Source organism: Fictibacillus sp. UD (genome assembly GCF_043558025.1).
Classification (GTDB): domain Bacteria; phylum Bacillota; class Bacilli; order Bacillales; family Fictibacillaceae; genus Fictibacillus.
This window is the reverse complement of the sequence record NZ_JARUHH010000004.1, coordinates 288,358-344,009: the sequence shown is the minus strand read 5'-3', so window position 1 is coordinate 344,009 and position 55,652 is coordinate 288,358. Positions and strand designations below refer to the sequence as shown.

General features: G+C 39.2%; 57 protein-coding genes and 2 riboswitches (1 of these 59 running past the window's edge). Of the genes, 9 read left to right on the top strand and 48 right to left on the bottom strand.

Annotated features, from left to right (window positions below; genetic code table 11):
- Positions 1–153: 153 nt before the first annotated feature.
- The 6 genes from P8610_RS09810 to P8610_RS09785 all read right to left on the bottom strand — a co-directional run bounded on the left by P8610_RS09810 (position 154) and on the right by P8610_RS09785 (position 6,151).
- Complete coding sequence (locus P8610_RS09810; protein WP_156488327.1) at positions 154–258, bottom strand: methionine/alanine import family NSS transporter small subunit; 105 nt, start codon at positions 256–258, stop codon at positions 154–156.
- A 1-nt stretch (position 259) separates the two neighbouring features.
- Positions 260–1,762 (bottom strand): sodium-dependent transporter, encoded by a 1,503-nt coding sequence (locus P8610_RS09805; protein WP_394604232.1) that lies wholly within the window; start codon positions 1,760–1,762, stop codon positions 260–262.
- Between the two features lie 189 nt (positions 1,763–1,951).
- Positions 1,952–3,541: a Na+/H+ antiporter NhaC family protein gene (locus P8610_RS09800; protein ID WP_394604231.1), complete on the bottom strand. Its 1,590-nt coding sequence runs from the start codon at positions 3,539–3,541 to the stop codon at positions 1,952–1,954.
- Between the two features lie 143 nt (positions 3,542–3,684).
- A riboswitch (Lysine riboswitch) is annotated at positions 3,685–3,868 on the bottom strand.
- A gap of 102 nt (positions 3,869–3,970) precedes the next feature.
- Positions 3,971–4,813, bottom strand: a complete 843-nt coding sequence (yunB, locus tag P8610_RS09795; protein ID WP_394604230.1) for a sporulation protein YunB — start codon at positions 4,811–4,813, stop codon at positions 3,971–3,973.
- A 70-nt stretch (positions 4,814–4,883) separates the two neighbouring features.
- Positions 4,884–5,360: a dihydrofolate reductase gene (locus P8610_RS09790; protein WP_394604229.1), complete on the bottom strand. Its 477-nt coding sequence runs from the start codon at positions 5,358–5,360 to the stop codon at positions 4,884–4,886.
- Positions 5,357–6,151, bottom strand: a complete 795-nt coding sequence (locus P8610_RS09785; protein ID WP_394604228.1) for a thymidylate synthase — start codon at positions 6,149–6,151, stop codon at positions 5,357–5,359. Before P8610_RS09785 ends, P8610_RS09790 begins: the two co-directional genes overlap by 4 nt.
- A gap of 144 nt (positions 6,152–6,295) precedes the next feature.
- Here P8610_RS09785 and P8610_RS09780 point away from each other — a divergent pair, with 144 nt between their 5' ends.
- The gene (locus tag P8610_RS09780) at positions 6,296–6,598 is read left to right on the top strand and encodes a YunC family protein (RefSeq protein ID WP_289494623.1); all 303 of its coding nucleotides are present in this window, start codon (positions 6,296–6,298) and stop codon (positions 6,596–6,598) included.
- 342 nt (positions 6,599–6,940) lie between these two features.
- On the opposite strand, the gene P8610_RS09775 is transcribed toward P8610_RS09780, so the two are convergent.
- The 21 genes from P8610_RS09775 to P8610_RS09675 form a co-directional block, all read right to left on the bottom strand.
- Positions 6,941–7,780, bottom strand: coding sequence for a DUF72 domain-containing protein (locus tag P8610_RS09775; RefSeq protein ID WP_394604227.1), 840 nt, complete (start codon positions 7,778–7,780; stop codon positions 6,941–6,943).
- Positions 7,781–7,807: 27 nt separating this feature from the next.
- The gene (nfsA, locus tag P8610_RS09770; protein WP_394604226.1) at positions 7,808–8,554 is read right to left on the bottom strand and encodes an oxygen-insensitive NADPH nitroreductase; all 747 of its coding nucleotides are present in this window, start codon (positions 8,552–8,554) and stop codon (positions 7,808–7,810) included.
- Between the two features lie 297 nt (positions 8,555–8,851).
- Positions 8,852–9,235, bottom strand: coding sequence for a VOC family protein (locus P8610_RS09765; protein ID WP_394604225.1), 384 nt, complete (start codon positions 9,233–9,235; stop codon positions 8,852–8,854).
- A 263-nt stretch (positions 9,236–9,498) separates the two neighbouring features.
- The gene (locus tag P8610_RS09760) at positions 9,499–9,951 is read right to left on the bottom strand and encodes an S-Ena type endospore appendage (RefSeq protein WP_394604224.1); all 453 of its coding nucleotides are present in this window, start codon (positions 9,949–9,951) and stop codon (positions 9,499–9,501) included.
- Complete coding sequence (locus tag P8610_RS09755; RefSeq protein WP_394604223.1) at positions 9,921–10,181, bottom strand: hypothetical protein; 261 nt, start codon at positions 10,179–10,181, stop codon at positions 9,921–9,923. The genes P8610_RS09760 and P8610_RS09755 overlap by 31 nt, the downstream gene beginning before the upstream one ends.
- Positions 10,182–10,574: 393 nt before the next feature.
- On the bottom strand, positions 10,575–11,972 hold the full coding sequence (gene sufB / locus P8610_RS09750) for a Fe-S cluster assembly protein SufB (protein WP_137791777.1): 1,398 nt from the start codon (positions 11,970–11,972) through the stop codon (positions 10,575–10,577).
- Between the two features lie 54 nt (positions 11,973–12,026).
- Positions 12,027–12,473 carry a Fe-S cluster assembly sulfur transfer protein SufU gene (gene sufU / locus P8610_RS09745; protein WP_289494617.1) on the bottom strand — a complete coding sequence of 149 codons (447 nt, stop codon included), beginning with the start codon at positions 12,471–12,473 and terminating at the stop codon, positions 12,027–12,029.
- Entirely contained in the window at positions 12,463–13,683 is a 1,221-nt protein-coding gene (locus P8610_RS09740) for a cysteine desulfurase (protein WP_394604222.1), read from the bottom strand. The genes sufU and P8610_RS09740 overlap by 11 nt, the downstream gene beginning before the upstream one ends.
- On the bottom strand, positions 13,683–14,981 hold the full coding sequence (gene sufD, locus P8610_RS09735) for a Fe-S cluster assembly protein SufD (RefSeq protein WP_394604221.1): 1,299 nt from the start codon (positions 14,979–14,981) through the stop codon (positions 13,683–13,685). The genes P8610_RS09740 and sufD overlap by 1 nt, the downstream gene beginning before the upstream one ends.
- 19 nt (positions 14,982–15,000) lie before the next feature.
- Entirely contained in the window at positions 15,001–15,786 is a 786-nt protein-coding gene (sufC, locus tag P8610_RS09730) for a Fe-S cluster assembly ATPase SufC (RefSeq protein WP_197129591.1), read from the bottom strand.
- Between the two features lie 258 nt (positions 15,787–16,044).
- Positions 16,045–16,185, bottom strand: a complete 141-nt coding sequence (locus P8610_RS09725) for a hypothetical protein (RefSeq protein ID WP_394604220.1) — start codon at positions 16,183–16,185, stop codon at positions 16,045–16,047.
- A 266-nt stretch (positions 16,186–16,451) separates the two neighbouring features.
- Entirely contained in the window at positions 16,452–16,832 is a 381-nt protein-coding gene (locus tag P8610_RS09720) for a carboxymuconolactone decarboxylase family protein (protein ID WP_289494613.1), read from the bottom strand.
- A 276-nt stretch (positions 16,833–17,108) separates the two neighbouring features.
- Complete coding sequence (locus P8610_RS09715; protein ID WP_394604219.1) at positions 17,109–17,927, bottom strand: MetQ/NlpA family ABC transporter substrate-binding protein; 819 nt, start codon at positions 17,925–17,927, stop codon at positions 17,109–17,111.
- A 27-nt stretch (positions 17,928–17,954) separates the two neighbouring features.
- Entirely contained in the window at positions 17,955–18,623 is a 669-nt protein-coding gene (locus tag P8610_RS09710) for a methionine ABC transporter permease (RefSeq protein ID WP_394604218.1), read from the bottom strand.
- The gene (locus tag P8610_RS09705) at positions 18,616–19,641 is read right to left on the bottom strand and encodes a methionine ABC transporter ATP-binding protein (RefSeq protein ID WP_289494610.1); all 1,026 of its coding nucleotides are present in this window, start codon (positions 19,639–19,641) and stop codon (positions 18,616–18,618) included. The genes P8610_RS09710 and P8610_RS09705 overlap by 8 nt, the downstream gene beginning before the upstream one ends.
- A 317-nt stretch (positions 19,642–19,958) precedes the next feature.
- Positions 19,959–20,086, bottom strand: a riboswitch (SAM riboswitch).
- Between the two features lie 80 nt (positions 20,087–20,166).
- Positions 20,167–20,511, bottom strand: coding sequence for a hypothetical protein (locus tag P8610_RS09700; RefSeq protein ID WP_289494609.1), 345 nt, complete (start codon positions 20,509–20,511; stop codon positions 20,167–20,169).
- A 120-nt stretch (positions 20,512–20,631) separates the two neighbouring features.
- Positions 20,632–21,780 carry an anti-sigma-I factor RsgI family protein gene (locus tag P8610_RS09695; protein WP_394604217.1) on the bottom strand — a complete coding sequence of 383 codons (1,149 nt, stop codon included), beginning with the start codon at positions 21,778–21,780 and terminating at the stop codon, positions 20,632–20,634.
- A gap of 90 nt (positions 21,781–21,870) precedes the next feature.
- Positions 21,871–22,626: an RNA polymerase sigma-I factor gene (sigI, locus tag P8610_RS09690; protein WP_289494607.1), complete on the bottom strand. Its 756-nt coding sequence runs from the start codon at positions 22,624–22,626 to the stop codon at positions 21,871–21,873.
- A gap of 471 nt (positions 22,627–23,097) precedes the next feature.
- Positions 23,098–23,436, bottom strand: coding sequence for a thioredoxin family protein (locus P8610_RS09685; RefSeq protein WP_289494606.1), 339 nt, complete (start codon positions 23,434–23,436; stop codon positions 23,098–23,100).
- Positions 23,437–23,447: 11 nt separating this feature from the next.
- On the bottom strand, positions 23,448–24,491 hold the full coding sequence (locus tag P8610_RS09680; RefSeq protein WP_394604216.1) for a PQQ-dependent sugar dehydrogenase: 1,044 nt from the start codon (positions 24,489–24,491) through the stop codon (positions 23,448–23,450).
- Positions 24,492–24,493: 2 nt separating this feature from the next.
- The gene (locus tag P8610_RS09675; protein WP_394604215.1) at positions 24,494–24,841 is read right to left on the bottom strand and encodes a toprim domain-containing protein; all 348 of its coding nucleotides are present in this window, start codon (positions 24,839–24,841) and stop codon (positions 24,494–24,496) included.
- A 238-nt stretch (positions 24,842–25,079) separates the two neighbouring features.
- On the opposite strand from P8610_RS09675, the gene P8610_RS09670 reads away from it, so the two are divergent.
- Positions 25,080–25,400, top strand: coding sequence for a KGG domain-containing protein (locus tag P8610_RS09670; RefSeq protein ID WP_289494603.1), 321 nt, complete (start codon positions 25,080–25,082; stop codon positions 25,398–25,400).
- Positions 25,401–25,476: 76 nt separating this feature from the next.
- Here P8610_RS09670 and P8610_RS09665 read toward each other — a convergent pair whose 3' ends face one another.
- The 3 genes from P8610_RS09665 to P8610_RS09655 all read right to left on the bottom strand — a co-directional run bounded on the left by P8610_RS09665 (position 25,477) and on the right by P8610_RS09655 (position 26,598).
- Positions 25,477–25,716: a YusG family protein gene (locus P8610_RS09665; protein WP_289494602.1), complete on the bottom strand. Its 240-nt coding sequence runs from the start codon at positions 25,714–25,716 to the stop codon at positions 25,477–25,479.
- Between the two features lie 62 nt (positions 25,717–25,778).
- Positions 25,779–26,165 (bottom strand): glycine cleavage system protein GcvH, encoded by a 387-nt coding sequence (gene gcvH / locus P8610_RS09660; protein ID WP_066239057.1) that lies wholly within the window; start codon positions 26,163–26,165, stop codon positions 25,779–25,781.
- Positions 26,166–26,238: 73 nt separating this feature from the next.
- The gene (locus tag P8610_RS09655) at positions 26,239–26,598 is read right to left on the bottom strand and encodes an arsenate reductase family protein (RefSeq protein WP_394604214.1); all 360 of its coding nucleotides are present in this window, start codon (positions 26,596–26,598) and stop codon (positions 26,239–26,241) included.
- Positions 26,599–27,107: 509 nt separating this feature from the next.
- Between P8610_RS09655 and P8610_RS09650 the strand changes: the two genes are divergently transcribed.
- Positions 27,108–27,263 carry a hypothetical protein gene (locus P8610_RS09650; protein ID WP_394604213.1) on the top strand — a complete coding sequence of 52 codons (156 nt, stop codon included), beginning with the start codon at positions 27,108–27,110 and terminating at the stop codon, positions 27,261–27,263.
- A 72-nt stretch (positions 27,264–27,335) separates the two neighbouring features.
- On the opposite strand, the gene P8610_RS09645 is transcribed toward P8610_RS09650, so the two are convergent.
- The 5 genes from P8610_RS09645 to P8610_RS09625 all read right to left on the bottom strand — a co-directional run bounded on the left by P8610_RS09645 (position 27,336) and on the right by P8610_RS09625 (position 35,374).
- On the bottom strand, positions 27,336–29,120 hold the full coding sequence (locus P8610_RS09645) for an acyl-CoA dehydrogenase family protein (RefSeq protein ID WP_394604212.1): 1,785 nt from the start codon (positions 29,118–29,120) through the stop codon (positions 27,336–27,338).
- Between the two features lie 15 nt (positions 29,121–29,135).
- Positions 29,136–30,317 carry an acetyl-CoA C-acetyltransferase gene (locus P8610_RS09640; RefSeq protein ID WP_289494597.1) on the bottom strand — a complete coding sequence of 394 codons (1,182 nt, stop codon included), beginning with the start codon at positions 30,315–30,317 and terminating at the stop codon, positions 29,136–29,138.
- A 15-nt stretch (positions 30,318–30,332) separates the two neighbouring features.
- Positions 30,333–32,729 carry a 3-hydroxyacyl-CoA dehydrogenase/enoyl-CoA hydratase family protein gene (locus tag P8610_RS09635; protein ID WP_394604211.1) on the bottom strand — a complete coding sequence of 799 codons (2,397 nt, stop codon included), beginning with the start codon at positions 32,727–32,729 and terminating at the stop codon, positions 30,333–30,335.
- Between the two features lie 233 nt (positions 32,730–32,962).
- A complete protein-coding gene (locus P8610_RS09630; RefSeq protein ID WP_394604210.1) occupies positions 32,963–33,880 on the bottom strand; it encodes a proline dehydrogenase family protein in 918 nt (305 codons plus the stop codon).
- 408 nt (positions 33,881–34,288) lie between these two features.
- Complete coding sequence (locus P8610_RS09625; protein WP_394604209.1) at positions 34,289–35,374, bottom strand: copper resistance D family protein; 1,086 nt, start codon at positions 35,372–35,374, stop codon at positions 34,289–34,291.
- A gap of 219 nt (positions 35,375–35,593) precedes the next feature.
- Here P8610_RS09625 and P8610_RS09620 point away from each other — a divergent pair, with 219 nt between their 5' ends.
- A complete protein-coding gene (locus P8610_RS09620) occupies positions 35,594–35,767 on the top strand; it encodes a hypothetical protein (RefSeq protein WP_394604208.1) in 174 nt (57 codons plus the stop codon).
- Here P8610_RS09620 and P8610_RS09615 read toward each other — a convergent pair.
- The 6 genes from P8610_RS09615 to P8610_RS09590 all read right to left on the bottom strand — a co-directional run bounded on the left by P8610_RS09615 (position 35,735) and on the right by P8610_RS09590 (position 43,184).
- A complete protein-coding gene (locus P8610_RS09615) occupies positions 35,735–36,610 on the bottom strand; it encodes a hypothetical protein (protein ID WP_394604207.1) in 876 nt (291 codons plus the stop codon). The genes P8610_RS09620 and P8610_RS09615 overlap by 33 nt on opposite strands.
- A 136-nt stretch (positions 36,611–36,746) precedes the next feature.
- Positions 36,747–37,835, bottom strand: a complete 1,089-nt coding sequence (locus P8610_RS09610; protein ID WP_394604206.1) for a Ger(x)C family spore germination protein — start codon at positions 37,833–37,835, stop codon at positions 36,747–36,749.
- Positions 37,832–39,355, bottom strand: a complete 1,524-nt coding sequence (locus P8610_RS09605; protein ID WP_289494589.1) for a spore germination protein — start codon at positions 39,353–39,355, stop codon at positions 37,832–37,834. Before P8610_RS09605 ends, P8610_RS09610 begins: the two co-directional genes overlap by 4 nt.
- 126 nt (positions 39,356–39,481) lie before the next feature.
- A complete protein-coding gene (pyrH, locus tag P8610_RS09600) occupies positions 39,482–40,216 on the bottom strand; it encodes a UMP kinase (RefSeq protein ID WP_289494588.1) in 735 nt (244 codons plus the stop codon).
- A 200-nt stretch (positions 40,217–40,416) separates the two neighbouring features.
- Positions 40,417–41,145, bottom strand: coding sequence for a ZIP family metal transporter (locus tag P8610_RS09595; protein WP_289494587.1), 729 nt, complete (start codon positions 41,143–41,145; stop codon positions 40,417–40,419).
- A gap of 290 nt (positions 41,146–41,435) precedes the next feature.
- Complete coding sequence (locus P8610_RS09590; protein ID WP_394604205.1) at positions 41,436–43,184, bottom strand: mechanosensitive ion channel; 1,749 nt, start codon at positions 43,182–43,184, stop codon at positions 41,436–41,438.
- 334 nt (positions 43,185–43,518) lie between these two features.
- Between P8610_RS09590 and P8610_RS09585 the strand changes: the two genes are divergently transcribed.
- Genes P8610_RS09585 through P8610_RS09575 form a run of 3 tightly spaced genes read left to right on the top strand, consistent with a single transcriptional unit; the run spans position 43,519 to position 46,126 of the window.
- Positions 43,519–44,547: an ABC transporter ATP-binding protein gene (locus P8610_RS09585; RefSeq protein ID WP_394604204.1), complete on the top strand. Its 1,029-nt coding sequence runs from the start codon at positions 43,519–43,521 to the stop codon at positions 44,545–44,547.
- On the top strand, positions 44,531–45,319 hold the full coding sequence (locus P8610_RS09580) for an ABC transporter permease (RefSeq protein WP_394604203.1): 789 nt from the start codon (positions 44,531–44,533) through the stop codon (positions 45,317–45,319). The genes P8610_RS09585 and P8610_RS09580 overlap by 17 nt, the downstream gene beginning before the upstream one ends.
- Before the next feature lie 12 nt (positions 45,320–45,331).
- The gene (locus tag P8610_RS09575; RefSeq protein WP_394604202.1) at positions 45,332–46,126 is read left to right on the top strand and encodes an ABC transporter permease; all 795 of its coding nucleotides are present in this window, start codon (positions 45,332–45,334) and stop codon (positions 46,124–46,126) included.
- A gap of 279 nt (positions 46,127–46,405) precedes the next feature.
- Here the strand turns inward: P8610_RS09575 and P8610_RS09570 are convergent, their stop codons facing one another.
- The 4 genes from P8610_RS09570 to P8610_RS09555 form a co-directional block, all read right to left on the bottom strand.
- Entirely contained in the window at positions 46,406–47,005 is a 600-nt protein-coding gene (locus P8610_RS09570; protein ID WP_394604201.1) for a superoxide dismutase family protein, read from the bottom strand.
- Between the two features lie 65 nt (positions 47,006–47,070).
- Positions 47,071–47,757: a Type 1 glutamine amidotransferase-like domain-containing protein gene (locus P8610_RS09565; RefSeq protein ID WP_394604199.1), complete on the bottom strand. Its 687-nt coding sequence runs from the start codon at positions 47,755–47,757 to the stop codon at positions 47,071–47,073.
- A 282-nt stretch (positions 47,758–48,039) separates the two neighbouring features.
- Positions 48,040–49,359, bottom strand: coding sequence for an ABC transporter permease (locus tag P8610_RS09560; protein ID WP_394604198.1), 1,320 nt, complete (start codon positions 49,357–49,359; stop codon positions 48,040–48,042).
- Positions 49,343–50,047 carry an ABC transporter ATP-binding protein gene (locus P8610_RS09555; protein ID WP_394604197.1) on the bottom strand — a complete coding sequence of 235 codons (705 nt, stop codon included), beginning with the start codon at positions 50,045–50,047 and terminating at the stop codon, positions 49,343–49,345. Before P8610_RS09555 ends, P8610_RS09560 begins: the two co-directional genes overlap by 17 nt.
- A 515-nt stretch (positions 50,048–50,562) precedes the next feature.
- On the opposite strand from P8610_RS09555, the gene P8610_RS09550 reads away from it, so the two are divergent.
- Positions 50,563–52,200: a M20/M25/M40 family metallo-hydrolase gene (locus tag P8610_RS09550; protein WP_394604196.1), complete on the top strand. Its 1,638-nt coding sequence runs from the start codon at positions 50,563–50,565 to the stop codon at positions 52,198–52,200.
- A 19-nt stretch (positions 52,201–52,219) separates the two neighbouring features.
- Here P8610_RS09550 and P8610_RS09545 read toward each other — a convergent pair whose 3' ends face one another.
- From P8610_RS09545 to P8610_RS09535, 3 genes are all read right to left on the bottom strand, one after another.
- Positions 52,220–52,984 (bottom strand): DUF4931 domain-containing protein, encoded by a 765-nt coding sequence (locus P8610_RS09545; protein WP_394604195.1) that lies wholly within the window; start codon positions 52,982–52,984, stop codon positions 52,220–52,222.
- Positions 52,985–53,055: 71 nt separating this feature from the next.
- Positions 53,056–53,709, bottom strand: a complete 654-nt coding sequence (locus tag P8610_RS09540; RefSeq protein WP_394604194.1) for a hypothetical protein — start codon at positions 53,707–53,709, stop codon at positions 53,056–53,058.
- A gap of 4 nt (positions 53,710–53,713) precedes the next feature.
- Positions 53,714–54,268, bottom strand: a complete 555-nt coding sequence (locus tag P8610_RS09535; RefSeq protein WP_394604192.1) for a sigma-70 family RNA polymerase sigma factor — start codon at positions 54,266–54,268, stop codon at positions 53,714–53,716.
- Between the two features lie 643 nt (positions 54,269–54,911).
- Here P8610_RS09535 and P8610_RS09530 point away from each other — a divergent pair.
- Positions 54,912–55,652 carry the 5' portion of a murein hydrolase activator EnvC family protein gene (locus tag P8610_RS09530; RefSeq protein ID WP_394604190.1) on the top strand. Its footprint extends 588 nt past the window's final position, so the window shows 741 of its 1,329 coding nt (coding positions 1–741); it begins with the start codon at positions 54,912–54,914; the stop codon falls past the right edge of the window.

The following is a 55,652-nucleotide window of genomic DNA, read 5'->3' as shown; positions in this document are numbered from 1 at the left end:
GAATCGCTCGTAAATCTTTGGAATCGCTCGTAAATCTTTGGAATCGCTCGTAAATCTTTGGAATCGCTCGTAAATCTCGAGCTCTGCTCTGATTTGCGAGCGCCACAGCATAAAAAAAGCTGATTCTTCAACGGAAGAACCAGCTTCACCTTATTATTTCTTTCTAGAAACACGAACTACGTTTGCAATACTTGCTAAAAGTCCTCCCCACAGGATGACCATGCCGATTACCATCATTGCAATTGCACTACTAGTCATATCAGCTGACCTCCTTTTGCTCTTCAATCACATCAGATTTCCATTTTACAAGACCTAAAGCAATACCGAGTACGATGACGCCTACAGCAACGACAACCCCATAAGTGACAACAAGTTCTGTAGGGTATCCACCGTAATTCTCTGCAATATTTTGCTTAATGTTATCAAACATCATGTAGCCAAGAAGGATCGGTGTGATGACGCCTAGACAAACTTTCCACCATAATCCTGTTCTAAGGTCAGAGATTGCATTCGCGTGATTTTGAAGCCCGCCTAATTGCTTAACGAACCAAGCAATTAGAACTACCTCTGCAAGACCAGCTAATGTGATACCGAAGTTGTTGATGAAGTAATCCACGATATCGAGCATGTACAGTCCGCCTTTTGTAGCGAAAAGCAATGAGATAACTGAAGCTACTCCTCCACCCATTAATACTGCTTTTGTTCTAGAGATTCCAAACTTGTCTTGTAATGCTGCGACATACGTTTCTACGATTGAGATCAACGACGTCATACCAGCAAAAACAAGTGTTAAGAAGAACATTGTTCCGAAAAATGCATTACCACCAGGGAATTCATTAATGATAGCCGGGAATACTTCGAATGCTAGTCCGATTCCGCCTTTTACCACTTCTTCTACCGGCAATCCTTGCTGCATAGCCATGAACCCTAGTGCAGCAAAAACTCCGATTCCAGCAAGAAGTTCAAAACCTGAGTTTGCAAAACCTGTAATAAAAGCATTGTTGTTGATATCTGATTTCTTTGGCAGATAACTTGAGTACGTTACCATGATTGCAAACGCAATAGATAACGAGAAGAAAATTTGACCATAAGCCGCTACCCATACCTTACCGTTGTTTATAGCACTCCAATCAGGTGTAAAGAATGTATTCAAACCTTGAGCAGCACCATCAAGCGTAATTGCACGAATAACAATTAATAAAAACATAATAACTAAAGCTGGGATAAAAATTTTATTAAAGCGTTCGATTCCTTTAGATACACCTTTATAAAGAACTAGTAACGTTACAACCCATACGAGTAAAAGTGCAATTAAAATGCCGGGTACGATACCACCGATGTCACCAGGCGTTTTGCTTAATTGAAGTACCTCTCCATAAAAGAAATCGGAAGGCTTGTCTCCCCAAGTAAGGTTTAGCGAGTAAATTGAGTACTTTACTGCCCATGCGATGATTACAGCATAGTAAGTGGAAATTACAAACGCTACAAAAACTTGCCACCATCCTAGCCATTCTGCATTTTTGTGAAGACGGAAGTAAGAAAGTGGAGCTGAACCCCGGTACTTATGTCCTAATGTGAATTCCAGGATGAGTAAGGGAATCCCTGCCGTTAAGAGTGCTACAAGATACGGGATAAAAAATGCTCCTCCACCGTTTTCATAAGCAACTGCCGGAAATCTCCAGATATTGCCGAGACCGATAGCGGAACCAACCGCTGCTAAAATAAATCCATAGCGGCTTCCCCATTGTTGCCTGTTTTCCATTGTTGTGTCCCCCTTTTTACAAAATCTAAAAGTTTAAAATTATTACTTTTTTCTGATTATTCTGCGTTCAGTATATTACATAACGTTGAAATCTGTCAAAACGTTTTTAGTTATTTTGTCGGAATTAGGGGAAAGAAGTCGTATAAATATAAGAAAAAGTGCCTGGTTTACTACCAGACACTTTCAAAATTATGCTTTTATCGAATTGTCAGCAATGCTATTTTTACTAGATAATTTTTTTATAAATAACAAAACGATAGCAAATACTCCCGTTGACACCAATAGTCCTATCCAAACACTTTCAGTTAATCCGAGTGCAAGATAACCCACTGCAGATACTCCAGCAGCGATTAAACTGTAAGGTAGCTGTGTCATGACATGATCAATATGATGACTTCCCGCTCCTGTTGATGAAAGGATCGTTGTATCTGAAATTGGTGAACAATGGTCTCCAAACACAGATCCAGCAAGCACAGCGGCAAGTACTGGCAACATCAGTTCGATGTTAGTGGAAGCTGAAATTTCTGCTGCAATCGGAAGCATAACTCCGAACGTTCCCCAAGACGTACCTGTCGCAAAAGCCATTAGACCTGACAGTACAAATAGAACGAACGGAAGATAAGCTAAGTTCATATGCTGATCAACCAATCCAGCGAGGTATTTCCCTGTTCCAAGGCTATCTATAATGGAGATAATCGTCCAAGCAAAAAGTAAGATCGTTACTGCACCAATCATGGATTGAACACCGCGACCAAGACCTTTTCCTAGTGAGGCCGCACCCATTTTTTTAGGCAAGAAGAACAGAATGGCTGCAGTTAATCCAATCAAACCTCCATAAACTAATGACTTTGGTACATCTGTATTTTCAAAGATAGATAAAAGTGTAACAGCCGTTGGTTCTTCTAGGCCTTTTACATTTTGAATGCCTGTATAGATCATGAATCCAACCGTTGAAACAATCAAAAGAACGATCGGCCAAACAAGATCTCCAACTTTCCCTTTATCGCTTTCTTCAAGCTTGATTCCTTCACCGATTGCTGCTTTTTTCTCTGGATCAATGACTTCGCCTGTTGAAAAAGCACGTTCTTCATGTCTTCTCATCGGTCCAAAATCAAGTTGAAAATAAGCAACCGCAAACACAAGAATAAGTGCAAAAACTGCATAAAAATTCATAGGGATCATTTGAATAAAAGCACTGAACGCAGACATGTTTGTGATCTCATGTGTAGCAAAAATCGTGCCGATAATCCCGATAATGTAAGCTCCCCAACTAGACACTGGTGAGATTACACATACAGGAGCAGCAGTCGAATCTAAATAATAAGCGAGTTTCGCCCTTGAAATACGGTGGCGATCTGTAATCGGTCTGCTTACATTTCCTACAGCAAGTGAATTAAAGTAATCATCAATAAAAATAACTAGTCCAAAAACAACCGTTAAAAGCTGTGCACCTCTTCTTGTTTTCACTCTGGAAATCGCCCACTCACCAAAAGCTCGGCTTCCTCCAGCTAAAGAGATAATGCTCGTCATCATTCCTAAGATCAATAGAAACAGCAGGATATACACATTCCATTCATTTAGTGCTCCGTCAGCAACGAAATGCCCTTTTACAATCGTTCCAATTTCCTTTAACGTAGCACCAATATTAAAATCGTGAAGCAATAGTGCTCCCGCTACAATTCCAGCCCCTAAAGAGATCAATACTCTTCGTGTTAAAACAACCATTAAAATGGCCAAAACGGGCGGTATTAATGAATAAATCGAATTCTCAAATTCCATGATGTTCCTCCTTCTTTTCATTAGCCATCGATTTTTGAGGAGTGTTTACAGGACGTTGAGGAAAAAAAGACAAAATAAAAAGCGATTAATAGACAAGGAAATAACCTGCTATCAATCACTTAAGTAATTTATGGTTTTCCTCATCGATCAGTAGTCCTCCACTGCTTTTAATTCCCAAGCAGTGACAGTTTTACACTTTTTCAGTGTAAACCCAGCAAAAGTGAACAGACGGTTTACATTTTGCTTCGGCGGAAGTTCCTTTTCTTTTTCTTCACAGACGTCACTCTCTGAAAAAGTACTTATAAAATCCGCTCCTCTACCCCATCGGTGATAGGCTTAAAGACATATAAAATTTTAAATTCAATTCTCATTATAACAAAGTTGAATAAATGGTCAACCCAAATGAATGCTGTTAAATTCAGGAATCTCCTACTCTGCCGCTTCCTCATCACCCGATTCTTCTGACGAGTTCTCTTCAGGGATATCCAGCTCATTATCGTCTTTAGGCTTTTCCTTTAAATCAGGAGTGATCGGAACAGTAGGCTGAATCGGATCTCCGGACTGATTGTAGTATACAGGTACCTCTCCTTTTATAAACTGAGCTGTGATCTTAATCGGTCTTTTTACAACCGTTGTTTCCGTTGCAAAAGGAATAACAATCCTCGTTTTGACAGTTACCACAATATCAATATTAATCCATGTATTATTGATACCGGAATTTTCGATTTTTTCTTCAATATCCGTGTTTGCTTCACCAATGAGCATGAATTTAATTGGAATTTTAGGACCTAAGTTTGCTAGTAAGGAGTTTCTCGTTGCTTGCCCTAGCGGAATTTCCATAATGACACCTGGTTCATTTTTATATGCTGTTATCCCTAATTCATCGTTGCTTATTACTTCATGTGCTTTACCTTCTTCAATTTCCTTGAGGTATTTTTGAACCACTTTCTGTGATTGATTGGCAACCCTGTTAACTACGCTCTGATTAATGCCGGCAAACACGACATTTCCTTCCGTATCGGTCTTGTATTCAATAATATCATCCATCTCTGAAGGACCTAATATTTCATTATCGATCGCTTCACTTATCGCTAGTGCTGCTATTTCTTCCGTCTTCTTTTGAGCGATGAGCATAAGCGTAGGTTCAATGCCTCTGTTCACAAGCCAAAGTCCTTGTATGGTTATAAAAGTAAAAAGAATAAATGAGATCAGGAGTACAAACCGGAATGGAAGCGGCCCTTTTCGGAGTTTCATTTTTCGACGTTTAAGCAAAAGGTAACCCCCTTTATCTACATATACATATGTATGCAGACAAGAGGGGGGCTCATTCAAACTTTATGGTTTAATTTTTTTCGTACACAACGAAGTCATGTGCATATTTGTTTTTTTCATCAACGATTCCTGCCTTGCGTGAGACTTCACGCCACTCATCTCGAATGATTTCTGGAAAGTAAGTATCCGCTTCAAAGGTATGGTGAATCTCAGTCACATATAGGCGGTCAGCTACAGGCATAAACAATTTAAAAATCTCCGTTCCACCGATTACACACAATTCTTCGGCGTCTTTCTTCAATACATCGTCTACCGAATGTACAATCGTTGTTCCTTCAGCTTGATAATTGTCATCTCTCGTTACCACTATATTTTCGCGGCCAGGCAAAGGCTTGCCGATCGATTCGTACGTTTTACGACCCATGACGATTGGTTTCCCCATCGTTACATTCTTAAAATGCTTAAGGTCGTTTGGCAAATACCAGGGTAGATCATTGTCTTTACCAATGGCCCGGTTCTCATCCATTGCAACAACAAAAGAAATCATACGCTCACCACGCCTTTGATATGAGGATGTGCTTCATAGTCAACCAGTTCAAAGTCATCATAAGTAAAATCAAAAATGTTCGCCACATTCGGGTTCAACTTCATTTTAGGAAGCGGCTTCGGATCACGGGTCAACTGCAGCTCTACTTGTTCGAGGTGATTTGTGTAGATATGTGCATCACCAACCGTATGAACGAACTCGCCTGGCTTAAGACCAGTTACTTGGGCTACCATCATTGTAAGTAGTGCATAAGACGCGATATTAAAAGGCACACCTAGGAAGCTGTCAGCTGAGCGCTGATAGAGCTGACAAGATAGCTTGCCATCAGCTACATAAAACTGAAACAGCAAGTGACAAGGCGGGAGTGCCATATTCGGTACATCAGAAGGATTCCATGCAGACACAATCAAGCGTCTTGAATCAGGATTCTTCTTAATGTCTTCAATAACGTTTGTGATTTGGTCGATGGTCTCACCGTTTGGAGCAGCCCATGAACGCCACTGGTGACCGTAAACTGGACCAAGATTTCCGTCCTCATCTGCCCACTCATCCCAAATCCGAACACCATTTTCTTTTAAATAAGCAATATTTGTATCACCTTTTAAGAACCAAAGCAATTCATGAATGATAGATTTCAAATGAAGTTTTTTTGTTGTAACAAGCGGAAAACCTTCCTCTAAATCAAATCTCATCTGACGGCCAAATACAGATACCGTGCCAGTGCCTGTCCGATCTTCTTTTTTCGTACCGTTATGTAAGATATCTTGAAGAAAATCCAAGTATTGTTTCATCCCTCATCGCCTCCTCTTTTTCTTTTAATCGTATCATATCCGACTCCCTTTTTGTTCATGAAAAAGCCATAAAAATAGCTTCAACACCTAACACTTTTTCCCTTATATACACATAAAAATAATAATGAAGAAAGGAGTGGAAGCATGTTAGAGATGAACCCGATCTTAATAGAAGGACATCCATTTACCGCTGTCACCCTTCGTTTGCCAAAAACAAATTTTATGGCTGTGTTTAACGATAATGGATATATCATGTGTGGAGCACTAGATGTAGCTTTGTTGAATGAAAAATTAGCAGACCGTAAAATTATTGCAGGGCGCGCTGTAGGCGTCAGAACGATCGAACAGCTGCTGGATGCACCTTTAGAATCAATTACACTTGAAGCAAGGGAAAAAGGTATTGAAGTTGGTATGCAAGGGCGAAAAGCACTTTTAAAGATGCTTTAATGATAAAAAAACTGCGCTATAAGCCGCGCAGTTTTCTTTATATCTTAAAACGATCTCTTGTGATCTTTAATGATATTAGATTAATACATAACACGAGGGTAAGAAACTGGATACGTTTCGAATTGTTCGTAAATATGTAGACGAAAAGCAAGTAAACGCCACTCACGACAAAGGCAACCTGTAAGCAGTACATCATCTGAATCAATTTTTTATAATCCAAAGTGATCCCCACTTTCTTTATCCAGCTTAACTGATTTAATTCACCCTATTAGTATATCAGTCCATTTAAAAAATTGAATCGTTTACCATCTTTTGAAAACAATTTGTAATATTAGGAAAAGGTTAAAACAAGTCCAATTGTCTTGGCGCTAGGAAATCATAATGAATATCTAATAATTCGATCATCTGTTTTGCATTGTCAGCAGCATCTCCACCCGAGTTATTGTTAAATAGGATGGTAAGATTCTTTGTCTCTGATGCAAGCTTCTGAATCCGTTCTTTCCATTCATTTAGTTCGGCATCATTATATCGATAAAGATAACGGACTTCTCTCCAATTCGGCTGCCCTTGGTTGTTCCATCCATATACATTTCTGCCGTGCATACGTACGAGTGTTTTTTCTTGTGCATGCATAACAATAGGTATAGAGCCTGTCCCGGCTTGGGGTTCGTCGCAAACCGTATGAATCCATCCTTCTTCTTTTATAAAACTCAGCGTTTTCTCTGTCATTTCCTCGCTAAACCATGTTTGATTCCGAAACTCTAAAGCGACGGGGATGTCTCCCATCATTTCTTTCGCATACCGAAGCATCTGAACATTTTCCTTCTTACAATCAAACCATGGCGGATATTGAAAAAGAACCATCTCAAGCTTCCCTGACGAGATGACAGGCTGAATGGACAAGACGAAAGCTTCAAACATTTCTTTAACTGAATCAAACGGTAATTTGCCTCTCGAATGACCTGTCATGCCTTGATAGGCTTTCACAACGAAGGAAAAGTCGTTCGGAGTGGCTGTAACCCACTTTTCATAATTCTTTATAGGCTGAACTGCATAAAAGGAAGAATCGACCTCAACAACAGGAAAATGGCCGCTGTAGACAGCAAGCTTATCTCTTGCAGGGGTACCATCTGGATATAGAGAATCGTGATCTCCCCAACCTGTAACACCGATCTTAATCATTCTTAGAAGTCACCTGCCTATACGTGATTACAATCTATTTAATCCTTTTGATTGGACAAAGTCTTTCATATACGTACGTTTTGGAGTCCCCATAGATGCTGTAATCTGTGTAACCCAGCCTTCCGTACGTTTTCCTCCCGTGCGCTTCGTATAGTACTCAGATGTTTTATTTTCATACTGTTTTAACAGATTTTCCGTTTCTTCTTTACTTTGATAGCTGTCTTTATGAAAAACAGCTTGAATTGGTAAACGTGGCTTTTTCCCAGGCTCTGCATCAGGATAACCGACTGCTACTCCAAAGAGCGGAAGAACGTGTTCAGGACATCCTAACAAATCTGAAACTTCCTTCAGAGAATTACGGATGCCTCCAATATAAACGATACCGAGTCCAAGTGATTCAGCAGCTACCGATAGATTTTGAGCAGCGAGTGCAGCATCTACGCTTCCTACAATAAAAGCTTCTGTTGATTCAATGGTTTCTTTAATCTCTGTTTCTTTCATTTCAGCCGCAATCTTATGACGATTGTAATCTATGCAAAAGACAAAGAAATAACCGTTATCGGCTACATAAGACTGATTGCCAGCAAGCTCAGCCAGTTTTTCTTTCTTTTCCCTGTCCTCTATACCAATAATCGTACAAACTTGCTGATAGCTCGATGTAGAAGCAGATTGGGCGCATTTTACGAGTGTTGTGACTATATCTTCACTTAATGGTTTGTCTATGAATTTGCGAATGGATCTGTGTGCTAGTATCGTTTCAATGACTTCGTTCATAAAACAGGCTCCTTTTGAAAGTAACGGTTGATTGCATTATATCTTTTTCGGATACAAAAAAGCGAACCATTTGAGTCCTAGAATAAACACTTCTCTTTCAAGCGAAGAGGTGATATACTGTTCTAGCGATGAGCTAATTGCATAAGACGAGATTGACGCGCCTGTTAGGCAAAGCACTATGTGGAGTGCTGTCTCTCGCCGCAATATACGCAAAAAAGACGTCCTTTTGGGCGTCTTTTTTCTATTTTAAAGGCTGTTTTCACAGTATTAAATCTTTCTTGTCTATCAACATTTAAGCTATTCACTCTTCTCCATAACTGCAAAATAGTTTTCTTCATGATCTGCAAAGTTAAATACTCTGCCAGAAGGCATATTTACAATCTCGCCGACTGTGATACTTTTGCTAGATAACTCGTTATGTAACTGATCTAGATTTTCTGTAAAAAACATTAGTGAAGGTGTGCCGAGATTTAATCCAGGTGACATTTTTGCAACGAATTCCTTATTATGCAGGATGATACTTGTTTCTGCATCCTTTGATGGAGCAACTTCAATCCATCTCATGCCTTGTCCGTTATCTTCTTCAGAAATGACACTGAATCCTACTTTTTTCGTCCAAAAATCCACTGCTTTATCTTGGTTATTGACATACACCATAATTTGACCGACTTTGTTAATCATAAATAACACCCCTGAATGTTTTTAGTACTCTTAATAAATTATACAATCGCTGCAAATATCCTCTTAAATCGTTTTAATAAATACCAAGGTGTATAAAACAGATAGATAAAAAATAAAAAAACCTCGGTATAATTTTAAATGCACCAAGGAGTTGAGACGATTATCCAATTGATAGGTCTATCATGAAACTTGATTTATGATGGTTTCTGAATGTTTTGTGCCCATCGCCATCCAATACAAACAATCTTCATTTTAACTAATTTCTAAAAAGGTTTATTGCTTTCCCTTTCCAAATAGTACTCTAAATCATATTTGATTTCGCCGCTGCATGTACCTGGCAATGGATTTTCGGACTCATTCTTAAAACATTTAATATCAAGGGAAATCAAAGAATCAGTAAATATTGGGACAGATGCTCCTGGATTAATGACCGCAACGGTAGACGTACCGGCACTATCAGTCACTTGTACTTCCATAGAGCAGCCATTGGTAATATTACCTGAGTTCACAACTACAATCAGACCGCTGAAGTCCATATCCGCTCTGCTAGTGAATTGATTATAAAAAATTTCATCGCAAGGTTGTGAGATGGGGCTGCAATGCTTAAAGCATTTTAGTTCTTTTTTCTTCTTACATAAATCAAAGCCTTTGATTTTGTCTGGACAATGCTTATGGCCCTTATTTTTTATTTCTTTACATTTACAAATAATCTCCATGCAAACGTGACATTGACTCTTCCGTTCATGATTTTCACATTTGCAATCACACTTTTCATGCTTGCAATTGCACTCATAACTCTCATATTTGCATCTACACTTGTCATGCTTACATTTGCACTTAAAACTCTCATATTTGCACTCGCACTTCTCATGCTTGCATTTGCACTCATAACTTTCATATTTGCACTCGCACTTCTCATGCTTGCATTTGCACTCATAACTCTCATATTTGCACTCGCACGTATTACGCCCACAGAAATCTATATCTTTTTTATTACATGTGAACAGGCTTTTAGGTTTTTCAAACTCCGTACATGTTTTACAGTGATAGCTTTTTTTAATTTTTTTACACTGATATCTCTTATTCTTTGAATTCATACTTCAGTTTCCTCCCCCATACGCCATTCAAAGATATACTCACTATATGTCTATTCCATCTCTTTGTTTAGGCAAGTGGTCCTTCAACATTTTTTTGCCCAATTAACACGAAAATGGGCTGTTTTGTTGAATAGGGAGAATCGAAGTACTGAAAAAATTCAAGTTGCTATGAAATTGCATCCTAAATTTAAGAATATAAAAAAGCCTTGGTATATCACTTATATACCAAGGCTTTTCACATATTATCCGATTGAACCTTCCATCTCGAACTTGATCAGACGGTTCATTTCTACTGCATATTCCATTGGAAGTTCTTTCGTAAATGGCTCGATGAAGCCCATTACGATCATTTCCGTTGCTTCTTGTTCAGAAACACCACGGCTCATGAGGTAGAACAACTGATCTTCAGAAACCTTTGATACAGTCGCTTCGTGCTCTAATGTGATGTTGTTGTTAAGGATCTCATTGTACGGAATCGTATCTGAAGTGGACTGGTTATCCATGATCAGTGTATCACACTTGATGTTGGATTTAGATCCGTCAGATTTACGTCCGAAGTGAGCAATACCACGGTATGTTACTTTACCGCCGTGCTTAGAGATCGACTTCGAAACGATTGTAGAAGAACAATCTGGTGCAAGGTGCAATACTTTTGCTCCTGCATCCTGATGCTGCCCTTTACCAGCGATCGCGATAGAAAGGATAGTACCTTTCGCTCCGCGGCCTTTCATGATAACAGCAGGATATTTCATCGTTAGACGAGATCCAATGTTTCCATCTACCCATTCCATTGTTGCGTTCTCTTCAGCTACAGCACGCTTTGTAACAAGGTTATAGATATTGTTCGCCCAGTTTTGAATCGTTGTATAACGGCAATAAGCGTTCTTTTTAACGATGATCTCTACAACCGCACTATGAAGTGAGTTTGTAGAATAAACTGGTGCTGTACATCCTTCTACGTAGTGTACAGAGCTGTCTTCATCTGCAATGATCAGCGTACGTTCGAACTGACCCATGTTTTCAGAGTTAATTCGGAAATAAGCTTGAAGTGGAGTATCACATTTAACACCTTTTGGTACGTAAATGAAAGATCCACCAGACCATACTGCAGAGTTTAGTGCTGAGAACTTGTTATCAGTTGGCGGAATAATCGTTCCGAAATGCTCACGGAAGATTTCTTCGTGCTCTTTTAAAGCTGTATCCGTATCTGTGAAAAGAATACCTAAGTCAGAAAGGTCTTCTTTCATGTTGTGGTATACAACCTCTGATTCGTACTGTGCAGATACACCTGCAAGGTATTTCTGTTCAGCTTCTGGAATTCCAAGCTTGTCAAAAGTCGCTTTAATTTCAGCAGGCACTTCATCCCAAGACTTTTCAGATTTCTCAGATGGCTTAACATAGTACGTAATATCATCAAAGTTTAAGTCCTTCATGTCTCCGCCCCATTGTGGCATAGGCATTTTGTAGAACTGCTCCAATGACTTCAAACGGAATTCAAGCATCCACTCAGGTTCGTTCTTCATGCGTGAGATCTCTTCAACGATCTCTTTTGTTAACCCACGCTTCGATCTGAAAATGGATACGTCTTTATCTCTAAAACCATATTTATATTCGCCGATATCCGGCATTTTCTTAGCCATTACAGAATCCCTCCTTACTGGATTGGCACTCTATTACTTATTATCAAAAGGAACTTATTCTTCCTCTTCCTCAGGCTTTCCTACTCCTTGCTCCATCGCCTTCCACGCAAGTGTGGCACATTTGATGCGAGCCGGGAATTTAGATACGCCAGAAAGAGCTTCGATGTCACCTAGATCATAGGATTCAGCATCGTAGTCGTTCCCTAACATCATATCATAAAAAATCTTTGCAAGTTTTACAGCATCTTCAACGGCAAGACCTTTTACAGCTTGTGTCATCATGGATGCTGATGCAAGACTAATCGAACACCCTTCACCATCAAACTTAGCAGACTCAATCTTTCCATCTTCTACTTTTAACGTGAGCTGTATGCGATCGCCGCATGTTGGGTTGTTCATATTAATGGTTAATGCACCATCTTCAATAACCCCTTTGTTGCGCGGGTTTTTATAATGGTCCATGATTACCTGCCGATATAGCTGATCTAAATTAGAAGACATGACCGAAATACTCCTTTGCTGTTGTTAAGCCTTTCATAAAAGCATCGACGTCGTCTTCAGTGTTGTACATATAGAAACTTGCACGAGCTGTAGCCGTTACATCTAGCCATTTCATGAGCGGCTGTGCACAGTGATGGCCTGCACGAACGGCAATACCCTCGGAATCAAGAACAGTTGCCACATCGTGTGGATGAACGTCATCTAAGTTGAAGGTAACAAGTCCAGCTCTTTTTTTCGGTCCGAAGATTGTAACACCTTCAAGTTCTGAAAGACGTTCCATCGCATATTCTGCCAGATCATGTTCATGTTTCAAAACGTTATCTAAACCAATGTCCTCTAGGAAATCAATCGCTGCACCTAAACCGATCGCACCAGCGATGATTGGTGTACCGCCTTCAAACTTCCAAGGCAGCTCTTTCCAAGTGGATTCCTGCAGTCCGACAAAATCAATCATCTCGCCGCCGAACTCAACAGGTTCCATTTTATTAAGAAGCGCTTTCTTCCCATAAAGAACACCAATGCCTGTAGGACCACACATTTTGTGTGCAGAAAAGGCAAAGAAATCACAATCAAGATCTTGAACATCGACTTTCATGTGCGGGGCACTTTGAGCACCATCCACGACCATAACCGCTCCGTTTTTATGAGCGATTGCGGCAATTTCTTTGATTGGATTTATGGTTCCTAGTACGTTTGATACCTGCATAACTGAGACGATCTTAGTATGCTCTGTTACGGTTTTTTCAACATCCACTAGATCAATCGTGCCATCAGGCTGCAAAGGAATATATTTTAGGTTTGCACCGGTTTTTTTCGCCACCTGCTGCCAAGGAATGATATTGCTGTGATGCTCCATAGGAGTGATCACAATCTCATCGCCTTCTGAAAGGTTAGCCATACCATAGCTGCTTGCTACCGTATTAATTGCCGTTGTCGTACCGCGTGTAAAGATAATCTCCTGAGTGGATTTTGCGCCGATAAAACGGCGAACCTTTTCACGCGCTCCCTCATAGCCATCAGTAGCACGAGTTCCAAGCGTATGAACACCACGGTGAACATTCGAATTGTACTCTTTGTAATACTTATCTAATGCTTCAATAACTTGTATTGGTTTCTGTGAAGTGGCTGCACTATCAAGGTAAACGAGAGGTTTGCCGTTAACTTCCTGATCCAGGATAGGAAACAGCTTTCTCCATTCGTTTGCACTCATTAGCGCACTTTCCTTTCAATAACCTCAACTAAACGGTTTTTAACAGATTCTAAAGGCATTTGGCTAACTACTGGTGCCAAGAATCCATGAATGATCAAACGTTCAGCTTCAGCTTTAGAAATACCGCGGCTCATCAGATAGAACATTTGAAGCGGATCGATTCTTCCGACTGACGCAGCATGCCCTGCTGTAACATCATCTTCGTCGATTAAAAGAATTGGGTTAGCATCTCCACGCGCTTTTTCACTTAACATCAGAACACGTTCTGTTTGCTCACCGTGGGACTTTGTAGCACCGTGCTCAATTTTTGTAATACCGTTAAAAATAGAGCTAGCACTATCTTTCATTACCCCATGAGTGAGGATATAACCTTCAGAATGTTTTCCATGGTTAAAGATCTGTGCTACGAAGTTTTGTTTTTGGTCACCGCGGCCGATTGTTACAGTCTTTGTATCTGTAAATGATCCATCACCGATCAAGTGTGTAGTATTATCAGAAACCGTATTACCATCATTAAACTGACCAAGCGCCCACTCGATGCGAGCATCTTTTTCAGCACGGCCTCTGCGGTTCACGTATGTTGTCATCCCTTTTGCAAGGTTATCTACAGCACCGTAAACAACTTTAGCACCACTGCCTGCATAAACTTCTGACACGATGTTTGCTACTGAATCTGTAGAATCATTCGTTGATAAGTAGTTTTCTACATACGTTACTGAGCTGTTATCTTCAGCAGCAACGATAACATGGTTAAAGATCGCTGCTTCATTGTCTTGATAATAAACCGCTTGAATTGGAGCAGAAAGTTCAACGTTTTTTGGAACATATAAAAATGCTCCATTAACGAATAGTGCTGCATGAAGTGCTGGTAGACGGTTCTCATCAACCGCAACAGCTTTCATAAAGTACTTTTTCACTAGATCTTCATGCTCTTTTGCAGCTGTTAAAAGGTCTGTGTAAATAACGCCTTGACCCTTTACGGACTCTTCAAGTGCAAAATAAACAGGTGTTCCATTATGGATAACAAGAACATTTTTCGCTTCTTCTTCAGAACCGATCAATGCCTTAACATCTTCAGGAAGTTCATTGAATGCAACAGGAGTGCCAGTTGCTTCATGTTTGAATTCTGTAAAGTTCCATTTATCGATCTTAGTTTTGTCCGGTTTAGGCATCGGAAGCTCTTGAGCCAATTCCAATGCTTGCAAACGAAGTTCCTGCAGCCAAGCGGGTTCCTGTCTGCTGCTTGAAAAACCGGTTACGTAGTCCTTATCAAATCTTAGGCTCGTATCAACTGACATGTATAGTCCCCCTTAATGCTTACGCTTCTTGACCAACAGTTTCGTCTTTAATTCCTAACTCTTCTTTAATCCAGTCGTACCCTTCAGCTTCAAGACGTTGAGCTAGTTCAGGTCCACCAGATTTCACAATACGTCCTTGCATCATCACGTGTACTTTATCAGGAGTGATGTAGTTCAATAGACGCTGGTAGTGAGTGATGATCAAGCAACCGAAATCAGGGTTGCGCATTTCGTTAACACCTTTTGCTACTACTTTAAGAGCATCGATATCAAGTCCTGAATCAATCTCGTCAAGAATCGCTAATTTTGGCTCAAGCATCATCATTTGTAGAATTTCGTTACGCTTCTTTTCTCCGCCAGAGAAACCTTCGTTTAAGTAACGGTGAGCGAACGCATTGTCCATCTCAAGGTGGTCCATCTTCTTGTCTAGTTCACGGATAAATTTCATTAGTGAAATTTCGTCGCCTTCTTCACGTTTTGCGTTGATTGCAGAACGAAGGAAATCAGCGTTCGTAATACCGCTTACTTCAGAAGGGTATTGCATAGCTAAGAAAAGACCAGCTTGTGCACGCTCATCTACTTCCATCTCTAGAAGGTCTTCACCGTTGAACGTAACTTTACCCGAAGTTACTTCATACTTAGGATGTCCCATTAACGCTGCAGAAAGAGTAGACTTTCCTGTTCCGTTCGGTCCCATGATTGCATGGATTTCTCCACCATTTATTTCGAGATCTAAACCTTTAATAATCTCTTTATCTTCAATAGATACACGAAGATCTTCAATCTTTAAATTTGGTGCTGACATAATACAACCTCCAATATGAAATCATTCTCAAGATATTTTTTGATAAAAGGCACTAAATAGCCATTCTCAATTTATTCTCATTCTAATCTTATAACAAATGAAATGTATGTTCAAGGGAACGACGCCGAAACCTCATTTATCTCTTACATTGTTAACAGATGTTTCGTTATTTAACACGATGAATCGGAAAAAAGGCTAACTCATTAGGCAATAGAACACCTTTTGAGTCAGCCTTTTACAATTTTAATATTAAAGTTTTTACGGCGTGTGGTTCTTAGTTGCATCTGCCGCTACTTCTAATCCTTTTTTATACTCTTTATCACGATTTTTTTCAACGTCTAACCTTTTATCTAAATCCCTCTCATACTCTGCAAAGCCACAGCCATGTGACTGGTGCATTGCTTTTTCCATCTCGGACGTATGTTTTACTTTAATGGGGTGGATAATGAATCAATCCTTTCAAAGTTAGTAGTTATAGCGTATCAGCATCAATCGTTATACTCAATCTGCTCTCGTACTGAAATTAAGGTGTTTGCTGGAGCATAATGTTCTTTTGAAGAGACACGAGATTTTCTCTGCGATATCCTGCTAAAAACGCTATATTTCTTCAATAACCTCTTTGGCTGATTCTAAAACATGAAAAGTATGGAAGTTAAAACTTTTCTTTAATGACGCGGCTTATTCAATTCTTGAATACACTCTTGAACGAGTGTCACACCTTGGCTCATAGCGGCACCACCGCCAAAAGCAGCAGAAACACCAACGGCCTCTAAGATCTCATTCTCAGAACACCCTTGATCTAAACAGCCTTTTGTATGATAGATAATGCAATATTCATCTTGAGAATAGATACTGATTCCTAAAGCGATCAGCTGCTTATACTTCTCAGAGATCTCACCCTCTTTAAAGCAGTGGCGAGTAAATTCATTAAAAGCATGAGTTAATTCAGGCATATTTTCGTTGTATTTCCCTAAACCTTCTTTATAACGAATCAAGTGGTATTGAGTCGAGTTAGCGCCTGGCAGCGGCTGTTCTTCTTGTTTCATCTCATTCACTCCTGTCACAAAATAGTAAACAGGATTAGTATGAGTTATTCGCAAGCCGGTTATGTAATAAACATCGTAAGTTTTGTCCTTTTGTCGAAAAGCCTATAAATGATTTTGAAGGACTATAAAAAAATTTGAAGGACCATAAATTAATTTTTAGGGCCTATAAAAAAAATTGTAGGCCTATAAAGTTAGTTGAAGGACTATAAAAGTGTTGTAAAGTCATTTTCAATCAAAAAAAACTGACTTAAAAAGTTTAAGTCAGTTCTCTCTCAATTATTCCGTTACCGGTACTACTGCGCCTTCATATTTCTTTTCGATGAAAGCTTGAATTTCTTTTGAACGTAATACTTCTACTAATGCTTTTACTGATTTCTTATCTTTGTCACCTTCACGCACTGTGATGATGTTTACGAATGGTGAATCAGTTCCTTCAAGTGCAATGGCATCTTTTTGTGGATTGAGGCCAGCATCAATCGCATAGTTTGTGTTGATGAGTACAGCATCGCCTTCACCATTTTTATATGCTTTTGGCAGCATTCCTGCATCAACGTCAGCTTTAAATTTAAGTTTCTTTGGATTTTCAGCAATATCTTTTACTTGTGCTTCGTATCCAGCACCCTCTTTAACTTTGATCAAACCTTCTTTTTCAAGCAATGCAAGCATACGGCCGTGATCAGCTACAGAGTTAGACATGATGATTGTTGCGCCTTCTGGCAATTCATCTAATGATTTGTATTTTTTCGAGTAAACACCGATCGGCTCGATGTGGATTCCGCCAGCGTTTTCGAACTTATAGCCATGATCTTTCATTTGTGACTCTAAATAAGGAACGTGCTGAAAGTAGTTAGCACCAATTTCTTTTTCATCTAATGACTTATTCGGCAAAACGTAATCTTGGAATGTTTTGATTTCAAGTTCAACGCCTTTTTCTTTTAAAAGAGGTTTTGCTTCTTCTAGGATTTCAGCGTGTGGAACGTTAGATGCGCCAACAACGATTTTCTCGTCGCTAATTCCGCCTTCTGTTTTATTCCCGCAAGCAGCAAGCGCTACTGTAAGGACAGCTAATAATAGGACTGATAATACTTTTTTCATGTGAAATTCCTCCTTGTTGTCTAAACGTTATCTCTTGTCTAATGCAGTTGTAACACGGTCTCCAATCCATTGGATTACAAATACGATAACCAGGATAAGGACTGTGGAAATCAATGTTACATCCGCGTTATCTCGTTGATAACCTTCCATGTAAGCCAAGTTACCTAAGCCTCCCGCACCAACAACTCCGGCCATTGCCGTGTAACTTACTAGTGCGATCGCTGTAACTGTAATTCCTGATACAAGAGCTGGTGTACTTTCAGGAATTAAAACCTTGAAAATAATCTGAGTGTTTGTAGCACCCATGGACTTCGCAGCTTCAATGACCCCTTTATTAATCTCTCTCAAAGCGATCTCAACCATACGAGCGTAAAATGGGGCTGCTCCTACAATTAAGGCTGGAAGTGCTGCTTCTGCACCAAGCATTGTACCAACGATAAAGCGTGTAAAAGGAATCAATAAAATAATTAAGATAATGAACGGGATCGAACGAAATACGTTAACGATTATCGCTATTACACTGTTTAAAAATTTATTTCCCCATAAGTTTCCAGGAGATGTTAAAAATAAGGCCAGTCCAAGTGCTAAGCCTAGGATGAATGTGATCACGACTGAAATAGCTGACATATATAATGTTTCTTTCGTCGCTTCTAAAAGAACGTCCCATTGTACGTTTGGGAACCATGTACTAAGCATTATGAATCACCTCTACTTCAACCTGCACACTATTTAAGAACTCCATTGCGCGAGATAGTGCAGATTCTGAACCTTTAATCTGGATAAACAACGTGCCATAAGGTCCATTTTGAGTTTGTGTTATTTTACCTTGCAGAATGTTTACATCCACTTCGTAATTTCGAATTAATTCTGTAATTAATGGCTGCCCTGCCCGGCCACCTATAAATGTAAGCTGAACGATTCGTCCTTCTGGGAACTCTTCAATAAATTGTTTGATCGTATCAACGGTTTCTTCAGGCTCTGTTACTTGTTTCACAAAATCCTTCGTGATGGGTTCTTTCGGATTTTTAAAGACATTCAGTACATCGCCTTCTTCAACGACCTTTCCTTTTTCCATTACCGCTACACGATGACAGATCTTTCTGATTACGTGCATCTCATGTGTGATAAGAACAATCGTTAAATCGAGCTTCTGGTTGATTTCAACGAGCAGATCCAGAATGCTGTCTGTCGTTTTAGGATCAAGTGCTGAAGTGGCTTCATCACATAAAAGAACTTTTGGTTCATTCGCAAGTGCACGAGCAATACCAACACGCTGCTTCTGACCGCCACTTAGCTGTGATGGATAAGATCCACCGCGTCCTTCCAATCCAACTAGGTCGATCAGTTCATCAACTCGCTGTTTGATTTTTTCTTTTGGATAGCCAGCAATTTCAAGTGGAAAAGCAATGTTTTCTCTTACCGTTCTAGACCATAGAAGGTTGAAATGCTGAAAGATCATCGAGATTTCTTGTCTAGCTTCTCTTAACTTTTTTGAAGAAAGCTCCGACATGTTTTTACCACCGATTGTAACGGTTCCGCTAGTCGGACGTTCTAACATGTTCAGAATACGAATAAGGGTACTCTTTCCTGCACCACTGTAACCGATAATTCCGTATATTTCTCCTTGTTTTATGTTTAAATCCACCGTATCAACAGCCTTCACTTCACCATCTTTGGTTTGAAAGACTTTACGGACTGATTGTAGATTAATCAAGATTCTTACCTCATTTCTTATAAAAAATAAAGCTGTTTATTGAATTCTCACAGCTGATTTTGAAGGTAGTTGATTTCCTTTTCAGGTGCTCGCTTTCCGCGGGGAAGGCGGTGAGCCACATTCGTAACGTTTCACTCTTAAGTGTCTCACCTGACCGCTTGTCCCGCAGGAGTCTCGCACCTTGCACTCCAATCAACTTGGCAATGATGTCGTTTAAAGAAATTACTAAAAACAAATATTATTTAATCATAGCCAAACAAAAAATGCCTCTCTGCTTCAATATGAGCAGAAAGGCATATAATATTCTATGCACGTTCTCCTCATCTCCCAAGACCTTAATAAAAGTCTTGCAGGAATTGGCACCTTTCTAGATCGAATGCAATGCATACGTTCTAGCGGTTGCCGGGTTTCATAGGGCCAGTCCCTCCACCTCTCGTGATAAGTAAAAAAGTGTTACTTTATTAAGTTAAAGCGTTACATGTTTTGAATCACTGTGAAGAATATTATCATCCTTGTCGATTTGTGTCAAATATTTTTTGCAGTTCTAACTAAAACACCTGCGGAGATTTGTTCCCAATGCGAACTTAAGTAAAAAATGGCTTCCCATTTTAATCGTTGCCTTAGTGTTCCATGAAACTCTATCATCTCTTGCCTCAGCAATGTACTTAGCTTCATCTTCCCTTCTAACATTAAGGAAAGATATTTCGGATTCCCTGTAAATGTTACAGTCCGATTCCTTACTCCTTCTCTGTATTCTATTTTGAGAGTCGTTTCATCCTTGAATTTGAAGCTGGGTTTCACAGGAATATTATAAAGTGAAAGATATGGGCTTTTGGCAATCTGGCTTTCAAAGTAGTAAATATCTAACATAAAAATCCCCCCCGAATTGGTTGTTACTTCACCGATTCGAGAGGAATATTCACATACCTTTATAAACTCTTCGACAGTCGCAAGAAATCGTAATTGGTATTACGACAGGTTTACTCAAAATTAGTGCTTATGTTCATTTTTTTGCTGTTTTTGTTGCTGTTTGTGTTGCTGTTTGTGTTGCTGTTTGTTATCACTTTTGTGATTTTGCTTTTGTGGCTTACCAGCATTTCTCGATTCATATCCGTTTTTGGGTACAGCATTTTTTGTTTCAGGTCTTTTTTCATTTTGCTTTTTATTTATGCTTATATGGTTGTGCTTACTTTTTTTAACTTGTTTTTCGTCTGCCTTTATTTTGATCGGCTTTTGAGCTTTCACAAGATCTTTTTGTGCTTTCTTGTTATGGTGGCTATGATCATGCTCTCGTTTCTTTTGATCCAAGACAGGCTTATCAGATTTTTGCTTAATTTCATGCTGTGATGACTTAATCTTACGAGGATGCGGAACTACTTTAATATCTTTTGAAGAAGCTGTATTAACCTTCAGTTCTTGAAACTTAACTTCTTTGATCTTTTCTTCTTTATATGTTCTTCCATTTTCATTTGCTTTTTGGAATGCAGTATATTTACCCGATGATACTCCAAGCTGCTTTGCTTTTTTACGAGTATCTTCGTTCGATTCTGTAACAGTGATTGCCACAGGATATTGAACAACAGCTTTTTTTACAATAGTATTCAATGCTTTATCCAGCTCTTTTTTAGTCTTTTTATCGCTTGAGCTGTCTGAGACTGAAGTGATCAGCATGGATTGATTATCGTCCATATAACCTTCTGATTCATATGCTTTTATCAGTTGATCTGCGAATTGTTCAAGCGGTATGGACTTATCCTTAGAAAATTCATATTTCTTTATGATATGTTCTGCTTCGTTATTAAAAGCATCAATTTCCACGACACGCATATCCTCATCCACGCCAACTTCTAGGCTTGGATTAATATCAAAACTGACATATGCTGCAGCTGCTTGCTTACTGGTATAAGGGATAAAGCCTGAGAAAAAAAGAAAGGCAACTAGTGCTGCTATAGATAAAGAAATGGATGGCAACACAAAAAGACTCCTTTTTCTTTGCGAAAAATAAGAAGCCTGATACTCATTGCCTATAAGAGGCCTTTTTCCTGCTGGGACTCTTACCGAAACAAATGTTCCATCCTTCATGAGAAGTGTTGCTTTTTTATTCTGAACTTCAATGACAATGCCGCTGCCGTTTTTCAATGATATCCCTCCCGCATGTAGCAGGATCAGTATAAATTACAGGTAAGAGAAGCTGAAACTCTCTTACCATGTAATCATCTTTACCTCACCTTATGGCTGAATGTAAGATTTCAGCGCTTGAAAATCGCCTAAATATATAAGTGATACTGCTATTATATACTTTCGATTTCTCTCTATGGTTTTACGACTACAGGATACCATATTTAATAAATCTTTTATTGGCAATTGCTTTTTTTCCTTTAAAAATGCGGCAAGTTCTTCGTTTTCAGCTAATAAACGTGCAATTTCTTTAGCATTTTCACGTGCATCTACGTGCTTTGGACAATGTTTGCTTAATACTTTAAAGTTTAATCCAAATGTTTTTAGTAACTTTTGGTACTCTTCAATTTCATATACACGATTTTCAACTTGAATCTGGCCTTCAAAATGATCCATCGCAGCTTTTTGCTCTGCGTAACTTTCTTCTAAACGTCCTTCTTCATCTTCCTCGTCTGGCTGTAAGAAGATCAGTCTGTTCTGGCGTACTTCTTTTCGAATATAATCAATCACTCTGCGTCTAATAACCATATCAGCAAATGATAAGAAACGGCTTCCTTGGCCTTCTTGATATTGGTCGATTGCTTCATTGAAGGCAAAAAGACCTACACTAAACTCGTCCATTGTACGATCTATATATTGAGAACAAACTTTAGAAGTTACTTTCTTAATAAATGGTTGGTAATCACCTATAAGTTCATTCCTAAGTTTCTCATCGTTTCTTTCTTGGATCGTTAAAACCTTATCTTCTATGCTAGTTAGTTTATTTTTTGCAATCGGAAATACTGCATTTAAGTTTAAAGATGCCATGATTATCAATCACCTCTGTTAGAAAAATTGCTTTCTGTTTTGTTCGGTTTATTTAAAATTCGTTTGTTTTTGTTTTAAAAATAAAATCATTCTTATTTACCACAATTAAGACGGGAGCAAACATGCTAACAAGCTCTCCTATTCATTTATACCATGACTTTTGACATTTGTAGGATACAGTTCTATAACAATATTACAACGCTCGTAACATTTGTGACGTTATCGTTAAAATACTGAATAAACAAAACAAACTGATAATTTTCATGAAAACTCATTAAACCCTTTTGCATAGTGCTTAACGCTATTTTTATAAAAGAAAAAACACACTCCTTTTTGTTACAAAGAAGTGTGACAGCGACATTAAATTACCATTTTTTTCTTGGGTTTTAACCCCCGAAAAAGTGATTTTTTTATAGAATTAGGACGAAATAAAAAAATTGTGGGGTGTTTCACACATTTTTTTCAACCTATTTATTCCTTTTCAACAATTTTCAACATTGATTGATAAATATTTCCTGCTGATTGGAGCGCATAAATTCGATTAATGACGATTCCCCTCGAAAGGATTAGTAAACATGGCACGCTTGTTACGCCATATTTTGAAGCTAGCTCGGGCATTTCATTAATATTACTTATTCCTACTGCAACATTTTCGCCTTTTTGAACGCGAATGGTTTCTACCGCAACTTCAAACATCTTCTTTCCCATTTTACATGTTCCGCAAAGCGGCGTTTCTAAATATAGAAAGTAAGGTTTGCTTAGCGATTGCTCGATAACGGCATCCCAGTTATTTCGTGTGATTTCATTCATAAATTACTCCATTATTTTTCTAATGGAACTTTTAGCAACCGATCGTCATCTTTAGACGGCTGCCCTCTTCCATCTGTATTGTTCGTTACAATGTACATTTCATTTCCATCAACTAGAATATCACGAATTCGTCCTTCATTGGTAACAATTAAGGTTTGCTTTTTGGAAGATGTCTTAACTTTCATTACACTTTCTCCTCGTAAGGATGCTATATAAATGAATCCTTTTTTATAATGTATCCCAGAAGGCGCCCACGTTTCTTTGCCAGAGTGGATCCATGGAATTTCCATACCTTCTCTTCTTTCATTTCCACGTATAACGGGCCAGCCATAGTTCTTACCAGGACTAATTTTATTTATTTCGTCATAGTTCGATGATCCATGTTCAGCGGCATACATGGTGCCTTCTTCATCCCAAGTCATTCCTTGAGGATTTCGATGGCCATATGTATAAACAGGGGATGGATAGAACGGGTTATCTTTAGGAATCGTCCCGTCGCTGTTTATTCTTAAAATCTTACCTGCAAGGCTGTCCAAATTCTGTGAAAGGTTCTCATCACCGCTATCACCTGTTGTGATATACAGCTTTTTATCTGGTCCCCATTTAAGCCTGCCACCATTGTGTGTAAAACCACCTGGAATGTCATCAAGAAGGATTTGATTTTCAATCCATTTTCCTGTCTCAAAGTTCATTTTAACGATTCGGTTTAACAATCTTCCCTTTTTCTCATATGTGTAATAAGCATAGGCTATTTTGTTTGTTTCAAAATTCGGATCCAACACAAAACCAAGAAAACCTCCTTCCCCATCATCAGATAAAGCTGACGAAAACTCAGGGGTATAAGAGGTTTTTTTATGCTTTGGCCCTATTGAAACAAGCCCCCCTGATCTTTCGCTTATCCACATTTCATTTTGGGTGCCGTTAATCTGCCACGGAATATTTAATTTTTTCACAATCGTTTCATGTGAATCTGGTTTTACTTCGCCTTTATTTAAAGAACTGCATCCACTGAATATCGAGAAAGCCGTTAATATGGTCAAAGATATTTTTTTCATGCTTATCCTAAACAATTCTTATGAATATTAAAGTGCGCACCTACCAATACTTTTGCAAGATACATCAGCGGTGTTTTTGCAACTTCTCTGTACATTTTATTAATATATAAATGCTCTGCATTCGGCAGTTCACGCTGCAGCTGTTTTCTTAATTTGTGGCCTGCATCATCAGCGTCGACTAAGATATAAACATCTCGATCTTCTATTGCTAATGCAAGCTCTTCTAATTTATCCAAACCTAATGTTCCGTTCGTACAAATGATTTCAACCGGTTCATCTAAGATGGCCGTTAGTTTATCTTTGTCTGACTTTCCTTCAACAATGATCACTTTGTTTTTGCTTTCATTCATTACTCATCTCTCCTATACATTGAAGAACTATAAAATGAATGCATCGCTTAGTTATATATTTGCTTTATTTTATTAAAATCCTGCAAGAGATGTTCTTTATTACTATACCCCTTTTTCCTATTTTCCTACCAATAGGCCTCCGTTATATGCGTTTTGTACTAATTCCTTGTTAACGTGTTTGATGCACTTCAATTTAAGGGAAATAGGAGGCATAAAACCAATTATGGAGGAGTCACTCATGGCAAAAACAGAGCAGAAAATGAGCCGTGCTGATGCAGGTCGTTTAGGCGGAGAAAAAACGTCCAAATCCCGGGGAAAAGAATTTTATCAAGAGATTGGGAAAAAGGGCGGTACTTCAACCGCTAAAAAGCACAGCAGTGATTTTTATCAAGAAATCGGAAGAAAAGGCGGAAGCTCCACATCCAATACACATAGCAAAACATTTTATCAAGAGATCGGAAAAAAAGGTGGAGCCGCCACATCTAAGAATCAAGATAAAGGTTTTTATCAAAAAATCGGTGCAAAAGGCGGAAGTGCTGAACGTCAAAAGAATGGTTGATACTTAAAAAATAATTTGAAAAAGAGGATGATGTCAAACTACTCATTTGACATCATCCTCTCGTTCTGGGACCGAACTAGCACCAGCCCTTATCACACTCATCTACATATTTTGATGGATTAGGAAGCTCCACTGGCTTTTCACGTTTGTAAATTTTATCTGCATCAAATTCAAAACCCTCAGACATCTCATACATGTTTCCCTGATTAGTAAAACGAATCTGACCAATTTCATCTTTATCCAAGTAAAGGGACATTGAGCCGCCTTTCATTTTTCCAAATACTCTCGATGTAACATCGCGTCTGTCTTCGTTCATAAAAAAATCCCTCCAAAAAAGAATAGCAGTAAGCCTATTCTTTCCTGAAGAGAATGTTTTCATTAATCTTCTTTAATTAATTCTTCGTATTGTTCAGCTGTCATTAACTTTTCAAGCTCAGAGGAATCTGAAAGTTCTACAACAACCATCCATGCTTTCTCGTATGGAGATTCGTTTACAAGTTCTGGGCTGTCATCAAGATCAGCGTTAACTTCAACAACTTTTCCAGATACAGGAGCATAAAGTTCAGAAACTGTTTTAACAGATTCTACACTACCGAATGGCTCGTCTGCAGTAAGTTCATCTCCAACTTCAGGAAGTTCAACGAACACGATATCTCCTAGTTCGTCTTGTGCAAATGCTGTAATACCGATACGAACTTTATTGCCTTCTTCTGTTTTTGTCCACTCGTGCTCTTCTGAATAGCGTAATTCTTTTGGAAATTCCATGAGTAATCCCTCCAGCTTTTCTTTGTTTTTATAGTAACTACAATAAAGGGTTTATTATAGTCAGCAACATTTTTTATTTTTTCCAGACGTTTTCGTACTGTTCTTCTTTAAAGCCTACTGTTACTTGCTTGCCATCTGTTGCGATTGGCCGTTTGATGAGCATGCCATCACTTGCCAAAAGTTCAAGAAGCTCTTCATCTGTAGCCGTTTTCATTTTCTCTTTCATACCCAGCTCGCGGTATTTCATTCCGCTCGTATTAAAGAACTTTTTGATTTCTAATCCGCTTAATTGGATCAAATTCTTAAGTTCTTCTTGTGAAGGCGGATTGTCCACAATATGTACAGGCTCAAAGGCTACTTCGTTTTCTTTCAGCCACTTTTTGGCTTTTTGACAAGTTGAGCATTTTGGATATTCATACACTTTCAGTAGCATTATATCACCCCTTTTCATAGTACCACAAACTAGTGTCACCAATAAAACAAGAAATTCTTCACGGGGCGAAATTTGTTTTATCAATGTGCATTACATATTCTCTAGATGCTCGTTTCTAGTTGGCGTGTGGTGGATTTCTGCCGCAATACGCCCACAACATAGTGTTGAAAAGCTTTTTGGTGGAAGAATGTCAGGGTATAGGTAGGTGCGTAAATTGTCGATGATTGTAGACTCGTGGATAAACAGCTAAAATTTCTGGATTAGGAGCTAAAACTCGTGGATAAACTGACCGAATTTCTGGATTGACGGCATTTTTTTGTGGAATCGAACTCTCAAACATGGCTGTATACCCCGTTAGGTATCATCTGAAATCAGTTACTGATGCCGAAATTGCATCTGATTTGAGCTTTTTTCGAACTTTTTATTAGAACTTGCAAAGTTTTTATTGTTAGCCTCTTTTTTCTTAAGAATTGCTGCTTTCAAAACTCATTTTCTTCTGTGACAGTTGATTGGAGTGCAAGGCGGGAGACTCCTGCGGGACAGGCGGGCAGGTGAGACACTTAAAAGTGAAACGTACAAATGTGGCTCACCGCCTGCCCCGCGGAAAGCGAGCGCCTGGAACGGAAAATCAACTCGCTTTCAAAAGCAACATAGGTCTGCATTAACAAAAAAAGCCCTCCTACATAAGTAAGAGGGAAAGATTTAGATATTTTGAAGGTTAGCGTAAATCAGATCAATTAAACGATATAGCGTTCTTCCTCAAGAAGCTGAACAGCAAGTTCACGCTTCTTCTTAATAACATTAACAGGTGTATGACGCGTAAGCTTCTTCAAAGCAGACAGCATCATGCGCAGCATGTCGCCTTCTTCTACAGCAATGATGGATTCTTTTGCATGAGCTTCAATGCGGTTGAATGCTTCTTGGCAATAAACCTCAGTATATAGAAGCTTTTGTTTTGCCTTTTCAGCGCCAGATCTTCCGATTGCTTTTTCAGTACGCAATAAAACAGATTCCATGCTGTAAACTTCACTGATGATATCAGCTAAGTTTGAAAGCACTTCTTGCTCTTGCTCTAACTTAGGTCCGAATTTTTGAACAGCTAAACCAGCTGTCATCAAGAAAATTTTCTTCGCCATAGACACCAAGTATTTTTCTTGATCTAAGCTTTCCGTACCTACTTCTACAGGCATCAACATCATTAATTCCTGCTGAAGCTGTGTTGCTTTTTGGATCAGCGGCAATTCATTTTTCATCGCCTTCTTCACTAGCGTTCCAGGTACGAGTAAACGGTTAATCTCGTTCGTGCCTTCAAAGATACGGTTAATACGAGAATCGCGGTAAGCACCCTCGATTTCATACTCTGACATAAATCCGTATCCACCGTGAATTTGAACGCCTTCATCTACAACATAATCCAGAACTTCTGAAGCTGATACTTTGTTTAGTGAACATTCAATTGCATACTCTGCGATCGCCTTTGCTAGTTCACGGCCATCTTTTTGCTTTTCTTCAGACAATGCCCCAAGGCGATTTTCAAACAAACCAACTGTTCTGTAAACAGAGCTTTCAGCAGCATATGTTTGAACAGCCATATTAGCAAGCTTTTCTTGAATCAAGCTGAATGAGCTGATTTTGCGTTTGAATTGCTGACGCTCGTTCGCGTATTTTACGGAAACTTCGAATGCACGCTTTGCAGCTCCCACACATCCTAATGCAAGTTTGTAACGGCCGATATTTAGAATGTTAAAGGCAATAAGATGGCCTTTTCCAGCTTCCCATAACAGGTTTTCTTTTGGTACAGCTACATCTTCTAAAATCAGTGTGCGTGTCGAAGAGCTCTTGATCCCCATCTTCTTTTCTTCAGGCCCTGTAGAAACGCCCTGGAAGTCTCTTTCAACGATGAAAGCAGAGAATTGCTCGCCATCAATTTTTGCATAAACGACGAACACGTCAGCAAAAGCAGAGTTTGTGATCCATTGTTTTTCTCCGTTTAGCACATAATGAGTACCTTCAGCGTTTAATTTCGCTGTTGTTCTTGCTCCAAGCGCATCTGAACCTGATCCTGGCTCAGTCAATGCATAAGCTGCGATCTTTTCACCTGTCGCAAGCTCAGGCAAGTATTTTTTCTTTTGCTCTTCATTTCCAAAAAGAACGATTGGGAGTGATCCGATTCCTACGTGAGCTCCATAGCTGATGGAGAAGCCGCGACCGCGTGCAAATTTTTCAGTAATTAAGGAAGACGAAATCTTATCTAGACCAAGTCCGCCATATTCTTCTGGTACATCTGCTCCTAAAAGGCCAAGCTCTCCTGCTTTTGTTAAGAGCTTGCGAGATACTTCAAAATCGTGGTCTTCCATCTTTTCAAGCTGAGGTACAACTTCTTTTACTACAAAGTCTTCCGTCGTTTTTGCAATCATAAGGTGTTCTTCAGAGAAATCCTCTGGTGTGTAAATATCTGCTGCTGTAATGTCTTCTATTAAAAAGCTTCCACCAATGATTTGTTTTTCCGCTGTGTTTGACATGCTTTCTCCTCCTTATTATCCTACTAGTTCAAATACGCCAGCTGCACCCATACCGCCACCGATGCACATCGTAACAATTCCAAACTGTTCGTTGCGGCGCTTCATCTCGTGTAACAAAGTAAGTGTTAGTTTCGTTCCTGAACACCCAAGCGGATGTCCAAGTGCGATTGCCCCGCCATTCACATTTACTTTGTCTTCTGGAAGGTTAAGTTCACGGATTACTTGAACGCTCTGTGAAGCAAAAGCTTCATTTAACTCAAATAAACCAATGTCCGAAAGCTCTAATCCAGCCATTTTTAATGCTTTCGGAATAGCAGCTACAGGACCGACTCCCATAATGTCGGGAGCTACCCCTGCCACAGCAAAAGAACGGAACTTCAATAGTGGAGTTAATCCTTCTGCTTCTGCTTTTTCTCTGTTCATCACAAGAACTGTTGCTGCTCCGTCACTTGTTTGCGATGAATTACCTGCTGTTACAGAGCCAGTCGGCGTGAATGCAGGACGCAGTTTGCCAAGTACATCGACTGTTGTTCCTGCTCGAACACCTTCATCAACTGATACAGCAATCTCTTTTTCAACTAGCTTTGATTGTTCATCGAGCCAGCGTTTCATCACATGTACAGGAACGATCTCATCGTTAAATTTGCCATCTTTAATCGCAGCTGCAGCTTTTTGGTGACTGCGTACCGCAAATTCATCTTGATCTTGTCTTGAGATGCCAAAGCGTCTCGCCACTTCTTCAGCCGTATGTCCCATGCCCATATAGTATTGAGGAACCGTTTCTACTAAGTACGGGTTCGGCTTTACAACGTGCCCGACTACAGGAACGAGACTCATGGATTCAGCGCCTCCAGCGAGGATGGCTTCTGCTGCACCTAACATGATTTTTTCAGCACCATATGCAATACTTTGCAGACCTGATGAACAAAAACGGTTGATTGTAATAGCCGGTACCGTATCTGGCAATCCTGCTCTAGCACCGATCAGACGAGCCATGTTCATGCCTTGTTCCGCTTCAGGGACCGCACATCCAATGATCAAGTCATCGATCTCACCGTTATAATCACCTGCACGCTTCAATGTTTCTTTAATCGTTACCGCAGCCAGTTCGTCTGGTCTCATATGTGCAAAAGAACCTTTTTTTGCTTTACCAACCGCTGTTCTAGCACCTGCTACTATTACTGCCTCTTTTAACATTGAATTCTTCCCCCCTTAGTTTCTTAGCGGCTTGCCTTTTACAAGCATGTGCTGCATTCTTGCCTGGCTCTTCGGTTCTCCAGCTAGACTTAGGAACGCTTCTCTTTCAAGGTCAAGCAAATATTGCTCATCTACCAATGTTCCTTCTGGCACTCTTCCTCCAGCAAGAACAAAGGCTAATTTTTTTGCGATTTTCAGATCATGCTCTGAAATATATTGACTGAAATGCATCGTTTGAGCACCTAGTGCAAGTGTTGCGTAGCCCGCTTCACCTACAACTGGGATTTTCTTTTTAACAGGTGGTGTATACCCAAGTTCAGCTAGAGCGAGTACTTGTGTTTTTGCATCATGTAAAAGATGATCGCCGTTTACAGAGATGCTGTCTTCTTTACGTAAAAAGCCTAACTTTCTAGCTTCTTGAGCTGAAGTTGACACTTTAGCCATCGCAATCGTTTCGAACGCTTGATTTGCTACTTTTTGCAGATCACCTTTCGAACCTTCTGGCAGCTGCTCTAAAAGACGAAGATACAATTCCTTGTTTCCGCCTCCGCCTGGAATCAAGCCAACTCCTGTTTCAACGAGACCCATGTATGTTTCAGATGACATCTGCAATCTTGCAGCTGGAAGTGATACCTCAACACCGCCTCCGAGTGTCATTCCGAAGTTCGCTGCAACAACAGGTCTTGCACTATAGCGAACTCTAGCCATTGCTTGCTGGAATTGACGGACCATCATATCCAGTTCAAAGAAGTTGTCATCTTGTGCTTCCATTAAAATAAGCATTAAGTTAGCACCAACACAGAAGTTCTTACCTTGGTTCCCGATTACTAGACCTTTGTAGTTCTTTTCAACCTCATCAATCGCCTGATGAAGCATCATAATGATTTCAGGTCCAATCGCGTTGTTTGGAGAAGTGAACTCCAAACCTGCAACATCATCGCCAAGATCGATTAAAGTCGCACCGCCGTTCTTCGTAATCACATTTCCTTTTTCTTTTAAGCGGCTTAAGTGAATTACTTTTTTGTTTTCTTCAACAGGGAGATATCTTCCGTGATGGTAATAGGATTTATCGCCTTCTGTCTTTGTGTAAAATGAAGTCTTCTCTGATTGAAGAAGTTCCTCAACCCACACCGGGATTGTTTCCCCTTCTGCTTTCATTCGTTCTACTGATTCTGGAAGTCCGATCGCATCCCAGATCTCAAATGGACCGTGTTCCCAGCCGAATCCCCATTTCATCGCCTGATCAATCGCAACAAGATCATCTGCGATCTCATAACATTTTTCAGCAGAGTACAGAAGAACCGGTTTAATGATGTCCCAAAGCAATTTTCCTGCTCGATCATCACTATATAAAAGCGCTTTCACTTTTTGGTTCGTTGTTTTCATTTGTTTCGCAGCTTCGAGTGTTGCTGTTTTCATTTTTGAGCGTGGCTTGTATTCCAATGTTGCAGGATCCAGTTCTAGAATCTCACTGCCTGCTTTACTTCTTTGTTTTAGATAAAACCCTTGCCCTGTCTTACTTCCTGTCCATCCTTTATCAACCATTTCATTTAAGAAATCAGGAATTTCAAATACTTCTTTTTCCTTGCCGTCTACTTGTTCGTAAACATTGCGTGCTACGTGAAGGAACGTATCAAGACCAACAACATCAAGCGTTCTGAACGTAGCTGATTTTGGACGTCCGATCAGTGGACCTGTAACCGAATCAACTTCACCGACGCTGTATCCTTGTTTCAGCATTTCTTGCATCGTCACCATCAATCCGTATGTTCCGATGCGGTTCGCGATAAAGTTTGGTGTGTCTTTCGCTTCAACAACACCTTTTCCAAGTACGTTTTCACCGAAGTTACGCATAAATTGAACGACTTCTGGTTTCGTATCTTCTGTAGGAATGATCTCAAGAAGCTTGAGATATCTTGGCGGATTGAAGAAATGCGTGCCTAAGAAATTCGCTTTAAAATCTTCTGATCGTCCTTCAGCCATGGCACGAATGGAGATTCCTGATGTATTTGAAGTGATGATGCTTCCAGGCTTGCGGTATTGATCGACTTTTTCAAATAACTTCTGCTTTACATCTAAACGTTCCACAACAACTTCGATAATCCAGTCAACATCTTTCAGTTTTTCAAGATCATCAGTTAAGTTTCCAATGGAGATTAATTCTAGGTTTTCTTTTACAGCTAGTGGAGCCGGCTTTTGTTTTAACAATTTTTGTGTAGCAGATAGCGTAAATTTGTTTCTGAAAGCTGGATGATCTTCAGTGATCCCCTTTGCTTTTTCCTCTTCACTTAAAGAAGGCGGTACAATATCCAATAGTAATGTTGGTATTCCGACGTTTGCTAGGTGAGCGGCTATGCCTGATCCCATTACACCAGAACCCAGAACGGCAGCTTTTCGGATTTCACGAGACAAAATAGTCTTCCTCCTTTATTGAATGAATACTCATTCATTTTTTATCCATAAAAAAATAATCAGCCTATACTCAATATAAAATATATTCAGAATTTTAGCAATAGTTGAGAACCATTTCTTTTAATTTCGTGATTTTTTAGCTAGGGGTCTGTCCCCGGGACAGACCCCTAGCTTTCTTTTGACTTCACCAATCAAAAAAAGAACCCATCAAGGTTCTTTTTTGGCTGAATCTTTTATTTACCGAACACACCTTTAAGTACGAACACTACGTTCGCTGGACGTTCTGCTAAACGTCTCATGAAATAACCGTACCAGTCGTTTCCGTATGGCACATATATACGCATTTTGTAGCCTTCTTGCATCAATTGTTCTTGTCGCTCTACACGGATTCCATATAACATTTGGAATTCAAATTGATCGTACGGAATGTTGTGCTTTTCAACTAAATCTTTTGTATATTGGATGATCTCGTCATCATGAGTTGCGATTGCTGTATAGTTACCGTTTAAAAGATGTGTTTCAATCAACTTTTTAAAGTTATTATCCACATCGCTTTTCTCTGGGTAAGCGACAGTCTGCGGTTCTTTGTAAGCACCTTTTACTAGACGCAGGTTCGGATGGTACTCATCCAAGATTTGTACATCTTCTAACGAACGGTACAAATAAGCTTGGATAACGGTTGAAATATTATCATATTCACTCTTTAGTAGTTTAAAGATTTCTAATGTCTTCTCACAACGAGAATAGTCTTCCATATCAATCGTAATGAAAACATTATGTTTTTGTGCCGCATCCATTATTTTTCTCATGTTGCTTAGCACTAGTTCATCACTAATATCTAATCCCATGGAAGTCATTTTTAGAGAAAGCTGTGAATCAAGTTTTTCTTTGCTAATTGCCTTGATTGCTTGAATGCAATGCTCAGTCATTTCTGCAGCTTCTCGTTCGTTGTCAACAAATTCACCAAGATGGTCAATCGTTACTGGCATTCCTTTGTCATTCAATCGCTTAATAGCAGAAATAGAACTTTCAAGTGTTGCCCCTGCTACGAAACGACCTGCACCGAAACGAAGACCGTATCTTTTTGCAAGGTTTGTTAACGATTTATTTTTAGCAAGAAATAAGAAAAAATTGCGCATAAGTTGTTCCAACCCAATTACCCCCTAGTACCCTTAAAAATTAAAAAGATTGGTTAAATTCTTTGTATGATGTAACCGCTTTAAATATATCATTCTTTTTGCGAATATTGTCGATTTTGAAAAATTAAAAATATTTGTATGCTGAAAAATGACAGCCCTGACGACTGCCCTCGTTTCATTGTATTTATTTTTGTGCTTTGCGGTGCAAACCTTTGATGCTCTTGGAAGTAGTTGATTTCCGTTACAGGTGGCTCGCTTTCCGTGGGGCAGGCGGTGAGCCTCCTTCACCCTTTGGGTAATTAGGAGTCTCACCTGTCCCGCTCATCCCACAGGAGTCTCGCCACCTTTCACTCCAATCAATTTTTCCAATAGAGAAAAGAGCAAAAGCATTTTGAACAATCTTTTATCTTTTAGGTAACATTATAAAGCTAAAGAAGACATCACCGCTAAATAAATAGCACTCGCAGCAAGAATTGAAGCTGTAACAACTAGCGCAATGCTTCTGTTTCGTTTAATGCTGATAAAAAAAGCCGAAATAAGCAAGGCGGCAAATGCCAGCCAAACGATGCTCATCATAGAGAAATCGAATGTGAGTGCTGGGTTCTCACCAGGATTTAATCCTGTGATAAAAGTAAATAACTTAGACGGTGCCTGCATCTGCAGCGTTTCTGCTACATCATGAGGAGGTGTCTGCTGACTCATAACAGCAGTCGTCACAAACGCTAAAAACAATACAATACCTTCAGCTTTTATCCACTTTAATAATGAAGCAGCACTTGTACCTGTTTTTATTTTCTTCTTTAACCAGACACCATTAATCAAGCTATAAAGCACGATAATAAACAAGAGAATATGCTTGATCAATAACGCTTGACCATAGTCCAGCAAATATCCGTTCACGTATTCAGGCACGATATAAGACATTAACCATAGTCCTGCACCAATAACTGTGAACAAACAGAAAAGTGCCATTGGTGTGAACCACTTGTAAAATGACAAACCAGGACCTTCGCCTCTACTGAAGAAACCGGTCACCAACAATACACCCGTCCATGTAATCACAGCCAGAAAATGAAGTGTGTGGGCTAAAAACCCTAAAGACTCTAAGCTTGCAGCATGACTCGAATAACCAACTGAAATACCCATTCCTGCTAGTAAAAACAAAGCAAGTCCTGCAAAGAATCGGTCTTCTTGTATGTCATTAAATGAAACCATAAAAAATAATAACACCGATATTCCCGTTAAAAACAGCCATCCTTTTCCTACTTCAAAACTAAAAACAATGTTTTGGAAAGTAACCCAATACCCTAAACCTTCTCCTAAATACATAGTGAGCCTTACAAGTTCACCCATTCCGAAGAGCGGTATTAAAGCGATCAGAAATATGATCACCTTTTTTGAAAGGTGGATCACTGGCCGCTTTGTATGTGGAACAGCATATAAAATGAATGCTCCCATTAGAATAGCAAAACAAAAATATAGCATCGCCTTAGCAACAATAAACATGTAACAAACTCCTTCACAACAATCTATGTCTATTGTAGCAGGGAAAAGTAAATGGCGTAAAAATTAAGATTGACAATATGAAGAATTCCCGCAAAAAAGAAAAAGCTAAATCCTGTGACGTTTTTTGTAACGACAAGGAATTAGCTTATAAGAATTTTAAAAAAACTTTAAACCAATAGATACAGTTTGTTATAAGACTTCAATGACAAGTTGATTGGAGTGGAAGATGCGAGACTCCTGCGGGACAAGCGGTCAGGTGAGACCCTTTACGGCGCAAAGCGGCAAGGGGCTCACCGCCTGCCCCGCGGAAAGCGAGCATCTGGAACGGAAATAAACTACTTCCACAGCAGTGTTGTTGAATTATCGATTTCCTCTTTGAACAACTTTGGATAAAAACTTTACTCCGTCACCGTAGCTGAATTTTCTTGCAGCACGTCTAAATTCCTTTAATCCTTTGCGCGTAACGTTAAAATAAGGGTCAATAAGTCCCTCTTCTTTTAGTTGATTTGCTGTTTCAATCGTGATCGAATGTTGAATTTCTCTCATTTTATGATTGAATTGCTCCAGGCTGGCATTTAAGACAAACTCTTTTCCTAATAGTTGTACGATGTCTTTTGCATTTGATGTGTGAGCAGTGTCTTCTTCTATGTATTCATCTGTTATGCTTTCTTGCTCGAACTCTCCTTCATCTTCCTGATCTGCTTCAGGTTCTAATAATGAAGTGATGCGTACGATTTCTTGCTTAGCTAACATGATTTCTTTTTCTTTTTGTAGCAGATAGTCGATGTAATCTTTTTTGTCCTCTTCATGTAGATCTTCTGTTACTAAGCGATTGGTGATTTCTTTTTGTACTTGTTTCATTCTTTTTACTTGATCTTCATGTGAAAGTAATAGGCGTTCAAGCTCTTCTGCTTCTTTATCTGTTATTGGAGCTTCTTCTTGAACTGCAGCTTCAAACTCTGTTTGTTCTGCTGTAACTTGCTTATTTTCATTGTGTAGCGGAAGTACAGATTTCCCTGCTGCTCCGAATGCTTGCAGCGCTTCGTTTACTTTTACATAAAACAAGCTGCAAATACCGATTGCAAAAATGGCTAAGATGAATGCCAGCATATCGGAAAAATCAAACGTAAATTTGGTTACAACAATTTTAAACATGAATACTAGTGAAAATAGACTGATTAAAATGATTTTGAACCAATGATTGCGTAGTTTAATTTTCTCATCTGTTGTTCTCAAATCAATTGCCCCCTTTAAACTCGCTATCCAATAAAGGAATAACCATATAACTATTCGTTATTCATTTGTTTTTTTGACCGCGTAATACCAACAAAAATTAAACAGCTCCCCTTTACAAGGACAGCTGTTCGTCACGTTATTCTATGACACCCGATTCGACAACCTCAACTTCTGTTGTGACATTAATCTTTATATCAGCATATTGTTTTTGGAATTCTTTATAATCCCATCCTTTTTCACGTCGTCTCACTTGATCTCCAAACCCAAGAGGATCGACTTTTAAGCGCTGGAACTTTTTAATGATAGTATTTGCTTCACCATGTACTTGTTTTTTAAATGTTTTCTCTATCAAAGCTATATTAGAGGGTTCCTCCAGATTCAACCAGTGCGGATACTCATGTAATTCTCCAAGAATTTTCATCTTAACGTCAAATTGAGGCACACCATTTACTTTTTTTACTTTGTAGGTTGTTGTTCCTTTTATGTTGCGAACAACGGCATGGCCTTTTCTTTTCCCCTGTTTGACCTCCACTTCATAGTGTCCCGTTTTGGACCCCTCTAAAAGTACTTTAAACGCAAATGACTGCCTATGGTCTAGTTTTCCTACATAATTATCTCCTCTAAAGAGAGCTACGCCTTCTAATTCAATCGCTTTATTTCGTGATTTGATGATAGGCAAAAAAGGGTCAATTCCTTCACCATAATAGCTATAGAGGAACACATGCAGGTTAGTTCTTGGTAAATTCTCAGTACTAATATTTTGTTCAAGCATGTCTGTAATGTACATAGACGGCAAAGGTGCTGCCGTGTAGTTTGAGGTCAACAGTTTGTGCGTACTTCCATTTACAACTGCTAAGTATAAACGGTTTCCTACGTTCGGATCTCGATAAAGAGAATTAACAATCTCCAAGACGCCATTCTCGGCAAATCTGTCATTAAAAAGTACGACACGCAGCTGGCCAGTAGTTAGTGTCTTAGGAGATTGAGTATTCAGCTTTGATCGAATAAACCGGCTTGTATGAGAAACAGCAGTTAGAGTTTCAACGCGGACATTGCCATCTGGATTAAAGATGGGATACGTTATGGTTCCTTTAATATTTTCATCCGGCAGCTCATCAAAGCCGATCGAGTGGATCAGCTGTACTTCGTCAATGATCTGTTTAGGTACACAGCCAGCCAATAGAAGCAATAGAGAAAATAAAAGTATTCTTCCACTTTTGATCATTCGTCTATGTCCTTCTTCTTTCTCATTTCTTTTACTTTATCTTTCGATGGAAGCTGCGTTCCTAATGAGATAGGGCGTTTTAATAATCGATTGTAAGGAAGCCTGAAAACAGTATCCGTCATATCAAGCAGCCTCGGTGGATAGATCGGCTGCATATAAGGTCTTCCAAATGACTCTAAACGTAATAGATGGACTAAGATAAAAGACATAGCCAGTACGATACCCACCCCTCCCCATAATGCAGCAAAAAAGATGAAAGGGAAACGCAGAATCCGGATTGTATTTGCCATTTTATAAATAGGTGTCGTAAACGAAGCCAGGGCTGATAACGAAACGATGATTAACAAAATGTTACTTGTTAGTCCTGCTTCAACAGATGCCTGTCCAATAACAATTCCGCCTACAATTCCAAGTGTTTGACCAACTTTTGTCGGAAGCCTTGCGCCAGCTTCTCGCAGAAGTTCTATCGTTAATTCTAAAAACAAAACTTCTAATATGGGAGGAAACGGAATATTCACACGGGATGAAATTAAAGGAGCCAGTAGATCTTTTGGAATCATCTGATAGTGAAACGTTAGAACAGCTACATAAAGAGGCGTAGCAAACGTTGAGAAAATTACAGATATAAAGCGAATGAACCTGAAGAGTGAGCCCAGTATCCAAGATAAATAATAGTCTTCTGGTGAAGCAAAATATTCAGAAATACCTGTTGGTCCTAAAAGAGCTTGTGGAGAACCTTCAGAAAGAATAGCGATCTGTCCATAGTTCAACATGGCTACCACCCGGTCTGGCCGTTCTGTTGTGATCAACTGGGGAAATACAGACTTGGTGTTATCAGATATGATCTGTTCCAAATAGGAACTGTCTGGAATGATCTCTAGTTCAATATCTTTAATCCTCTGCATGACCGTATTGAGATTCTCTTGTTCTGCTACACCTTCTAGGTAAGCGATAATAACACGCGTTTTTGAAAATTTCCCGATCACGATCTCTTTAAAACGCAGCTCTGGAACGGGCAGTCTTCTTCTGATTAAATACAAGTTGCTGTCCAAGTTCTCAATAAATGCTTCTTTCGGTCCGATAACAGAGAACTCAATTTCGGAAACAGATACAGGACGGTTTGTTGAAAAGTTCTCAGCACGAATAACCGCACATTCTTCGTCATATTCACCTAATTGAACCACAATAAAACCGCGCAGCAGTTTGTTTTGAATCTCTTTAATATCATTTGTGATCGTAACACTTTCAATCGGCAAAATATCTTTTAAGTCTTTTATCGATTTAAAATCCTTATTGTGAATCAAATAGGGCAATACATCACGATGAAGAAGTTCTCCATCGATCATCGCTTTGTAATAAGAGATGAAAATATTGTGATGGACAGTCTTTTGGGGATAATGGATAAAGTCAGCCGATTCCATAGAGTTATCAATTAATTCTCTAATATTACCGTATGTATTGTTGGATAAATCTATAGTATGTGATTGTTCTTTTGGTTTCTTTTTTAACCATTTCATCATGATGTCCATCACCTCTTTTCACCTCTTAATATGAGAAAAGAATCAATGAAATATACAAAAAAGCATTCCGCTTGTAAGCAGGAATGCTTTAATATACTAGTCTGTTAAGCCCCGAGGGAGCCATTTTTAAACAAGGGCAGTTTCAATATTATGACTGATAAATGTACCAACATCCTCACCTGTACAAATCTTGAGGAAAGAGCCTTCTTGGTTAAAATCAAAAAGGTGAATCGGCAATCCATGATCACGTGCCAAAATGAGAGCAGATTGATCCATCACTTTTAAGTTATTGCGAATGGCTTCGTCATAATGTAATGTTGCGTACTTCCTCGCCTGCTTGAATCGATTAGGATCACTGTCATACACCCCATCAACTCCTTGCTTCGCACAAAGGATTGCATCACAATTCATTTCAAGTGCTCGTTGGACCGCAGGATAGTCGGTCGTTACGTAAGGCTGGCCATTACCGCCAGCGAAAATGACAACATACCCTTTGTTTAAATGGTGAACTGCTCTTAATCGAATATACGGCTCTGCTACTGCACTGATCGGAACTGAACTCAACACTCTCACTTCTTGATTCATTTTACTTTTTAAGACGCCTCTAAGCATTAAGCTGTTGATTATGGTTCCTAGCGTTCCAATCTGGTCAGCTTCTACCCTTTCAATTCCCCAATACTCTGCTAGATTGCCTCTGAAAATATTACCTCCGCCCACCACGATAGCGACTTCAATACCTTTTTCAATTACGGACAAAACTTCTTTTGCGATGTGATTTAGAGAAAGATGATCAAACCCAGTTCCCTGCTGACCTGCCAGAGCTCCGCCACTTAGTTTAATAAGTACTCGTTTATAACGCATCTGCTTTCCCTCCATTTCTTCATGCACAAAAAAAGAACAAATGACAATCAATACGTCATCTGTTCTTATATTTAAACGGCGGATATGTGAAATTAAGTGTGTATTTCTTTTTTTGTAAGAATCCCATCACAATCCGCCTCCTTTTTCTTTCAACATTATATACACACCAGCTTGGGTAAGTGAAGCAAAAGATATTTTGTTTAAGAAAAATGAGTCAGGACTAATGATGATAACAGACCTAGCGATGTAATAAATCCAACAGCTACACCCGCATCCTCATGTGCTTCCGGAAGCATCGTAGAAGATACCATTGCCATTATGGCTCCACCCGCAAAGGCACCAATCAATGATAATGTAGCAACAGATGCCTGTTCTAAAAAAACAAAGCCCAAAAAAGCAGCAAAGGACGATATTAAAAAAACAGAAATCCACATGCCGATAATTTTGCGTTTCGAAAAACCTTCTTTTAATAATCCAATCGAGCTGGATAACCCTTCAGGAAAGTTGCTTAAAAAGATGGCAACAACAAGCAGCCAGCTTACTTTACTATGATCGATTAAGCTTGCTCCTATCAGAACGGATTCAGGAATGGCATCAAGCAGTGTACCAAAAAAGATGGTCATGCCTACACCTTTTGTTTTCTTATCTCCTGATTTTTTCCTTTCGTGTCCACCTTTTTTTGCAAGAATACTATTAATCACTGTAAAGATGGTTGAACCTAGAATAAACCCAATGGCTGCAACCATTAAATTGCTTTGTTCAACTGCTTCTATTAACAGTTCGAAGGAAACAGCTCCTATTAAAATGCCTGTACCAAAAGCCATGACCCATGCTGTCCATTTTTTTGGAATATGAAAAGCGAGTGCTGCAAAACATCCTAAAAGGACAGCAGAACCTGCTATTCCTCCCCAAAAAGCGGCCTGTAGCATTCTTTTCAGACTCCTCTCGTTTTTTATCAACTTGTCCGTAATCTTATTCATCTATTCACTTCAAACGTCCCAAAAATGAATACACCAGGCACTAAATACCAGGTTAAACGATAATTGTATGCTTGAATTAGACAGTTATGAAACAATGTTCTTTCAATAAAACAAACAAAATTATTTTCTCGTTAATTGACACTCACGGTTGATGCAGTGTTTGAACCGATGAAAAATGACTCACAAAGGTTAAGGTTCACCCTTCATGAGTCATTTCCATTCTCCTATTTATTTATGGATTAAAAATCATTTCTTTTTGGATCGTTCTTGTTGATGCCAAATTCATCGCTTGGTGTGTTCAAGTGATTAAATTGTCTATCTTTTGCGATAGTATGAGGCTTATCAAGGTTTGTAGTTGTTGTTGTCACATCTTGCTGTTTTGAAGAATCTGTACGGAAATCTTTTAAAGATGTCTTATCTTTCCACTCTGCAGGGTCAGGACTTCCGATCGTTGTATGTTCCATTCGTCTTCCCCATTTATTAAGCGTACGACCAGCTGCATCTCGTCCACCTAGTCCAAAAGCAAGACCAAAAGCAAGTGTGAATCCACCTAGGATTAAAATGAACGCAGCATTTACGATTGTTTTTGCTACTCCAAGCTGATCCAGAGCCATGAAGAACGCAAGTGTAATAATCGTATACTTTGCAATATTGCCAAGCAGCTTGCCTTCCGCCTGTTGTTTTACCATGCTTTGAACGACACGTTTTACTAGGTCTCCTGCATAGAATCCGATTCCTAGTACCAACACTGCCGTTAACACCATCGGGATATAGGCTAGTACAACCGATAGAATACTAACTAAACTTTCAAGATTAACCAGTTGAAGTGCTTCAATTGTAAAGAGCAATACGACAACAACCTGAGCGGCATACCCAATGATTTGTGAGATGGTAAATGTACGATCTGTCTTATGAAGAGATCCTAGACCCATCTTGTGAAAAATACCATTGAATCCAACTCGTTCTAATAATGAAGTAACTGCTTTTTTCACCCATTTGCCTAGCCATAAACCTACAGCTACTAGGATGATGGCTACGATAATATTCGGAATCATGTCCATGATTTGACCTAACATTCCGATTGCAGGTCCAGAAATTCCGTTGATGTCCAATGTTTCAAGTGCAGAAATAACAACAGGAATTAAGATAAATACGTATACGATTGTTCCAATTAGCTGAGAAAGAGATGTTTTCTCTAAAGCGCGCTCAGCACCTATTTTATCTGCTAAACGGTCTGTACCGATGCTTTGAAGGAAGTTTACCAAAATCTCCTTAACGATTTTAGCTACTAGCCATCCAACAAAAAGAATAATGGCTGCTCCAAGAAGTTTTGGCAAGAAAGCGAAGAATCCTGTCAGCATGCCTTCTAATGGCTCAGAAATTGCATCAATTCCTAAAGCGGATAATACTGCAGGCAGGAATAATAGTAAGGTAAGGTAAAATACTGCTTTTGAAGCTGAGATAACAGCTTTGTCAGATTGACTTGGATCTCGAGTAAGCTTCCAGCGGTGCAATAATCTTTCAAAACCAGTGTTTTGTCCTAATTTTTTCACAAGTATGGATAAACCTGATGCGATCAGCCAAGCAACAGCTGCGATTAGTGCTGCTTTTAATAAGTTAGGAATCGCTGCTGCAATCACACCTAAAGCGTTTGAGATCGGCTGAGCTACATACGGAAGGCTAAGCATGTTTAAGAACATAACAATCGCTACAGCCATAAGAATCCAAAATACAACTTTACTTATAACTTCTTCAGAAGAATACTTACTGGATCTCGTTTGTTCAACGTGTTCCCCATCTGAATCAGGTCTCATCCACTTTGCGACTTTATTGTCAAAGTCAGTTTTGTGGAGAGCTTTTTTGACTGCTTTGGCTACTAAAGAAGCGATAAGCCAGCCAATTAATAAAACTAAAATAGCTAGAAGCAAATCTGGCAATCTTCCTAAGTAAGCCATCCACGAATCCGTTACTCCATTGTAATCGTACATATTCTTCCTCCTTTTTTTAGGTACATTTATTGACCTCTACATAAGCTCTACTTTCCCAAACACTTAAGCAACTAAACTAGAACCACTTAAATTAAGAACAAGGATATATTTTACAAATTAAAGAAGTTTAGATATAATGCGTATATTGCATACATGTGCAAACGTTTTCAAAAGGAGAGGGATAATATGTGGATTTCAATCATACAATCGAAATAATTTTATATCCCTTTAAAACCTGACGTGTCAGATCGTGAGCTAAAAAATTTATATATGCACACATACCCGCAGGAGCTTGTCTGTGGTTTTTTTGTGTTCATTTTTAAGGAGATTTCACATGATCGTTGTAAAAAAACTCGAAAAGCATTATAAAATCGCAAAACGGGATCCTGGTTTAAGAGGAGCCGTAAAATCATTGTTTCATAGAAAATATGAAACGAAAAAAGCTGTTAAAGGAATTAGCATGCACATTGAATCAGGCGAAATGGTTGGATACATCGGAGCGAATGGTGCAGGCAAGTCCACAACGATAAAGATGCTAACCGGAATTTTAACGCCTACCTCCGGCGAAGTGAAAGTGAACGGAATCATTCCCTATGAAAATAGGAAACAAAACGCTAGCCATATTGGTGCCGTTTTCGGTCAGCGGACACAATTATTCTGGGATATCCCTGTTCGAGAAAGCTACGAACTGCTAAAACACATCTATGAGATTCCTCAAAAGCAATATGAAGAAACGTTAGCGGAATTCGTTAATGTCCTTCATTTAGAGCCATTGTTAGGCATCCCAGTAAGGCAGCTATCGTTAGGGCAGAAAATGCGCTGTGAACTCGCCGCTGCTTTTTTACATCGTCCAAAAGTCGTGTACTTGGATGAACCTACAATCGGATTAGACGTTGCGGTTAAGGTTCGAATCCGCAACTTCATAAAGCAGATGAACACTAGGTACGGCACAACCGTGCTATTAACCACACATGATATGCAAGACATCGAGGAGATCTGTCAGCGCATTATCATTATTGACGATGGCAGTGTGATATACGATGGATCCATTCAGGACATTAAATCACAATTTGGTGATAAGCGTGTGATTCAGTTTGAGCTAGAGCATTCAATCGATGATTTTGTGCTGCCTGAAGAGATCAATTCAGTGACTGAAATCATTCCTAGAACAGATGAAGATCACCATCTTGTATCCATCTCGTTCAGCAACAAAGATATTTCAGGAGCGGAAGTCATCAGCTGTATGATGAGGCATTATCCCGTCGCAGACTTAACGATTACCGACGCAAAGATCGAAACAATCGTAGAAGAGATTTACGGAAAAGGGATGAAAGGTAAGGTGCAGCATGAGGAAATACATTGAGTTTGCCCGTGTTCAGATGCAAGTTCATGCTGCCTATTCAGCATGGTTTTGGGCAAATACCTTCTCCGTTCTTTTAAGAATGCTTGTAATCTATTTTTTTTGGAAAGCCGTTTATAGCAGCCGAACGGAAATAGAAGGTCTGCCATTTGATAGCATGATTACGTATATCATTATCGCGATGTTTTTACAGATGTTCGTTTCAGGTGTGGGTCAAGAACTCGCCCATACTATAAAAGACGGTAATGTAGCAATCGAACTCATGCGTCCATATCACCTTATCACTCGGTTGATCGCGATGGATATGGGGGACAAAATTATCCACTTTATACGCGGAGCACTGCCTCTTGGCATACTTGCGTTTGTTTTTATGGATATAGCACTGCCAACTACGTGGCAAGGCGGCTTATTATTTTTGATTAGCGCACTAATGGGAATCTGGATCGGAACATTTTTTGACCTGCTGATCGCAATTCTTGCCTTTTGGACGATTAACCTTTGGGGACTTGAAGTGATGAAAGAAGCGGTAATCTCGTTTTTTTCCGGGGCACTCGTTCCGCTTATATTATTTCCTGAATGGTTTCAAACGGTAAGTCTATTCCTTCCGTTTCAAGCAATGGTCTATGTTCCGGTAGCGATTTATACTGGCATCTTAACAGGAACAGAAGCATGGCTTGCGCTAGGATCACAAGTCTTTTGGGCTGTCTTACTCTTTGTTTTGTTAAGGATTCTATGGTCGATTGCGATTAAAAAGGTAACGATTTTTGGAGGATAGGAGGTGACGTGCATGTTGACACGGTACATGAAATTATATTATTTGTTCTGCAAACAAAATTTAAAAGTAATGATGGAATATAGGATGGATTTTCTGCTTGGTGTCTTGTCAGTTATGCTTCAGCAGTTTGCAGGAATCTTCTTTGTTAAAATTGTGTTCGATCATATTCATCAGTTGAACGGCTGGACGTTTTACGAGATTCTATTCATATACGGAATTGCGGCTACTGGCCGGTCCATCCACCATATATTCTTTGATAATTTGTGGACGCTTGGCTGGCAGTACATAAGACCGGGAAAGTTTGATCGTCTCCTCATCCGTCCGATCAATCCGTTGTTCCACTTTATTGCAGATCGGCTTCAGCAGGACGGATTTGGACAGCTGTTTATCGGCATCATCGTAATCAGTACGGCCATTCCGCATCTGGATGTTTCGTGGGGAGTATTGGAGTTCCTTATTCTTGTTATCATGATTATTGCATCTGGTTTTATTTTTGTAGCGATTAATCTATTCTTTGCAACGTTATCCTTTTGGATGGTTGATAGCCTGCCAATCGTGTGGACGATCTTTAACTTAAGTGATTTTGCCCGCTATCCTTTAACAATCTACCATAAAGGCATTCGACACTTGCTTACATGGATCATTCCATACGGCTTTACCGCATTTTATCCTGCAGCTTATTTTATTGAGGGCTCAGGTTTCGAGAAGCTTGCATTGTTAACACCTGTTGTTGCGATTGTTTCATGCGTGATTGCCTACTGGTTTTGGAATAGAGGGTTAAGAGCCTTTACGAGTACGGGGAGTTAAACTCTAACTTTGGGTGGTTATTTGTGCTCATGCAGAAGCAGCGTGCACCCCAGTTGGCTGCAAAATCCTTGTGAGAAAAACAGAGGAATTGTGATCACATAAAAAAAGGATATTATCACATAAAAAACGTGGCTCATCACATAAAAAATACAGGTCATCACATAAAAAAGCTGATTATCATATAAAATGATCAAATTAGCAAGAACCTGTCTTCCTTAGAAAGAATGAAAAAAGCTGGAATTTTCCGTCGATAGTCCAACGGTTTTCCAGCTTTTTTCTTTATTTCTTAATCACACCGCACAGAACTCGGTCTCCTGAATTTCCTGCAGGATCTGTCTTATAATCATCTGCCTTATCATGAATTACAAGCGAGGTGCCGCCGTTTGCAAATAGTGAGTTACTCTTGCCCTCTAAAAGAGTCACAAGATTAGATAGAACTTCGTCTTGAACAACACCGCTTTTGTTTGCCTTCACATTTTGGATATCACCTACATGAGGGCCTTTCGGATTAAGAAACCCATGCTTTTTTTCTGTTGGATTAAAGTGTGGTCCGGCTGATTTGAAATCTGGTGGTGTACATATTGCTTCTTGATGAAAGTGAATGCCATGTTCGCCTGGTTTTAATCCTGTTGCGTTCACCTCAACTTTAACTCCATCCGCTGTTTGTGTTAAAGTTGCTTCTCCCGCTTTATCACCTTTTGAATTAATAAGATTCACAATGTAAGATCCGCCCTTTACCTTGCTGGATGCCGCTTGAGATGCGGCTTTGGATTCTTCCATATCATGATTTTTATGTTCATCGTCTTTATTCTTGTTTCCACACGATGCTAGAACAATAACCAGCATCATGAATAACAGAATGCTTGCAAATTTTTTCAACACTCTTACCTCCTGATGATTAGCGAATAATACATTTTCCGCCCAATCATCAGAACTTTAAACCTTTATTTTAAAAAAAGTGTTTCGAGCTCCCTTTCAGTCACTTCCTCGCCCTGTTTCTCTACATAGTAAGCTTTTGCGTTCTCTCTTGAACTAACCACTTTGTGCAGTTTTCCATCAATAAAGTGAAGTGCTGCTCCATCATCTGCTGCAAATCCTGGCTTTAATCCATTCTCAATAAGTCCATGATAAGCGGGTCTTCGTTCTGCCTCACCATCATAATGGGGGCAATGACTTCCAGACAGAAAGCCTAGACATTCCAGCTTAGTAAGTGGGCCAAATGAATCGGTCACACCTTCTTCAAACCAGCAAAGAGAACCTGCACTAAGACCGGCTAATAGTTTCCCATCTTCATATGCCGTTTTTAAAAGAACATCTAATCCCCATTCTTTCCACAGAGCGAGGAGGTTTTTTGTATTGCCTCCGCCGACATAAAAAATATCCTGCTGATTCATGAAATCCTTCAGATCTATAGGAGGAGAAAAGAGCGACAAATGTGATGGCACGCAGTTTCCAGCTTCAAAAGCTTTGTAAAAGCGATCAATATATCCATCCGCATCTCCACTCGCTGTTGGTACAAAACAAATACGCGGTTTATCCGCTTTACATTGCTGAAGAATATAATGATCCAGTCGTTTATTTTCAGGTTCCATGGAAAAGCCGCCGCCCCCCATGGCAATAATTTGTTTCATGGTGTTATTCACTCCTTTAATCTACGTTTTCGGGGAATACCACCCTTTTTCCTGTTGCAGTTGTGTTCATTTTTTTCTTCAGAATGACACTGACTTGATTAGGGGCAGGTCATCACGTGAAAACAAAGCTTGATCAAGGAAAAATTTTAACTTATCACGGTAAAATAGATAAAAATCACGGAATAAAGTCCAATCATCACGGAAAAGAAATTTAGTGTACACCTCGAAAAGACACCTCATTACAAAAAACCAGCAGACTAAGACATCTACTGGTGTTCACCTTTACACATCTCTTCTTAACGCTTTTAATACATCTACCGTGGTAGCTTTTGCTGCAGGCCTCCAACCCGATAACAGCGTTACGCCCATACAAATCGTTACGGCAATCACCGTCAGGCTCCATGGGATATAAGATAGAATGAAATCTTCAGGTGGCTTTTCGTTTAAGAACTGCTCAATGATAATTGGAAGAGCAAAATTGACTCCATAGCTAATCAAATATGCCAGCAATGTACCTAATCCCACTCCCCATAGACCGATATACCCGCTTTCTAACAGGAAAATGCGTTTAATGGTTTTAGGAGTTGCACCAATGGCTTTCATTATACCTATATCCTGTGAGCGTTCCGTAACAGCCATCGTCATCGTATTAAAAATACCGATGGAGGCAATTAGAACAGCAATTCCACCGATAAAAATTAGACCCGCCTTAAACAAAGTAAAATAAAGGTTAAGCTCCTTTAATTCGCTAGCAACAGAATAAGTTAATAAATTCATCTTCTCAATTACTTCAGAAACTGCTTTTACCTCTTCCGCTGAAGACGTATACACTTTTACATCGTCATATCCTTCCTCCACTGTACCTTCATTCTTATCTCTCTCGTTTTTTCCAAATAGGGTATGAACTACCTCTTTTCGAAGATCCTCCGTAATATAAGCATCTGTAACAATAGCCCACTTCTTTGTCGGTTTTTTTCCAATCCCAACTACTTTAACTTCTACCGAAAGATTTTTTGCATTTTGATCCTTATTTTCAGAAGGGGTCAAATGGTAAGTGAGGGTTTTTCCTATTAAGTCTTCTTTGTATATTAATTCTTTATGTTTTTCCTGTGATTCTTCCTCGCTCAACCCTTCAAAATAATCTTCAGGCGCTTTTTTTGTTAATTGTTCCGCAAAATGATAACCGACTACGATTTCATTCTTATTTTCAGGTAAACGACCACGGTCTAGTTCAAAGCCAGCTTTGATCTCAGACGGCATATGTGCACTAAAAACAGTAGTGTTAATCATGTAATCACCGAGCATAAACTCGTTTGCGGGTGTATGCTTTTTGCGTGTGACCGCCTTTACATCTTTCATCTTCTCTAATTTCTTCACTTCTTTATCAGTTATCATACCGTTTTCTTTTTGGATTTGGATTTCGTTCATCAACCGGTAACTCATCACATCATCTACAGCTGTCTTATGGATGGCAAAGCCTACTGAGGCGAGCATAATTAAAAAGGCACAGCCGATCGTTGAAGCGAGAATCGTCATCCAGACACGTGTTCTGTTTCTTTTCATATTACTTCTGACAAAACGGTGCTTATCTTTGAACTTCACGAAGCATTCTCCCTTCTCTTAAGTACCCGTCTACAATCTCCACTTTACGGTGGGCAATGGAAGCTACTTCATGATCATGTGTAATCATTAGAAACGTAATTCCATAGTTTTCATTTAATTCTTTTATAAAAGTTAAAAGTTCTCTCTCGTTTTCAGAATCCAAACTTCCTGTTGGTTCATCAGCCAATATGAGTGGAGGGTTTAAGATCAATGCTCTTGCTATACTAACACGCTGCTGCTGCCCGCCTGAAAGTTCTCCTGGATAATGACTCTGATACTGTTCCAACCCGACCCTTTTCAACATTTCGTTCGTCCGTTCTTTTCTATCTTTCTCGTTACACCCTTTTAAAACCAACGGAAGTTCTACGTTTTCATAAGCTGTCATGCTAGGGATAAGCTGAAAACTTTGAAAAATAAATCCAAGGTGATTTAAGCGAAATTCTGCCCACTTTGATTCTGACAAACTACTAACTTGTGTCCCGTTAATGGAAATCACACCAGTTTCAGCTTGAATGAATCCTGATATTAAGTTTAATAATGTTGACTTCCCAGAACCGCTCCTTCCAACAATCGCCACGATTTCTCCCTCTCCCACATGCAGATTCACATCATGCAGAACAGGAATCACATTCTCCTTTTCTTTCTTTCCAATTTTAAAAGCATAGGATAAATTTTTAACTTTAATCACAGATCCACCTCATTTGTATTAAGTGTACTATTAGTTATAATACACATATACCACGTTATGTAATTATCTGTCAATATGTCCCAATAAGTTTTTAAAAGATATTTATGACGTTGGCTTCACACTTTTATAGAATCTCTAACTTAAATAATGTCCATCTTTGTAGACGTTCGCACACCACGGAAAGCGAGTTAATCGAAACAAAGATCTACCGCTTACTAAAACCAATAGAGCTTACGACAACTGCTAGGAATGAAGTTTACATTTTCTTCTTTGACAAGTTGATTGGAGTGTAAGGTGCGAGACTCCTGCGGGACCAGCGGTCAGGTGAGACCTTTAAGGCGCAAAGCGGCAAAGGGCTCACCGATCGCCCCGCGGAAAGGGAGCACCTGAAACGGAAATCAAAAACTTTCATTGTTTTCTTTTATCAACTATGATTACGAAAACATTCTTTAAAAAAGGATTTAAAGGGAAAGAGTAGTATAGGTAACAAAGACATACATCTAGGAGGTACACATATGTTAAAGTGGCAATCAAAAGAAGGATATACGAAACTGCTAAAAGATCTCGTTTCGATTCCAAGCATCACCCATCATGATGGAGAATTGTTTATGGCAGAGCACCTTCACCATACACTTTCTTCACTTGAATATTTCACAACACACCCGGATCACGTTCGCCATCATCCCCTTCCAGATGGCCGCAAACTGATAACGGCATTTGTACAGAATGATCCTAGTGTAAAAGAGACCATTATTCTATTAAGTCACTTTGATGTAGTCTCTGTTGAGGATTTTGGAGAATGGAAACACCTCGCTTTTCGGCCAGACGAACTTACCGAAAAGATTATTGAAAATAAAGAGCTTCTTCATCCTTTTGTTCAGGAAGATTTAAAGAATGGTGATTGGCTGTTCGGTCGAGGAACGATGGATATGAAAGCTGGTGTCGCGCTTCATATGTCTATGATTGAAAAAGCGGCAACCGGTCATTTTAATGGAAATGTTCTTATGATTTCCGTTCCGGATGAAGAAGTTCACTCTGAGGGAATGCTGGCAGGAGTCAGCGTTTTACGCCAGTTAAAGGAAGAGTATGATATTAAATACATCACTTGTTTAAACGGAGAACCTAGTTTCACAAAATTTCCGGGTGATACAGCGCCTTATATGTATACCGGATCAACGGGAAAGATTCTTCCTGGCTTTCTTTGTTACGGCAAAGAGACGCACGTTGGTGAACCGCTAGCAGGTATGAATGGCAATGCTATGGCAGCCGAGATTACGAGAGAACTAGAATGGAATGTTGATTTTGTTGAGACGTTCCGCACTGAAGCTACACCTGTACCCACAAACTTGATACAAAAAGATTTAAAAGATCATTATTCCGTGCAGATTCCACATGCGGCGGTTACTCTTTTTAACCTTATGCTGTTTAATCGACCGCTATCAGATATTACATCCATGCTGATGAATAGTGCTCAAATCGCAGCTAGAAAATTGGAAAACCGTTTTTACGAAAGAAGTAAAGCTGTTTCTAAAATTGTTCCTTTCACCCCTGAAAAAGAAAACATAAAAGTACTCACCTTTAACGAGCTCTATGAGCATGCGGTGACAAAATATGGACAAGAAGAACTAGACCGCAGAGAAAACATGCTGCAAACCAATAATCCAAACGCTGATGAAAGAGAGCTTACCATTCAATATGTATTTGAACTGGCGAGTCTGTGCAGAGACATCTCACCAATGATCGTCCTTTTCTACACACCGCCTTTTTATCCCGCTGTCTGTTCAAGCGATCATCCATTGATTAAAGCCACATCAGAAGAAGTAGTGAAACATGCAAAAAGTGAGTTCAACAGTGACCTTGTTAATGTTCATTACTTTAGTGGATTATCTGACTTAAGTTATATTGGTTTCAACGGTGATGCTCGTGACCTTGCGGCGTTCACTAGTAACTTTCCTTTACTGGGGTCAAGATATAACATTCCCTTTGATGATATGAGAGAGATCAACATTCCTGTCATTAACATCGGCCCGCTAGGCAAAGATGCTCATCAATGGACCGAACGGCTGGAAATCAACAAAGTGATGGATGAAACCCATCCGCTCATCGTGTTTGCGATGGAAACACTGTTTGAGAAAGCAAAAAACCAGATCTGAGTGAGATCTGGTTTTTTCTTTATGCAGTAAAATAAATGTCTTTTATTTTTTGTGCAACACCTTCAATATTGTTCGCCACTTGCTGTACACCGTACCCCATAAAAAGAGGTGATGTTACAAAGCGCGGCATAATCTTGCAGTACGAAGTCTCGTTATTCTTATAAAAGAAAAGATTGTAACTCGTACAGTTTCGGTGAAAATGATTAAGCAGAAAATGAGCTCCTGTCTGTATGCAATCTGCCAATAAAGTTAGATCAGCGTCTTTTTCCCAAATCACATTCAGCTCATAAAATCCTACTCGCGGTTCATTTGATACAGTGAACCTTACCCCATCTTTGTCTAAAATAGAGAGCCCCTCAAACTGATTAACAGAAAAATCATGCATACAATCCACTTCGTTTAGACCGATAATCTGCATATGAGGATGCCGTATCGTCCCGCCTGATAAAGGCCCATGGTTTTTAAAAAACATGACCGAACGATATTCTCCGCTATTTAACATGCGCTCCCAATGGTCCAGACCGAAACGCAGGACATCATAAAGGTGTTCCTTACTGTATTCAGATAGTTCTCCTTCACATTCGTCTGTTTCGATAAGGACGGTCTGATAGGCTCCATCAAGTACAGTATATTTATTTTTCACTAATAGAATTGAACCTCTTGTATCCAGTACTTCTTCCAGTTCATCAATGCGACAAAATGGACATGGAGTTTCTTTGTTTTTGATGCTGTTCGGCTTTTGTGCGCCTACTTCTGTAAAAAATTTTATGTGTGTTTTTTTCATGCTATTCACCGCTTTTGCTCGTTTCCTGTCTAATTTCTAGCTGCACATACATATATCCTGTTTGGCTACGGTTATTTATTCGTGAGTCGCTCCCACTTTAATATGCCTTCATTTTTCTTGATTGAACCGAGCCATACAAAGTCTTTATCCACTTCAAGAAGATCGGCTTTCATATCGTCGTCCGTAGAACCTGCTGTATAGACTTTTAGATTAACATAATTCCATAGTTCACCCAAATTTCCCTGCGCTTCATACGGTTCGTTTAACGTGAGATGTGATACTTCCTTCAAATAAGACTCAGTAAGAAAAAACTGTTCTTCTTGTGAAAGATTTTCAGGAAACCTGATATATACAGTTAATGTATCACCTTTTTGATACGCGTCAATTCCTGTAACATTATGATGATGCCTCATATCATGTCGTGCTTTTGTTAAAATTGCCTGATTGGCATAAGGGGTTTCCACAAAGAAATCGGCATCTTTATTCGTATCTTTTGTAAGCGGTATGCTTTCTGCAAACTGGATAAAAATAAAGATAAAGGCTACACCAAGCGCCAGACTTAAACTTTGATGAAACCAATGATACCACATGCTTTTAGGCGCAGGAGGTTTATTCAGATCACGTGTTTTCTGAAGAACACTTTGCCTATGTTCCTCTTTAAACGTAATGGTTTTCATACGGCCGTTGTTCAATATTTCAGGCAGCTGCTTTAACGGATCTTCCATGACTTCACCCTCCCTTTTCCAGTTTACGGCGTAGCATTTCTCTGCCTCGCTGAAGAATTGTTCTGACTGTCGCTTCTTTTTTATTTAAAATCTGGCTGATCTCATTAACCGTCAACTCTTTATAATAGTAGAGAAGGATGACCTCTCGATATTTAAGCGGAAGTTTCAAGACTTCATCTGCCAATGCTTCATGTTCACTTTTTTGCACGATAGAGAGTTCGGGTGTTAGAGCAGAGGTTGGTTTGGACTTGCTAAAACGATCAATTACATGAATGTACTTCTTCCATCCGCTTCTTAAATAGTCCTTACACAAATTAATGGTGATTGAATATACCCACGTTTTTACCGATGATTCATTTCGAAAGTTGTCCTTATGGATAAAACATTTCACAAATACTTCTTGTGCCAGATCCTCCGCTAATTTTCTATCTTTTACATACGTATAAGCGAGCCTTATCACCTTATCTTGGTACATGTCCATGATTTGTATAAGCCACTCTTCCTGACTCAAGTTGTGTAGATTAATCTCTGGTGACACAACATTTGTTTTCGTTTTCAAGTCCATCCCCCCTTAAACTCCATCTAACCTTTAGACGATTGTGAATTTAATTTTTATTCATTTTTTTGAAAGTAGTTGATTTCCGTTTCAGGTGCTCGCTTTCCGCGGGGCAGGCGGTGAGCCACATTCGTACGTTTCACTCTTAAGTGTCTCACCTACCCGCCTGTCCCGCAGGAGTCTCACACCTTCCACTCCAATCAACTTGTCACTGATGTCTTTTAAGCAAATCTATGAGGCTAGGACCTAATCAAAAGAATAGAGAATTTATTGTTGCTTTTGGTAACCCATTACTATAAGGCAGTAGCTAGAGTCTGATAGTTGAAGACCTGTAACAATTCTTTTTGTATAGTAAGATCGACCATTTAATCTTGAATAAAACTTAAATCGTCTCTCTAACCTGACTTTTTTGTAATGAAATGTATGTATCTTTAACCATTTATTTGTCATTTACTATTCTATATCTCCTATTCTATTTCCTTTAACAGACAATTTGTTACAGAGATAAGTCGAATTGTGTTTCATAGTGTAATATTTTGAAATATAAATGTAATATTATTTCGCGATAACTGACTAGTAATCAATGGTATAATCACATGAGTAAAGAAATTGGCAACATTTGCACTTACAAGGAGGAGTACCCATTTTGAAACGCAAGCTAGTAATGGCAACACTGTCTCTGAGTCTAGTATTCAGTACATATACCGTATCGGCAGAAACTCTGTCTTCTATAAAAAATAAAAAAGAACATAATCGCTCTGAACAGGATAAAAAGCAGGGTGAACTAAAAGAGAATCAAAATAAGCAAGATCACACAGTGGATCAAATCGAACAATTAAAGAGTTCTATAGATAAGACAGTTAAAGAAATTGAAAACAAAAAAGCATCCATCCAATCTACAAAAGCTTCTATTGAAAAACTGAAAAAAGAGATTGATGTGCTCGAGAAAAGAATCAAGGAACGTGACGCTCTTTTAAAAGAACGTGTAAGTTCCATGTATGAAAGCGGCGGGGCTGTCAACTACCTAGACGTTTTATTAGGCGCTAAAGATTTTGGCGATTTTCTTGATCGCGTATTTGCTTTAAACGTAATTGCTGAGCAAGACAAAGCGATTTTAGAAGAACACAGACAAGATAAAGCTTCTGTTGAAAAGAAAAAAGAAGAAGTTGAGACTCAACTAACCTCTCTTAATAAAGACTTAGCAGAGCTTGAGGGATTAAACCAAAAGCTAACTGATCAGAAAAAACAGAAAGCTGCTCTTCTGGCACACTTGCAAACAGAAGAAGGAGAAATCCATAGTCATATTATGCAATTAGAAGAGAAAAACGAACTGCTTTCAGCACAAGAAGCTGCAATTAAAGCAGAAATAGCTCGTGCAAAACGTGAA

Bases quoted from the DNA above. Each gene is read 5' to 3' on its own strand.
- P8610_RS09810 (WP_156488327.1), bottom strand. From the start codon at position 258: ATGACTAGTAGTGCAATTGCAATGATGGTAATCGGCATGGTCATCCTG.
- P8610_RS09805 (WP_394604232.1), bottom strand. From the start codon at position 1,762: ATGGAAAACAGGCAACAATGGGGAAGCCGCTATGGATTTATTTTAGCA.
- P8610_RS09800 (WP_394604231.1), bottom strand. From the start codon at position 3,541: ATGGAATTTGAGAATTCGATTTATTCATTAATACCGCCCGTTTTGGCC.
- P8610_RS09790 (WP_394604229.1), bottom strand. From the start codon at position 5,360: ATGATTTCTTTTGTTGTTGCAATGGATGAGAACCGGGCCATTGGTAAA.
- P8610_RS09785 (WP_394604228.1), bottom strand. From the start codon at position 6,151: ATGAAACAATACTTGGATTTTCTTCAAGATATCTTACATAACGGTACG.
- P8610_RS09780 (WP_289494623.1), top strand. From the start codon at position 6,296: ATGTTAGAGATGAACCCGATCTTAATAGAAGGACATCCATTTACCGCT.
- P8610_RS09775 (WP_394604227.1), bottom strand. From the start codon at position 7,780: ATGATTAAGATCGGTGTTACAGGTTGGGGAGATCACGATTCTCTATAT.
- nfsA (WP_394604226.1), bottom strand. From the start codon at position 8,554: ATGAACGAAGTCATTGAAACGATACTAGCACACAGATCCATTCGCAAA.
- P8610_RS09765 (WP_394604225.1), bottom strand. From the start codon at position 9,235: ATGATTAACAAAGTCGGTCAAATTATGGTGTATGTCAATAACCAAGAT.
- P8610_RS09760 (WP_394604224.1), bottom strand. From the start codon at position 9,951: ATGGAGATTATTTGTAAATGTAAAGAAATAAAAAATAAGGGCCATAAG.
- P8610_RS09755 (WP_394604223.1), bottom strand. From the start codon at position 10,181: ATGAGAGTTATGAGTGCAAATGCAAGCATGAGAAGTGCGAGTGCAAAT.
- sufB (WP_137791777.1), bottom strand. From the start codon at position 11,972: ATGGCTAAGAAAATGCCGGATATCGGCGAATATAAATATGGTTTTAGA.
- sufU (WP_289494617.1), bottom strand. From the start codon at position 12,473: ATGTCTTCTAATTTAGATCAGCTATATCGGCAGGTAATCATGGACCAT.
- P8610_RS09740 (WP_394604222.1), bottom strand. From the start codon at position 13,683: ATGAGTGCAAACGAATGGAGAAAGCTGTTTCCTATCCTGGATCAGGAA.
- sufD (WP_394604221.1), bottom strand. From the start codon at position 14,981: ATGTCAGTTGATACGAGCCTAAGATTTGATAAGGACTACGTAACCGGT.
- sufC (WP_197129591.1), bottom strand. From the start codon at position 15,786: ATGTCAGCACCAAATTTAAAGATTGAAGATCTTCGTGTATCTATTGAA.
- P8610_RS09725 (WP_394604220.1), bottom strand. From the start codon at position 16,185: ATGCACCAGTCACATGGCTGTGGCTTTGCAGAGTATGAGAGGGATTTA.
- P8610_RS09720 (WP_289494613.1), bottom strand. From the start codon at position 16,832: ATGAAACAAGAAGAACAGCCGCTGCCAGGCGCTAACTCGACTCAATAC.
- P8610_RS09715 (WP_394604219.1), bottom strand. From the start codon at position 17,927: ATGAAAAAAGTATTATCAGTCCTATTATTAGCTGTCCTTACAGTAGCG.
- P8610_RS09710 (WP_394604218.1), bottom strand. From the start codon at position 18,623: ATGCTTAGTACATGGTTCCCAAACGTACAATGGGACGTTCTTTTAGAA.
- P8610_RS09700 (WP_289494609.1), bottom strand. From the start codon at position 20,511: ATGTTAGATATTTACTACTTTGAAAGCCAGATTGCCAAAAGCCCATAT.
- sigI (WP_289494607.1), bottom strand. From the start codon at position 22,626: ATGGCATCTTTAAACTTAAATGCAGTATTTCCGATTGCAAAAAATAAA.
- P8610_RS09685 (WP_289494606.1), bottom strand. From the start codon at position 23,436: ATGAATGAAATCACACGAAATAACTGGGATGCCGTTATCGAGCAATCG.
- P8610_RS09680 (WP_394604216.1), bottom strand. From the start codon at position 24,491: ATGAAAAAAATATCTTTGACCATATTAACGGCTTTCTCGATATTCAGT.
- P8610_RS09675 (WP_394604215.1), bottom strand. From the start codon at position 24,841: ATGAATGAAAGCAAAAACAAAGTGATCATTGTTGAAGGAAAGTCAGAC.
- P8610_RS09670 (WP_289494603.1), top strand. From the start codon at position 25,080: ATGGCAAAAACAGAGCAGAAAATGAGCCGTGCTGATGCAGGTCGTTTA.
- P8610_RS09665 (WP_289494602.1), bottom strand. From the start codon at position 25,716: ATGAACGAAGACAGACGCGATGTTACATCGAGAGTATTTGGAAAAATG.
- gcvH (WP_066239057.1), bottom strand. From the start codon at position 26,165: ATGGAATTTCCAAAAGAATTACGCTATTCAGAAGAGCACGAGTGGACA.
- P8610_RS09655 (WP_394604214.1), bottom strand. From the start codon at position 26,598: ATGCTACTGAAAGTGTATGAATATCCAAAATGCTCAACTTGTCAAAAA.
- P8610_RS09645 (WP_394604212.1), bottom strand. From the start codon at position 29,120: ATGTCAAACACAGCGGAAAAACAAATCATTGGTGGAAGCTTTTTAATA.
- P8610_RS09640 (WP_289494597.1), bottom strand. From the start codon at position 30,317: ATGTTAAAAGAGGCAGTAATAGTAGCAGGTGCTAGAACAGCGGTTGGT.
- P8610_RS09625 (WP_394604209.1), bottom strand. From the start codon at position 35,374: ATGTTTATTGTTGCTAAGGCGATGCTATATTTTTGTTTTGCTATTCTA.
- P8610_RS09610 (WP_394604206.1), bottom strand. From the start codon at position 37,835: ATGATCAAAAGTGGAAGAATACTTTTATTTTCTCTATTGCTTCTATTG.
- P8610_RS09605 (WP_289494589.1), bottom strand. From the start codon at position 39,355: ATGATGAAATGGTTAAAAAAGAAACCAAAAGAACAATCACATACTATA.
- pyrH (WP_289494588.1), bottom strand. From the start codon at position 40,216: ATGCGTTATAAACGAGTACTTATTAAACTAAGTGGCGGAGCTCTGGCA.
- P8610_RS09595 (WP_289494587.1), bottom strand. From the start codon at position 41,145: ATGCTACAGGCCGCTTTTTGGGGAGGAATAGCAGGTTCTGCTGTCCTT.
- P8610_RS09590 (WP_394604205.1), bottom strand. From the start codon at position 43,184: ATGTACGATTACAATGGAGTAACGGATTCGTGGATGGCTTACTTAGGA.
- P8610_RS09585 (WP_394604204.1), top strand. From the start codon at position 43,519: ATGATCGTTGTAAAAAAACTCGAAAAGCATTATAAAATCGCAAAACGG.
- P8610_RS09580 (WP_394604203.1), top strand. From the start codon at position 44,531: ATGAGGAAATACATTGAGTTTGCCCGTGTTCAGATGCAAGTTCATGCT.
- P8610_RS09575 (WP_394604202.1), top strand. From the start codon at position 45,332: ATGTTGACACGGTACATGAAATTATATTATTTGTTCTGCAAACAAAAT.
- P8610_RS09565 (WP_394604199.1), bottom strand. From the start codon at position 47,757: ATGAAACAAATTATTGCCATGGGGGGCGGCGGCTTTTCCATGGAACCT.
- P8610_RS09550 (WP_394604196.1), top strand. From the start codon at position 50,563: ATGTTAAAGTGGCAATCAAAAGAAGGATATACGAAACTGCTAAAAGAT.
- P8610_RS09545 (WP_394604195.1), bottom strand. From the start codon at position 52,984: ATGAAAAAAACACACATAAAATTTTTTACAGAAGTAGGCGCACAAAAG.
- P8610_RS09540 (WP_394604194.1), bottom strand. From the start codon at position 53,709: ATGGAAGATCCGTTAAAGCAGCTGCCTGAAATATTGAACAACGGCCGT.